A 57254-nucleotide genomic window follows, 5' to 3' on the forward strand; every position below is an offset into this window, starting at 1 on the left:
ATAGCTCAGTTGGTAGAGCACGACCTTGCCAAGGTCGGGGTCGCGAGTTCGAGTCTCGTTTCCCGCTCCAAATTTTTATCCTCAAAACACAACGCCAGTCACCACGCGCATTGCGTGTCATTTTCGTCTCTTTCACCCTGTGATAGATGATGGCTTGAATTATTTTTGTGAACAGAGTTATCCACAGTTTCTGTACACTTTCTGCACTGCTTTTAATTTGATCAGCCGATATTGTTAAAAAATAACTCCTTGAAATTTAACATAAAATTAAAAAGCTAAAACGCTATAGCGATCTCTTGCTCTTTTTTTTGCAATTGATCGGCAAAGCCTTTTTATTTTTATGCACAGCAAGGAAACTTTGGTTGTTACAAAAAAACCTCGTTTTATGCGTCGCGCGGCAAACCTTTTTCCACAGCTCGGATCAGCCTTTTTTTCTGCGACGATTGCACTTCAATCTGGTGTTCACCCCGTCTTGCCAGCTGTTGTGCTATCGACCACTCGATATGCTCGTCTAACATGCTGTTTTCACCTTTTCTACTCTGAAGCGCCAGCACGATATTTTCGTCATACGGAGCATTCCCCAGCGCCACCGAAATATTACGCAGCCAGCGCAGATGACCAATGCGGCGAATCGGCGAGCCTTCGGTGATGCGCAGAAACTTCTCTTCCTTCCAGTTAAACAACTCAATCAGTTCGGGAGCATGCAGCGCGGCGCGCGGGCTGAAATCGCCTTCGTCGGTGAGCTGGGAATAGCGATTCCACGGACAAATCAGCTGGCAGTCATCGCAGCCGTAAATCCGATTGCCCATTAGCGGCCGGAATTCTTCGGGGATCGCGCCTTCGAGCTCGATGGTGAGATAAGAGATACAGCGGCGCGCGTCGACCTGATAAGGCGCGACGATGGCGCCGGTCGGGCAGGTGGTGATGCAGGCCACGCAGCGGCCACACTGTTCTTCCTGCGGTTTATCGACGGGCAAGGGCAGGTCGATGAGCAGTTCGCCGAGGAAGAACCAGGAGCCGGATTCGCGGTTAAGTATTAGTGAGTGCTTACCAACCCAGCCAAGTCCGGCCTTCTCGGCCAGCGGCCGTTCCATAATCGGCGCGGAATCGACAAACGGTCGGAAGCTCAGCGCCGAATCTGGCTGCGATTCGGTGCAAAATTCCTGGATCATGTCGCCGAGTTTTTTCAATCGCTGGCGCAATACCTTGTGATAATCGCGGCCCAGCGCGTAGCGGCTGACATAGCCCAGCGTCGGATTATTCAACGTTTTGGCAAACGCCGCCTTGGCGGGCAAATAGTTCATGCGCACGCTGATGACGCGCATCGTGCCGGGCAGCAGCTCGTGCGGACGGGCGCGCAGCATGCCGTGGCGCGCCATCCACTCCATCTCGCCATGATATTGTTTATCAAGCCAAGCTTGCAGCTTTGGCTCTTCGGCCGAGAGATCGGTATCACAGATGCCAACTTGCTGGAAACCTAGCGACTGGCCCCATTGCTTGATATGTTGGGCTAATTGATCGAGATTGAGGAGGTGCGTCATGACTAACCAAAATGAAAAACAGAACCCGACAAGTTTACCATACTCCGTCTATTCTGCGGACTGGTTAAGAGAGGCAGAAGCCGAGGCGGCGCGGGATACGGGCCTTTCGCTGTTCACTCTGATGCAACGCGCGGCGGCGGCGGCTTTCCGTCAGGCTCGACTGAAATTCCCGCAGGCGACTGATTGGTTGGTACTTTGTGGGCACGGCAACAACGGCGGCGATGGCTATGAAGTGGCTCGACTGGCTAAAAATGCCGGTTTGAATGTCACACTTCTGGCGGTAAACAGTGAAAAAATCCTGCCTCCAGAAGCACAACAGGCGCGCAAAGGCTGGCTGGACGCGGGCGGCGAGATAGGTGAAGCCATCGCAGGCTGGCCGCCAAAAATCGATTTAATCGTTGATGCTCTGCTTGGCACGGGCTTAAGCTCTGCGCCGCGAGAACCGGTTGCGAGTTTAATCAAGGCGATCAATCAGTTAGACGTGCCCGTGCTTTCCCTCGATATTCCTTCCGGACTGGCGGCCGAAACAGGCGTCGCCGTGGGAGAAGCTGTCCACGCGGCGCTCACCGTCTCCTTTATAGCTCTCAAACCCGGCTTGCTGACCGGACAGGCGCGCGATTACGTGGGCGAGCTGCACTGCGACGCGCTCGGGCTGGAAAGTTGGCTCAGCGGCCATCGCCCGCTGTTGCAGCGTCTCGACGCCAGCCTGTTATCGCGCTGGTTGAAACCGCGTCGTCCGTGTTCACACAAAGGCGAGCACGGCCATTTACTGCTGATAGGCGGTGACACGGGCTTTGCGGGCGCGATTCGCATGGCGTCGGAATCCGCGCTGCGCACGGGCGCAGGCATGGTGCGAGTACTTACTCACAAAGAAAATATCGCGCCGCTGCTGACGGCTCGTCCTGAATTAATGGTGCAGGAACTGACCGACGACGCGTTGAAGTCGGCGCTCGAATGGGCCAGCGCGGTGGTGATCGGTCCGGGATTAGGCCAGCACGAATGGGGGCAGGCGGCATACAAACAGGTCGCGGAAAGTGAAAAACCGGCACTCTGGGACGCCGATGCGCTTAACATGCTGGCAAAAGCCCCTGATAAACGGCAAAATCGCGTCTTGACGCCCCATCCGGGCGAGGCCGCACGTTTATTAGGCTGCTCGGTGAAAGAAATTGAAAGCGATCGCCTAAGCGCGTTGCACAAGCTGACGCAGCGTTACGGCGGCGTGGTGGTATTAAAAGGCGCGGGCACGCTGATTGGCTCCGAGCAGGGGCACATCGCCATCGCCGACGTCGGCAACGCGGGCATGGCTGCCGGCGGTATGGGCGATATCCTGTCGGGCATCATTGGCGGGATGCTCGCCCAGAAGTTATCTTCTTATGATGCGGCCTGTGCCGGTTGCGTGGTTCACGGCGCGGCGGCCGACGTCATCGCGCCACGCCGAGGCACGCGCGGCATGCTGCCTACCGATTTATTACACTGGATAACCCCGTTGGTTAATCCCGAGCTGGAAAAATAGAATTTACCCAATGAATCAATTGACTCTACCTCTGCCAGATGAAGCCTCGACCCTCAAACTCGGGGCAGATTTAGCGACCGCCTGCACGGGCACGACCGTTATTCATCTTTTTGGTGATTTGGGTGCCGGCAAAACCACGTTCAGCCGCGGCTTTTTGCAGGCGCGCGGCCACAAGGGCAATGTAAAAAGCCCGACTTACACGCTGGTCGAGCCTTATCAGCTTCATCCGATGGCGGTCTATCATTTTGACCTGTATCGTCTCGCCGACCCCGAGGAGCTGGAGTTCATGGGCATTCGCGACTACTTTACCGAAGACGCGATTTGCCTTGTCGAATGGCCTCAGCAAGGCGCGGGCGTACTTCCCGATCCCGACCTTGAACTGACGCTTGAGTATCAGGCAGAGGGACGATTGGCCACCATCAAGGCCGTTTCCGAAGCAGGTAACCGTTTACTGCTGGTGCTACAAGAGCAAGGATAATGCTGTAATGATTCAATGCGTTAACAGAGTGTGGAAAAGGGTTGCGGCGGCGTTGGTGGTTTCCGTGACAGTGATGCTACCGGCAGCCATGGTTCCTGCTTTTGGCGCAGGGATGAAAAACATCAATGTTTCCAACGGGAGTACGCAATCCACCGTGACCATCGATTTCGATGGCAAGCCCGATTACTCTTTCTTCCCGCTGCATAATCCTGAGCGGGTGGTTATCGATATTAAACAAAATGGCGTGATGCGCGGTTTGCCGCTCAACTTTAGCGGCCAGAATCTGGTGCGTCGCGTACGCGCGAGCACGCCAGCCGATGCGAAAACCCAGCGTCTGGTGTTCGAGCTGACGCAGAAAGCCAGAACCAACGCGCAGGTGCAGCAAAGCGGCAGCCAATATACCGTGACCTTTACGCTGAGCGCCTCGGCGCAGCGTAATCTTTCATCACCGACGATTTCCAGCGTGCGTTCTGCCAGTCGTCCAGTCCCTGCACCTGCTCCGCGCGGCAATCCGTTTGACGGTGACAACACTCAGGTTGCGGCGACGGCACCCGTGGCGAGCAGCGCGTTGACGCCGCGCACCAGCGGCAATGACAACGACAATCAGGTGATTGTGGCGATTGATGCCGGACACGGCGGTCAGGACCCGGGCGCGCAGGGCGCAGGCGGATTAAAAGAGAAAAACGTGACGATCGCGATAGCCCGCAAGCTGCAGGCCGAGATGTCGCGCGATCCGATGTTCAAACCCGTGCTGACCCGCGACGGCGACTACTTTATTTCGGTGATGGGCCGCTCCGACGTGGCGCGCAAAAAGGGCGCGAATTTGCTGGTGTCGATTCACGCCGATGCCGCGCCAAATCGCAGCGCCAGCGGAGCCTCGGTTTGGGTGCTATCAAACCGTCGCGCCAACAGCGAAATGGGTAACTGGCTCGAGCAGCACGAGAAACAGTCCGAGCTGCTCGGCGGCGCGGGTGACATGCTCGCCAACACGGCCTCTGACCCGTATCTGAGTCAGGCGGTGCTGGATTTGCAGTTTGGCCACTCCCAGCGCGTAGGGTATGACGTCGCGACTAAAGTTTTACAGCAGCTTCGCCACGTCGGCGCGCTGCACAAAAGCAAGCCGGAACATGCCAGCCTCGGCGTATTGCGTTCACCGGATATCCCGTCGCTGCTGGTTGAAACCGGCTTCATCAGTAATCCAAATGGGGAGCGGCTGCTTGGAAGCAGTGCGTACCAGGATAAAATTGCCCACGCCATCTATGAAGGCCTGCGCAGTTATTTCCTGGCACATCCGTTACAATCCGGCCCAAAGGTCGAAAACCGACCGTTGCTCTCCAACGCAACGGCGGTTAACGACACAGCCCCGGCCAGCGCTTCTCTAAGCCAGCCGGGCCCGATTGAAACCACGGCGGCGCTGGGCGGCGCAACCCAGATCCACAAAGTTAAACGCGGTGAAACGCTGACGGGCATTGCGGCGGAATATGGCACCACGCGCGCCGCGCTGCACGATCTCAACAAGCTGAAGAAAGACGGCGTGTGGGTCGGGCAAAGGCTGAAAGTTCCGGCGGGAACCTCGGCGGTATCGCGAAACAGCACGGCGAAAGTCAGCGTCGCGCACGGCTCGAGAAGGGCGGCGCGACATAAAGTGGTGCGCGGCGATACGCTCTCGGCCATCGCCTCGCGTTACGGCGTGAGCATGAATGACATCAGAACCGCCAACCACATGAAATCCGGCGACGTGCAGCTTGGTCAAACGCTGGCCATTCCGCAATCCTGACCGGACGTTAACGATTTTTCCAGATGATAGGAGCGGCTATGCCGATTCGGGTACTGCCACCGCAGCTGGCAAATCAGATAGCCGCGGGCGAGGTTGTTGAACGGCCCGCGTCGGTAGTGAAAGAGCTGGTCGAAAACAGCCTCGACGCAGGCGCAACGCGCATTGATATTGATATCGATCGCGGCGGCGCCAAGCTGATTCGCATCCGCGATAACGGCTGCGGCATCGGCAAAGACGAGCTGGCGCTGGCGTTGGCGCGTCACGCCACCAGCAAAATCAGCTCGCTCGACGATCTCGAAGCGATTCTCAGCCTCGGGTTTCGCGGCGAGGCGCTTGCTAGCATAAGCTCGGTTTCACGACTGATGCTGACCTCGCGCACCGCCACGCAGGACGAAGCCTGGCAGGCCTACGCCGAAGGGCGCGACATGGCGGTCACGGTAAAACCGGCGGCGCATCCGCAGGGATCCACGGTCGAAGTGCTGGATTTGTTCTACAACACGCCCGCCCGCCGCAAGTTTATGCGTACCGAAAAAACCGAATTTACCCACATCGATGAAGTCGTGCGCCGCATTGCACTGGCGCGTTTCGACGTGGCGATCAATCTCAGCCACAACGGCAAGCTGGTGCGGCAGTATCGCGCGGTGAAAGACCCGGCGCAGAATTCGCGTCGGCTCGCCAGCATCTGTAGCACCACCTTTGTCGAGCACGCGCTGGAAGTCGAGTGGAGCCACAGCGATTTATCGATCCGCGGCTGGGTGGCCGATCCCGCGGGATCACGCACGCTGACCGACATGCAATATTGCTATGTGAATAATCGGATGATGAAAGATCGCCTGATCAATCACGCGATCCGCCAAGCCTATCAGGATCAGCTAAAAGACGATCAGCAACCGGCTTACGTGCTTTATCTCGACGTCGATCCGCATCAGGTGGATGTCAACGTGCATCCCGCCAAGCACGAGGTACGTTTTCATCAATCGCGTTTAGTCCACGATTTTATCTATCAGGCCGTGGTGGCCGTGTTGCAGCAGGCCGGAAATCCGCTCCTGGATGACGCGAGCGCGCCGATTGAAGAGCCGCCGCGCTATCAGCCCGAAAATCGGCAGGCGGCGGGCGGTAATCACTTTTCGCGCCCAGCAGAAACGCCAAAAGCGGCGACGTCACGCGCTGACGCACCGTTTAAAGATAAACAGCCGCCACGCGCCGAGCCGTCGCCAGCGGCAAAAGCCATTTTCCCCGAAACGTCGCGTTCCGCTCATCTGCGCGAGCCTGCCCAGCGTTTTACCGAAGGCAATCCTTACAGCAAGCCGCAGGGCGAGCTTTATCAGCGTTTGCTTAAGCCGGACGAAGGCGCAGTTTCGTATGATAAAAGCGTCGCGCCGGGAGAAAATGCTCGGCAAGAATCTGCAGCGAAAAGTGCGCCTGTCGAGCAGCAGGAAGCGCTGGAAGGCCACAGCCAGAGTTTTGGTCGCGTGCTGACGGTGAGTGCGGCAAGTTTTGCCTTGCTTGAGCGCGGACAAAAATTAGTGCTGTTATCGCTGCCTGTCGCCGAAAGATGGTTGAAAACGGCCCAGTTAACCCCCACTTCTGAGGGATTGCGTCCTCAGCCGCTGTTGATACCGGTAAAGTTGAATTTAAGTAAAGAGGAACGTGCGGCCTTTACGCAACATCAGGCGCTTTTACAACATTTCGGCATCGAAATGCTGATGGAGCACCAGCGTGGGACCTTGCGCACGGTACCTTTACCATTACGCCAACAAAATTTACAAAAGTTGATACCCGACCTGTTAGGCTATATTGCGGTTCTGCAGGAGGTCACTCCTGATGCGGTAGCTATGTGGCTTGCCCGCAATCTCGGCAGTGAGCATGAAGTCTGGACGGTTTCACAAGCAATACAATTACTCACGGACGTCGAGCGACTCTGCCCCCAGCTGGTCAGGTCACCGCCTTCCGGACTCTTGCAACCTGTTGATTTACAGCCGACATTGGCGGCTTTTAAGCATGACTGATTTAGAATCCAAAGCATTACCTCCTGCCATTTTTATCATGGGCCCCACGGCTTCGGGTAAAACTGCCCTGGCCATGGCGCTGCAACAGCATCTTCCCGTTGAACTTATTAGCGTTGACTCGGCTCTTATCTACAAGGGTATGGATATCGGCACGGCGAAACCGACGCCAGAAGAGCTGGCCGCCGCGCCGCACAAGCTGATTGATATTCTTGACCCCGCGCAATCTTACTCGGCCGCCGATTTCCGCGCCGACGCCCTGCGCGAGATGGCCGAGATAACCGCGCGTAAGAAAATTCCGTTATTGGTTGGCGGCACCATGCTTTATTTCAAAGCCTTGCTCGAAGGGCTTTCGCCACTTCCACCGGCGGATCCCGACGTGCGCGCGCGCATAGAGGCTGACGCGGCGGAACATGGCTGGGAAGCGCTGCATAACCAGTTAAAAGAGATAGATCCGGTATCGGCTGCACGAATTCACCCGAATGATCCGCAAAGGCTCTCCAGAGCACTGGAAGTTTTTTATATTTCGGGTAAAACTTTAACGGAACTCGTTAAAATTTCGGGTGAAGCGATACCTTACCAGGTTCATCAATTTGCGATTGCACCTACGAGTCGCGAATTGCTGCACGATCGTATTGAATTGCGTTTCAGGCAGATGGTTGCCAACGGCTTCGAAACTGAAGCGAGAGCGCTTTTCACTCGGGGTGATTTGCATACGGACATGCCTTCCGTTCGTTGTGTCGGTTACCGCCAGATGTGGTCATATATTTCCGGCGAGATCGGCTACGATGAAATGGTTTATCGTGGTGTTTGTGCAACACGGCAGCTGGCTAAACGTCAGATGACCTGGTTGCGCGGTTGGGAAGGGGTCGAATGGCTTGATTCAGAGAAGCCCGACGAAGCCTTAAGCCGTGTAATTCAGGTTGTTAGTGCATAGGTCAGATGATTGTGTACAATTGATGAGTACTCAACGCGCAAATTTTTTTATGTGATTTATTTTCGAGCTTATGCTCAAAGTTACAACAACAAACAAATAAGGAAAAGATAGAATGGCTAAGGGGCAATCTTTGCAAGATCCGTTCCTGAACGCATTGCGTCGCGAACGTGTTCCGGTTTCTATTTACTTGGTGAATGGTATTAAGCTGCAAGGCCAGATTGAGTCTTTCGATCAGTTTGTGATTCTGTTGAAAAACACGGTAAGCCAGATGGTGTATAAACACGCTATCTCTACCGTTGTACCTTCGCGCTCGGTTTCTCATCACAGTAACAATCCAGGTGGTGGTGCTTCCAGCAACTATCATCATGGTAGCGCACCGACTGCTCCACAGCAGCCGCAGGATGGCGATGACGCCGAATAAGGCGCACCGTTATTCAATCTCGAAGGGGTTCATAAGAGGTTTTTCGCCGCTTATGTGCCCCTCGTTGAATTTACTTTCTCAATTGAGAGGTCACACGCTTGTTTGACCGTTATGAAGCCGGTGAGCAGGCCGTACTGGTTCATATCTATTTCTCGCAGGACAAAGTCACTGAAGATCTTAGCGAATTCGAATCGCTGGTATCCTCTGCCGGGGTTGAGGCTTTACAAGTCATCACAGGTAGCCGCAAGGCACCACACCCTAAATACTTTGTCGGTGAAGGAAAGGCCCAAGAAATCGCAGATGCCGTTAAAGCAACTGGCGCATCTGTAATCCTGTTTGATCACGCATTGTCACCCGGCCAGGAACGTAACCTGGAAGCCTTGTGCGAATGTCGCGTGGTTGATCGTACCGGACTTATTCTAGATATTTTTGCCCAGCGCGCCCGTACTCACGAAGGGAAACTCCAGGTGGAGTTGGCCCAGTTACGCCATATTGCTACCCGACTGGTACGAGGTTGGACACACCTTGAACGCCAGGGTGGCGGCATTGGTTCGCGCGGTCCCGGGGAAACCCAGCTTGAGACCGACCGCCGTTTGCTCCGTGACAGAATCACTCTAATTTTAAGCCGCCTTGAACGCGTCGAGAAACAGCGCGATCAGGGACGACGTTCCAGAATGCGTGCCGATATTCCAACCGTTTCGCTGGTTGGCTATACCAACGCCGGAAAGTCCACGCTGTTTAACCGCATTACCGAGGCCGACGTTTACGTGGCCGACCAGTTATTTGCCACCCTTGACCCGACGCTGCGCCGCATTATGGTTGCCGACGTGGGCGAAACGGTTATGGCAGATACCGTAGGGTTTATTCGTCACCTGCCCCATGATTTGGTTGCTGCCTTTAAAGCAACGCTGCAGGAAACCCGACAGGCATCTCTGCTTATGCACGTCATCGATGCTGCCGATATTCGCGTCGAAGAGAACGTCGACGCCGTGAATACGGTGCTGGCAGAGATAGAAGCAGATGACATCCCTGTGCTGTTAGTGATGAATAAAATAGATATGCTGGACAACTTTGTGCCACGTATCGATCGCAACGAAGATAATTTGCCTGTCAGAGTTTGGCTATCCGCCGTGACAGGTGAAGGCATCCCGTTGTTATTCCAAGCATTAACGGAACGTCTGTCTGGTGAAATTGCACAGGTTGAACTGTGTTTGCCACCGGAAGCGGGCCGCCTTCGCAGTCGTTTTTACCAGCTTCAGGCAATTGAAAAAGAATGGATTGAAGAGGATGGAAGCATCGGTTTGATGATTCGTCTGCCCGTCGTTGACTGGCGTCGCCTCTGCAAACAGGAACCGGCGATGGGCGATTATGTCCGTAACGGCTACTCGGTTGATTTCGAGATGAAAGAAGACTGGGAAAACCTGCCTGACCAAGAGCCTGAAGAACACCAATCATAGAATAATGGAGCTATAACATGGCGTGGAATCAGCCCGGTAATAACGGACAGGACCGCGACCCCTGGGGAAGCAGCAAAAATAGCGGCAACTCTGGTGGTGATAATTCTGGTGGAAATAACAATAAAGGCGGGCGCGAACAGGGCCCTCCCGATCTCGACGATATCTTCCGAAAACTCAGCAAAAAACTTGGCGGTTTTGGCGGCAAGGGCTCCGGCAACGGCGGCAGCTCTACCGGCCCGCAAAGAAACATGAGCGGTCGTTTCGTTGGTCTGGCCGTAGTGGCCGTGGTGGTTATCTGGGCCGCCAGCGGATTCTACACCATCAAGGAAGCCGAGCGCGGTGTGGTCACCCGTTTTGGCAAGTTCAGCCATCTGGTTGAGCCCGGCCTGAACTGGAAGCCCACCTTTATCGATCAGGTTCAGGCGGTTAACGTCGAATCCGTTCGCGAGCTTGCGGCGTCCGGCATTATGCTGACCTCCGACGAAAACGTGGTGCGCGTTGAAATGAACGTGCAGTACCGCGTGACCGATCCCCGCGCCTATCTGTTTAGCGTTGCCAACGCCGACGACAGCCTGAGCCAGGCGACCGACAGCGCGCTTCGCGGCGTGATCGGCAAATACACCATGGATAAAATTCTGACCGAAGGCCGCACCACGGTACGTAGCGACACACAGCGCGTGCTCGAGGAGACCATTCGTCCGTATAACATGGGTATCACGGTGCAGGACGTTAACTTCCAGACCGCGCGTCCACCGGAAGAAGTGAAAGCCGCATTCGATGATGCGATTGCCGCGCGTGAAAACGAGCAGCAGTACATCCGTGAGGCTGAAGCCTACGCCAACGAAGTGCAGCCGCGCGCCAACGGTCAGGCCCAGCGCCTGCTGGAAAACGCCAAGGCTTATAAAGATCGTACCGTGCTTGAAGCGCAGGGTGAAGTTGCCCGCTTTGCAGAACTGCTGCCGGAATATAAAGCCGCGCCGGAAATCACCCGCGAGCGCCTGTATATCGAAACCATGCAGACTGTGCTGAGCAATACGCGCAAGATCCTGATTAACGACAAGAGCAACAATCTGATGGTCTTGCCGCTGGATCAACTGCTGAAAGGCAAAACGGCCGCCAACAACGCGAACGGAAATGATGCAAGCAGCATGATCCCGCTTCGTCAGGCACCGAGCTCGTCAAACAGCAATCGTAATAGCGGTGCCAGCAACGGCGCAGGTTCATCTGGCAGTGTCATGGATCAACGCCGTGCCGATGCACAGCGTGACGACACCCTTCGCGTAGGGAGAGAATAACCAATGCGTAAGTCAATTATAGTGGCCGTTGTTGTGGTGCTGGTGGCGCTTTATGCCTCACTGTTCGTGGTGCAGGAAGGCCAGCGCGGCATCGTACTGCGTTTCGGCAAAGTACTGCGTGACGGCGATAATAAACCTCAGGTTTATGCCCCGGGCCTGCATTTTAAAATGCCTTTCTTTGAATCCGTCAAAACGCTCGACGCCCGTGTTCAGACCATGGACAACCAGGCCGATCGCTTCGTGACCAAAGAGAAGAAAGACCTGATCGTCGACTCTTACCTGAAATGGCGTATCAGCGACTTTAGCCGTTACTATCTGGCGACCGGCGGTGGCGATGTGTCACAGGCCGAAGTTCTGCTGAAACGTAAATTCAGTGACCGTCTGCGCTCCGAGATTGGTCGTCTGGACGTAAAAGATATCGTCACCGACTCGCGTGGTCGTTTAACGCTGGACGTGCGCGATGCCCTGAATAAAGGCACCGACGACGACGATGCAGCCGCCGCCGCAACGACCGAAGCCGACAACGCCATTGCTTCTGTCGCCAAGCGCGTAGAGCAGGAAACCAACGGCAAAGTGCCAGCGGTGAATCCTAACAGCATGGCCGCGCTCGGGATTGAAGTGGTCGATGTGCGTATCAAGCAGATCAACCTGCCGGCCGAAGTGTCAGACGCAATCTTCCAGCGTATGCGTGCGGAACGTGAAGCGGTAGCGCGTCGCCACCGTTCGCAGGGTCAGGAAGAAGCCGAGAAGCTGCGCGCAACCGCTGATTACGAAGTGACCCGTACTCTGGCAGAAGCCGAGCGTCAGGCGCGTATTACCCGTGGTGAAGGGGATGCGCAGGCCGCCAAACTGTTTGCTGACGCATTCAGCGCCGATCCTGATTTCTACGGTTTCATTCGTAGCCTGCAGGCTTACCGCGAGAGCTTCAACAGCGGTAATGACGTGATGGTAATGAGCCCGAATGACGATTTCTTCCGTTACATGAAATCGCCGGACAAAACCAAACCGTAATCGATGTTGCTCGCTTCGACAGCATTGCCAAAAGGCCCCTTGCGGGCCTTTTGTTTTTTCTAAATTCGCCTTTTTTTCAGTATCAGGCCAGCACGAGAGCTGTCGCACGAAACGGACAATTTCTGCCCATGTGGCTATAAAAAGTACTGAAAGGCGTAGGGGAGGATGATAGGATTCTTTTTTAAGCAATCGGGTGATTATCGAGATGGGTAAGAACGTCGTCGTACTAGGCACTCAATGGGGTGATGAAGGCAAGGGCAAAATCGTCGACTTGCTGACGGAACGCGCGAACTATGTAGTGCGTTATCAAGGCGGCCACAACGCCGGTCACACTCTGGTCATCAACGGTGAAAAAACCGTACTTCATCTAATTCCCTCCGGCATTTTGCGTGAAAACGTCATAAGTATCATCGGCAACGGCGTGGTGCTGGCCCCTGACGCGCTGATGAAAGAGATGGGCGAACTCGAAGCGCGCGGCATTCCGGTGCGCGAGCGTCTGCTGATTTCCGAAGCCTGTCCGCTGATCCTTTCCTATCACGTAGCCCTCGACATGGCGCGTGAAAAAGCGCGCGGCGCCAAAGCTATCGGCACCACCGGTCGCGGTATTGGCCCTGCTTATGAAGACAAAGTGGCGCGCCGTGCCTTACGCGTGGGCGACCTGTTTAATAAAGAGACGTTTGCCCACAAGTTGAAAGAGATCATTGATTACCACAACTTCCAGCTGGTGCACTATTACAAGGTCGATGCGGTTGATTATCAACAGGTTCTCGATGAAGTGATGGCCGTCGCCGACATCCTCACCGCGATGGTGGTCGATGTTTCCGACCTGCTCGACAACGCCCGCAAACGGGGCGATTTGATTATGTTTGAAGGCGCGCAGGGCACGCTTCTGGACATCGATCACGGCACTTATCCGTATGTGACCTCGTCGAATACTACGGCGGGCGGCGTGGCAACGGGTTCAGGTATCGGCCCGCGCTATGTCGATTACGTGCTGGGTATCGTTAAAGCTTATTCAACGCGTGTGGGCGCAGGTCCTTTCCCGACTGAGCTATTTGATGACATCGGCGAGTTTCTCTGCAAGCAGGGCAACGAATTTGGCGCCACCACCGGACGTCGTCGTCGCTGCGGCTGGTTAGACATCGTCGCCGTACGCCGCGCCGTGCAGATTAACTCGCTGTCAGGTTTCTGCATCACCAAGCTCGACGTGCTCGACGGGCTGAAAGAGGTCAAACTTTGCGTCGGTTATCGCCTGCCAGATGGCAAAGAGGTGACCACCACGCCGCTGGCGGCTGAAAACTGGGAAGGCATCGAGCCTATCTATGAAACGATGCCGGGCTGGAGCGAAACCACCTTCGGGGTGAAATCCATTGACGGACTGCCGCAGGCCGCGCGCGATTACATCAAGCGCATCGAAGCGCTGACCGAAGTGCCGATCGACATTATTTCTACCGGCCCCGATCGCAGCGAAACCATGATCCTGCGCGACCCCTTCGACGCCTAAGCTGTAAATTCCATTATCATTCGTCTCGCTGCGGCAGACGCGAAAAACCGGGCGTAGAGTCCGGTTTACTTTTTCTGCCTCTCCGCCTATTCCCGCTATTTCATCCCGTCGTCACGCATTGGCCGGTATTTTAGCGGCTGATGCTGCCATTTTCAGCGTCTGTCTCATTTAACGACAAACAACGATAAACAACGACAAACTTTGTGGCAGGGAGCCTCTTCTATAGAGTAATCTTGAAGATACCCAGCATTTCTTACATTTCGGGTATACGCGCACTAGAGACGCTGTCATCATAAATGCGTACAAAACGGGTAAAAGTACCCAATGGATGTCGTGCAGCGCGCGTGATTACAACGCCAGGCCTGAAAATCAAAGCAGGCTCTGCCCACATTCGAACACTCTTTCTTCTTGTGAGTTGACGCACTAAATGAAGGCCGACAGGGCCAAAAGCAGGTCAACTCTACAAATTATTGCTTGTTGAATGGATGACTTTCAACAAACTGCTGATGACAACGGAGGAACCGCTATGTCACAAGATCCATTCTTGGAACGGGAAGCAGAAAAATACGAATCGCCTATCCCAAGCCGTGAATTTATTCTCGAGCACCTTGGCAAACGTGAAACGCCCGCCAGCCGTGAAGAGCTGGGAAATGAACTGAATCTCTCCGGAGAAGAGGCGCTGGAAGCACTGCGCCGCCGTCTGCGTGCTATGGAACGCGACGGACAGCTGGTCTTTACCCGCCGCCAATGTTACGCGCTGCCGGAACGTCTTGACCTGCTGAAAGGGACCGTTATTGGCCATCGCGATGGTTACGGTTTCCTGCGCCTTGAAGGCGTGAAAAAAGATGACGTTTACCTCTCCGCCGAGCAGATGAAAATGTGCATGCACGGCGACGTGGTGCTGGCCCAGCCGGTCGGTACGGATCGTAAAGGCCGCCGTGAAGCGCGCATCGTGCGCGTGGTGGTGCCAAAAGTCAGCCAAATCGTCGGCCGTTACTTTACCGACGCGGGCGCAGGCTTTGTGGTGCCCGACGACAGCCGTTTAAGCTTCGACATTCTGATCCCGGCCGACGCCGTTAGCGGCGCGCGCATGGGTTACATGGTCGTGGTCGAGCTGACCCAGCGTCCGACACGCCGCACCAAAGCGGTTGGTAAAATCGTCGAAGTATTGGGCGACAAAATGGGCACCAGCATGGCGGTAGATATCGCACTGCGCACCCATGAAATCCCGCACGTCTGGCCGCCACAGGTTGAAAAACAGGTCGAAGGCCTGAGCGAGCAGGTGCCGGAAGAGGCCAAAAAAGGCCGCGTTGATTTGCGCAGCCTGCCTTTGGTCACCATTGACGGCGAAGACGCGCGCGACTTCGATGACGCCGTACACTGCGAGAAAAAACGCGGCGGCGGCTGGCGTTTATGGGTTGCCATCGCTGACGTCAGCTATTATGTGCGTCCGGGCACCGCGCTGGATGCCGAAGCGCGCAGCCGTGCAACCTCGGTTTACTTCCCGTCGCAGGTCGTCCCGATGCTGCCGGAAGTGCTGTCCAACGGCCTTTGCTCGCTCAATCCGCAGGTCGACAGACTTTGTATGGTCTGTGAAATGACCATCTCCGCCAGCGGCAAACTGACCTCCTCCAAGTTTTACGAGGCGGTGATGAGCTCGCACGCGCGTCTGACCTACACCAAGGTTTGGCAGATTATTGAAGGCAACGAAGAGCTGCGCGAGCAGTACGCCCCGTTGGTCAAAGATCTTCAAGAGCTGCACAACATGTACAAGGTGCTCGACCAGGCACGTGCCGAGCGCGGAGGCATCGCCTTCGAAACCGAAGAAGCCAAGTTTATCTTCAACGCCGAACGTCGTATCGAGCGCGTTGAAGCGACCGTGCGTAACGACGCGCACAAGCTGATTGAAGAGTGCATGATCCTCGCGAACATCGCGGCGGCGCGTTTTGTTGAAAAGCATAACGAACCGGCGCTGTTCCGCGTTCACGATCGTCCAAGCGATGACCACATTTCTGCCCTGCGCAGCGTGTTGGGCGAGCTGAGCCTGACGATGGGCGGCGGTCTGAAGCCTGAGCCGAAAGACTACGCGGCTATCATGGACCAACTCAAAGATCGTCCTGACCGCGAGATGCTGCAAACCATGCTGCTGCGCTCGATGAAACAGGCGATTTACGATCCGGAAAACCGTGGCCACTTTGGTTTGGCGCTGACCTCTTACGGTCACTTTACCTCGCCAATCCGTCGTTATCCTGACCTTGCCCTGCACCGCGCCATCAAGTATTTGCTGGCGAAAGAGCACGGCACGCTGAAAGATCGCTGGACGCCAACCGGCGGTTATCACAGCGATTACGACGAAATGGTGGTGTTAGGCGATCACTGCTCGACGGCCGAACGCCGCGCCGACGAAGCCACGCGCAACGTCGCCGACTGGCTGAAATGTGACTTCATGCAGGATCACGTCGGCGAAGAGTTCACCGGCATTATCTCCAGCGTGACGGGCTTCGGCTTCTTCGTGCGCCTGACTGACCTGTTTATCGACGGTTTAGTCCACGTCTCCTCGCTGGACAACGACTATTATCGCTACGACAACATCGGCCAGCGTTTGGTGGGCGAGTCATCGGGCAGCGTTTATCGCCTAGGCGACACGGTCGAAATTCGCGTTGAAGCTGTCCACATGGACGAGCGTAAAATCGACTTTGCACTGGTCTCCAGCACCCGCAAACCGCGCGGTGAAGGCAAAACTGCCCGCGATCGCGCCAAGAAGGGCGGCGAGCGCAGCATGCGTCCAACCGGCGGCGCGGCTAACGCAGGTCGTCGTCGTACCGGCAAGAAAAACGTTAACTTCGAGCCAGACAGCGCCTTCCGTAAAGACGGCGACAAAGGCGACAAAGCGGCCAAGCCCGTAAAATCACGTCGCGGCACCAAAGCCGAGACGGCGCAGGCGGTAGTCAAAGCCGACGCGGGCAAGGCCGAGAAAGTGAAGAGCGCGGTAGGTAAAGACGGCAAGCCGAAGAAAGCCAAAAAGCCTTCCGACAAAACGCAGAAAATTGCTGCCGCCACCAAGGCGAAACGCGCCAGGAAAAAGCAGGCTGACGTCTAATCTGCGCAATTATTGACTGATGCCAACGTCAGTCAATGATAGAATTGCCATCAAGCTACACGCTATTCACTCCATCAGCGGGCACATGTTGCCCGCTGATGTATTTTACGAGCACTATTTTAAAGAGCATCATGAGCGAAATTATTTACGGTATCCACTCCGTCAAAGCCTTACTCGACAACGATCCGCAGCGCTTTCTGGAAGTTTTCATTCTGAAAGGCCGCGACGATAAACGCCTGAAACCGCTGATCGACGAGCTCGAAGCCAGCGGTATCGTGCTGCAGGTTGCCAGCCGTCAATGGTTGGACGACAAGTCTGAAGGCGCGGTGCATCAGGGGATTATTGCCCGTGTTAAAGAAGGGCGTCAGTATCAGGAAAACGACCTGCCGGCGCTGCTGGCGAGCATTGAGTCGCCATTGCTGCTGGTGCTTGACGGCGTGACCGATCCGCACAATCTCGGTGCCTGCCTGCGTACCGCCGATGCGGCCGGTGTCCACGCGGTTATCGTGCCTCGCGATCGTTCTGCCAAGCTGAACGCGACGGCGAAGAAAGTCGCCAGCGGCGCGGCCGAAAACGTGCCGTTGATCAACGTGACTAATCTGGCCCGCACACTGCGCGTGTTGCAGGAGCACAACGTCTGGATCGTCGGCACGGCCGGTGAAGCCGACCACACGCTGTTCCAAAGCAAAATGACCGGCCCAATGGCGCTGGTGATGGGCGCGGAAGGCGAAGGTATGCGCCGTCTGACCCGCGAACACTGCGACGAGCTGATCAGCATTCCGATGGCGGGTTCCGTCTCCTCGTTAAACGTCTCTGTTGCGACCGGTGTTTGCCTGTTCGAAGCCGTGCGTCAGCGTTCGGTAAAAGCGAAAGGCTAAGCCAAGCCTCACGTTTCTCTCCCGCGGCTTCTCCGGCTGCGGGCGTTTCCCCATTTGTGATCCAGCCTGCTGCAAAATCCCCTGTTTTTACCATACTAATCCCTGATGCGACCGATCATGGAGGGGTAATGAACTGGGAAACTCATCGGGTCTTCAATCAGCCCAAGCCGTTAAGCAACAGCAACCTTTTTCTCTCTGATACCGCCCTGCGCGAAGCCGTGACGCGGCAGCACGCGGCGTGGGATTTTGACGTGCTCGCGTCGCTGGGGCAGCAGCTGGGCTCCGCCGAATCGCTGGAGCTGGGCAGGCTTGCCAACGCGAATCCTCCTGATTTACTGCGTTTTGAACCCACGGGCGAGCCGCTCGACGACGTGCGATTTCATCCCGCCTGGCATTTACTGATGCAGGGGCTGGTAGCAAATCGGGTGCATAATTTATCGTGGGAGGAGGACGCGCGCATCGGCTCGACGGTCGCTCGCGCGGCGCGCTTTGTGCTGCACGCGCAGGTCGAGGCGGGCACGCTGTGTCCGATCACTATGACCCACGGCGCGATCCCGCTGCTGCAACAGCATCTTCCCGCCGAATTTACCGGCTGGCTTGGGCCATTAATGTCGGATCGCTACGACGCGCATTTGCTAACCGGTGATAAAAAGCGCGGGCTGTTGATTGGCATGGGAATGACGGAAAAGCAGGGCGGCTCGGACGTGCTGAGCAACACTACCACCGCCAAGCCGCTGGACGCGCGCGGGCCGGGCAAAGCGTATCGCCTTGTCGGCCACAAATGGTTTTTCTCCGTGCCGCAGAGCGACGCACATCTGGTGCTGGCGCAGACGGAAGGCGGCCTGTCGTGCTTCTTCCTGCCGCGCATTCTCCCCGACGGCGAACGCAATCACGTACGTATTCAGCGGCTTAAAGACAAGCTGGGTAATCGCTCGAACGCTAGCAGCGAGGTCGAGTTTTTCGATGCCGTCGGCTGGCTGCTTGGCGAAGAGGGCGAGGGCGTGCGCCACATTTTGAAGATGGGCGGCCACACCCGTTTCGACTGCGCGCTCGGCAGTCACGCGATGATGCGCCGTGCTTTTTCCGTCGCGCTCTATCACGCCTTCCAGCGTCAGGCGTTTGGCAAGCCGTTGATTGAACAGCCGTTGATGCGCCAAGTGCTGAGCAAAATGGCGCTGCGACTCGAGGGTCAGACCGCGTTGCTGTTTCGTCTGGCGAGTGCGCGCAGCCGTGAAAATGAGGCAGCGGAGCAGGTGTTTAGCCGTTTGCTCACGCCAGCGGCCAAGTTTGAAGTCTGTCGTCAGGGAATACCGTTTGTCGCCGAGGCGATGGAGGTGCTTGGCGGGCTCGGGTATTGCGAAGAGAGCGAGCTGCCGCGCCTGTATCGCGAGATGCCGGTGAACAGCATTTGGGAAGGATCGGGCAACGTAATGTGTCTCGACGTGCTGCGCAGCCTCAAAAAGCTGCCGTCGGCGGGCGAGCATCTTCTCCAGCGCTTGCATCAGGTGCGCGGACAGAATCGGCTGTTCGACAAAGCCGTGCGGCAATTTTCGCAGCGCGTAAAACGCAGTGATGAAGCGCAGGCGAGAAATCTTGCCAGCCAGCTGTTTAATCTGTTTGCCGCCGCCGAAATGCTGGAGTTTTCTTCGCCACCGCTGGCCGATGCCTGGTGCAGGCTGACACTCGACGATCGCGGTGATTCGCTTATCGACGAAAGGCTGTGTCAGCAGCTGCTCGAAAGGGCGATTGGCGCGCAGTGACTCGATGCCCCCAATCACCCTTTTTAGATTGCAGCGTTATTTAAACAGGATCGCCTCGGAATACCAGCGGCCGGGGCGAATCGTGTCGCTGACCAGCAGAATCTGATAATAACGCGCGCCCGCTGCATCGGCCTTGTGGCGAATAGCGCGCTCGACGTCCATCGGACTACCAATCACATCCGCCGACACGCTGCCTATTTTAGTCAGCGTGCTGGTTTGTGAACGCTGCACTTCCTGCGCGTGAGAAGTCGGCGCAGGCGGCGGCGTGGGCGTGGTTTGCAGCACGCTACAGGCTGTGAGGGTGGCAAAAATAATGCCTAAGCCAAGCGCGCGCGCCGTTTTTTCATAGCTGTTTTTCATCGTTTTCACTCCTGCTGATATTTCTTTAAGTGTAGCGTCCGCGCAGCAAAATCGGGCGCTGTCGCAGGCTCTTTCCAGTTCCTAGTCCTAGCTATTAGGCATAGTTCATAGCTATTAGGAATAGTTCATAGCCAAAAAATCGTGGTGGCATTTTGCGGGACAGATAGACTGATTAAGTCAGCGGCGGATACTGGCTTGTGAGAAACTTTCCGTCGACCCTGTGAATTCAAGGAGCGTGAGATGGTTGAAATGTATGAGGAAAACGTTGAGGGTATTCAAATAATCCACGCGGTTCCTGCCGGAAAGTATCATCAAAAACTGCCTACGGTGTTTTTTTATCACGGCTTTACCTCGTCAAAAGAGCTTTATTCCTACTTTGGTTACAATCTGGCAAAAGCCGGTTATCGGGTGATTTTGCCCGACGCATTAATGCACGGCGCGCGGGCCGAGTCTGATCACAGCGTTTTGCTGAGCCATTTCTGGCGGATCCTGCAAAATAACGTCAGCGATTTGGCGCTGCTGAAAGAGACCTTTGTGGCACGCGGATTGGCCGATGAGGCGCGGCTCGGCGTGGGCGGCGTATCGATGGGTGGCATGACGACGCTCGCGGCGCTGGTACATTTTCCGTGGGTAAAAGCGGCGGCCAGTCTGATGGGCTCCGGCTATTTTATTTCGCTTTCCGACCATCTTTTTCCGCCGACACATTTAAGCCGCGCGGCGTTCGAGGCGCAAACCTCGCTACTTTTAGGCTGCGATATCAGCGATAAAATTGCCTTAATCGCCCAAAAACCGCTGCTGGTGTGGCACGGCGAAAAAGATGATGTGGTGCCGTTTATCGAGAGCGCGAAGCTGAAACAGGCGCTTGAAGAATATAACGAGGGCGCCAATCTGACCTTTATCAGCGAACCTGAAGCAAGCCACAAAGTGTCGGTTTCTGCTTCCAATCGCACCACCGATTTCTTCGTTTCCCATCTTTAATTACCTTTCCTTGCAACGCCGATAAAATAATCAGACTGGGTGCTTGAGTTTCTGAGCGTCCAGTCATATAATTGCGCGTCATTTTTTCAGCCGTACACATAACACGTTCCTTGCTTCCATGGGCCACGGTTGACCCTGACAGGAGGCTGAATAATCCGTAAGGAGCAATTCTATGCGTCATTACGAAATCGTATTTATGGTTCACCCTGACCAGAGCGAACAGGTTCCGGGCATGATCGAGCGTTATAGTGCAACTATCACTAACGCTGCTGGTCAGATTCACCGTCTGGAAGACTGGGGCCGTCGTCAGCTGGCTTACCCGATCAATAAACTGCACAAAGCCCACTACGTTCTGCTGAACGTTGAAGCTCCGCAGGAAGCGATCGATGAGCTGGAAACTAACTTCCGCTTCAACGACGCCGTTATCCGTAGCATGGTTATGCGCACTAAACACGCCGTAACTGAAGCTTCACCAATGGTTAAAGCGAAAGACGAACGCCGTGAGCGTCGTGAAGATTTCGCCGAAGCTAACGATGATTCCGAAGCTGGGGATTCTGAAGAGTAATAGTTGTGATGACTAATCGCCTGGAGTTGTCTGGCACTGTGTGCAAGACCCCCATTCGTAAAGTCAGTCCATCGGGTATTCCCCACTGCCAGTTTGTGCTTGAGCACCGCTCGCAGCAACAGGAAGCCGGATTTAACCGACAAGCATGGTGCAGAATGCCCGTGGTTGTTAGTGGACATCAGTCACAAGCATTAACTCACAGTATAACGGTCGGCACGCAACTCACTGTTTCCGGATTCATTAGCTGCCATCAAGGTCGCAATGGACTGAACAAAGTGGTGTTACATGCCGAGCAGATTGATTTGATAGATTCTGGAGACTAGCCTAATGGCACGTTATTTCCGTCGTCGCAAGTTCTGCCGTTTCACCGCGGAAGGCGTTGTAGAGATCGATTATAAAGATATCGCTACGCTGAAAAACTACGTTACCGAAAGTGGTAAAATTGTACCGAGCCGTATCACTGGTACTCGTGCAAAATACCAGCGTCAGCTCGCTCGTTGTATCAAGCGTGCTCGCTACCTGTCTTTGCTGCCATACACTGATCGTCATCAGTAATTGGCCGCAGTCCATTAACGACTAGAGAGGATTAGGTAATGCAAGTTATTCTGCTTGATAAAGTAGCAAACCTGGGCAGCCTGGGTGATCAAGTTAACGTTAAAGCGGGCTACGCTCGTAACTTCCTGGTACCACAGGGCAAAGCTGTTCCTGCTACCAAGAAAAACGTTGAATTTTTCGAAGCACGTCGTGCAGAACTGGAAGCCAAACTGGCTGACGTTCTGGGCGCCGCTGAAGCTCGCGCTAACAGCATCAACGAACTGGGCACTGTAACCATCGCGTCTAAAGCAGGCGACGAAGGTAAACTGTTCGGCTCTATCGGTACCCGTGACATCGCAGACGCAGTAACTGCGGCTGGTGTTAAGGTTTCCAAGAGCGAAGTTCGTCTGCCAGAGGGCGTTCTGCGCACTCTGGGTGAACACGAAGTGGACTTCCAAGTTCACAGCGACGTGTTTGCCAAGCTGACTGTAGTACTGGTTGCTGAAGCGTAATATTACGCTTTAAGTAATCTGTCAGAACGCCGGCCTTGTGCCGGCGTTTTGCGTTTTAAGGCGTGATCAACGCAGACGTTGATAGCTGCCGTCTGACTGGCGGGTAAAGGTTATCGTGCCATTCTGGTCGGTCATTACCTGTAAAGAACTCACCACGCCCTGCGAATTAAGCTGAATTCTCACCTGCTGACCGGCATGAAGATTGCTCAGCGGTTTGTCATCGCCCTCAACCTGCGCCATCGCGAAGACGTCATTGACCATCAGGTTATTGTCGCGAAACAGCTGCGCCAAAGTTTGGCCCGGCTGAATCTGATAGCTCTGCCAATTGCCCTGATTCTGCGCAACGGACTGCGTATTCTGCGGCTCTCTTTCCGTGGTGCGCCCCTGTTCGTTACGCAAATCGGCCTGCATTGGAATCGAGGTTGGCTGTTCGGAAGGCGCGTAGTTGTTCTCCGGTGAATAGGGCCAGAGCAGGGCGAGCAGCACCACAATCACGCTGACGATTATCCAGCGGCGATGGAAATACGGCAGCGGCGCCATCCAGTGAAAATTGTCGCTAAGATGCCAAATCTTCTCTAATTTCAGCTTCATCGGACTCGACGGCGCACGCGTTTTGCGCGAACGGCTTTCCGTTACTGGCTCATCGATGCCGTGAGCTTCGACTTTTGTTTTCCCGGAATAGGCCTCGTCGGAATAGATCTCTTGCGAGGCTTCCCGTTCTTGTGAGACTTCACGTTCTTGCGAAAAGTTCAGCTCGGTATCGGCGAGCTCGTCTTCGGCAATATCATTCCGGGATCGTCTTTTTTGCAATGGCCGTTGGATGATTGAAATCCAGGATTTCAGCATCGGTTGATAAATCCGGGTGGCCTTCCTTCTCCTGGGCGTGTATTGGCCCATGACAACCTCTCTTGTTGCGCGTAAAGCTTAAAAAATCAGCGAGTAAAACGGGACGTTTTCTATATTGCTAAGTATAGCTGTTTCAATGCTCAACAGGATAGCGAGAGAAGCGGCGAATTATGCCGGAAAGTTTTACCCATAACTCGCGCGCTGTTATGCTGCGTCTTCGACTTTTTATGATTAAAGGAAATCCCATGACTACCCCTTCATTTGACAGCGTTGAAGCGCAGGCAAGCTACGGAATCGGCCTGCAGGTCGGTCAACAGCTGCAGGAATCTGGTTTACAGGGCCTCGAGCCCGACGCACTTCTTGCAGGCCTGCGCGATGCGCTGGAAGGGAACACCCCTGCTGTGCCGGTAGACGTGGTTCACCGCGCGCTGCGTGAAGTTCACGAACGTGCCGATGACGTGCGTCGTCAGCGTCAGGAAGCGCTGGCGGTTGAAGGTCAGGAATTCCTGACTGCCAACGCACAGCGTGAAGGCGTGACCAGCACTGAATCTGGTCTGCAATTCTCCGTGATCACTCAGGGCGAAGGCCCAATCCCGGGTCGTCAGGATCGCGTTCGCGTTCACTATACCGGTAAACTGATCGACGGTACTGTGTTCGACAGCTCCGTGCAGCGCGGCGAGCCGGCTGAATTCCCGGTTAACGGCGTTATCGCTGGCTGGATCGAAGCACTGACCCTGATGCCGGTAGGTTCCAAGTGGGAGCTGTATATCCCTCATAACCTGGCTTACGGCGAGCGTGGTGCTGGCGCATCAATCCCGCCATACAGCGCGCTGACTTTTGAAGTCGAGCTGCTGGAAATCCTGTAATTACGTCGTTTAAACGATGGTAAATAACAGACGAAAAAGGCGCCTTGTGCGCCTTTTTTATTGCCCGTCTTACTGCCTATAAACAGGAAAGAGTTTAGCTCTTGGCCTGTAAATCAAGCTGATAGATGGCGAAGCCGACAGCGTCAGTGCCTTTGATTGCCATCGGATATTGCCCCTGCGTACTGATAAACTGCGCCGCTTTAGGGTCTGGCGAGGTTTCAAAACGGATATCCAGCGGCTGTTTCGAGACAATTGGCGCGAGCCGCCAGTTATTGTCGGCGCTTGGCGTCACCGCGCCGTGCGCCTTGGTTTCTGCGCTGATGTAGGCCGCGAGCACGGCGCGATTTTCGTCAGGCGAGGCGAAGGCGATATGTTTGTCGCCGGTGCCCGCAAACTTGCCGCCGTAGGCGCGGTAGTTGTTGGTCGCGACGAGGAACACGGCGTCTGGGCGGACCGGCTTGCCCTGATAGGTCAGATTTTTGATGCGCTCGGCGTCTTTGTGTTGCAGGTTGCAGTCGCCGTCGAAGCGCGCGGGCTGGGTGACATCAATCTGATAATTCACGCCGTCGATCACGTCGAAATTATAGGTGCGGAAGCCGTCCCAGTTGATCAACGACTGTGGTTTGCTATTGTGAATATCTATCTGATTATATTGACCCGCCGAACATTCCAGCCAGTCTTTGACCTCTTGCCCCGTGACTTTCAGCACCACCAGCGTATTCGGATAAAGGTAGAGATCGGCGGCGTTGCGGAAGGTCAGCGGACCTTTTTCAACTTCGACAAAGCTGGCCGGATCGTTTTTACGACCTCCGGCTTTAAACGGCGCGGCGGCGGATAACACGGGCAGATCGGCTAAATCCGGATCGCCCTGAATAAAGTGTTCGGTATAGGCCTTTTGCGCGTTATTGACGATCTGCACGGTCGGATCGTCTTGCACCAGCGATAAATAGCTGTACATGTTGGCGGTCGATTTGCCGATCGGCTGGCTAACAAATTCGCGGGTGGCGTTGTGATCCGCTTCGAGCACTTTTACCAGTGCCGAGTCTTCTGCCGCCAGCGATTTTTTTGCCGCCTTGTCATAAATCGGCCGCGCCTCGGCTTTTGCCTGCGTGACTTTCCAGCCACCGCCGCTGTTATCCAGCACTAAATCCACCACGCCAAGATGATCGCCCCACATGCCCGGCATCACGGCGGGAATACCGTTTAAGGTTCCCTGTTTGATATCAGCCCCTTTTATATTGGCAAATTCCGCGCTCGGGAATACCGCGTGCGCGTGACCAAACATAATGGCGTCGATGCCTTTCAGCTGGCTGAGATAATAGACCGAGTTTTCGGCCAGCGTTTTATACGGCTCGGCGGAAAGGCCGGAGTGGGGGATAGCGACAATAATGTCCGCGCCCTGTTTGCGCATCTCGGGCAGCCATTTTTTGGCGGTTTCGGTGATATCCGCGACAGTAACTTTGCCGTTAAGATTAGCTTTATCCCATACCATAATCTGCGGCGGCACAAAGCCGATATAGCCTATTTTCAGCGTCTGAATTTTGCCTTCGCTGTCGGTAACTTGAAGAGGTTTGATAATAAAGGGTGTGAACAGCGGTTTACCGGTTTTATCGTCAATGACGTTGGCGTTGATATACGGAAATTTGGCACTGGCTAACGCTTTGTGTAAATAATCCAGCCCGTAGTTAAATTCGTGATTACCTAAATTGCCCACGGCGTAATCCAGCGTATTCATGGCTTTATAAACCGGATGTACTTCACCTGTTTTTAACCCTTTGGCTGCCGCGTAGTCACCCAGCGGGCTGCCCTGAATAATGTCGCCGTTGTCGACCAGCACCGAATTTTTCACCTCCTTACGCGCGGCTTCAATCAGGCTGGCGGTGCGCACTAAGCCAAACTGTTCGGTCGGCTTGTCCTTGTAATAATCGAAATCCATCATGTTGCTGTGCAGGTCGGTGGTTTCCATAATGCGCAGATCGACGGTCGCGGCCTGCGCCGATCCAGTTAATACCAGCAGGGCGATCGCAGAAAGTTTAAGGTGGCGCGTAAGCATGACAGTGGCTCCGTCTGTGGGAAATAGGCGATAAACACGACAGGTATCTCAAAAATATTAGAAAATGTAACCCGCTGTCACTAACAATTGTGATCTCGACCGATTTTCACCCCTCAAACCCACGGCAATCTCCTTTGTGGCCAGCAATTTACTTCGTGGCAAACCCCGTACTTCGTAGTAAGCGATTTACTTCATGGAAAAAGGTTGCGATCGGCCTTGGAAAAACTCTTTTGAAATTAATTCATTATCAGAATGGGAATAGGAGATAGCTATTCCGGCCAAAAAAAACTAGGCTTTCTCTATGAAAGATTCTATTCAAGATAATGTCTGAATTCAGTTCTCGAGGTGAAGCTATGTTGGAACAAATCTGCCAACTCGCGCGTGATGCAGGCGACGCGATCATGAAAGTCTACGACGGCGAACAGCCGCTTAACGCACGACAGAAAAACGACGATTCGCCTGTTACGGCCGCGGATCTGGCGGCACATGAGGTGATCAAAAAAGGATTGCTGGCGCTGGATCCGGCGACGCCGCTGCTGTCGGAAGAAGATCCCCCGGCGTGGGCGATTCGTCAAACCTGGAACCGTTTCTGGCTGGTCGATCCGCTCGACGGCACCAAAGAGTTTCTTAAGCGCAACGGCGAATTCACCGTTAATATTGCGCTGATTGAAGATGGGCATCCGGTGATGGGCGTGGTTTACGTGCCGGTGACGGGCGTGATGTATGCCGCCGCCGACGGCAAAGCGTGGAAGGAAGAAAACGGCCAACGCGTTGAAATCAGTGCTAAAGAAGCGCATCCGCCGCTGGTGGTGGTGAGCCGTTCACACAGCGACGATCAGGAATTGCAGGATTATCTGGTGCAGCTGGGCGAGCATCAAACCGTGACGATTGGTTCGTCGCTGAAGTTCTGTCTGGTGGCGGAAGGCGCAGCGCAGCTTTATCCGCGCTTCGGGCCGACCTCCGTGTGGGACACCGCCGCAGGTCACGCGGTGGCGAGCGCGGCGGGTGCGACGGTTACCGATTGGCAAGGCCAGACGTTAACTTACACGCCACGCGAATCGTTCCTGAATCCGGGTTTCCGCGTGTCGCTGTTCTAGTATCCGCTATTTCCATTCGCTGAAAAACAGGAGTAAAAGTGCCAGCGCGCGCTTTACTCCTTCTTCTCTTAATTCTCCTTTTTCCCTTTATTCTTTCACCAGCTGATTCACCATCTCAATTACCTTTCCGACCTCAGCCGGCGTTAATGCTCCCTCTTTGGCGAATCTCACCGTGCCGTTTTTATCCAATACTACGATGGCCGAACTTTTGCTTTCTAGCTGCCAGGCTCGACGCACCGCGCCGTTTTCATCGACGACAATCTGCGACCACGGAAACTCTTTCTTGCCGCCTTCGATGCTATTACGAACAAACATTCCCGTGCCGATAATGGCGTCGTCCGTGTTGATAATCGTGGTGGTTTGATAGCGGTCGCGCGGCAGATTGTCTTTCCTTATCGCCTCGATCAGCGGCTCATTCATTTCACGTGCGCTCGTGCGTCCGGCCAGGTGCTGCACAATCCGCACCTTGCCCGGCAGTTTGGCACTGTTCCAGCTGCTGTAGCTGAATTCGCCGCTGCGATAGTTAAGCTCGCCCTTATCTTCGACGCCGACGGGCGCCACGCGATTTCCGATTTCAAAATTGTGGGCTGTAACCATAAATGGCATCAATAAGCAGGCTATAATTGATAAAGACTTAACGAGCATGGTTTCTCCTGTTAATTCCACTTAGGGAGGTGACTTGTTGTTTGAAGCAGTCTGTCTTTCAAGCATAGAGTGCATTAACTGGTCTGTCCTGTTGGGCAGCAAGTAATGTGCAGTCCTTAGCAGAAATTTGGATTTTGTCTGATAGTCGCGGGAGGTAAACTACGTAAAATATCGCGCTGTAATATTCGATACATATTGAAGGGATATACTGCACCGCGATAGGGATAAGACGATTGGTATCGTCAATCGATGTAAAGGTAGTGAAATATAGGGCTACGGACTGGCTAAACGGGAACTGAGTGCTATCTTTGGAGTCTACTCAGCGTATTAGTAGTAGAGCTCGGACAATCTTTAGTAGATTCGAATCCGAGTTAGCGAGATACATAAGGGAGAAAAGAGAAACAATATGAAGATTTTCCAACGTTATAACCCACTGCTGGTGGCGAAATACGTGAAAACGCTGTTCAGAGGCCGTATTTATATTAAAGACGTCGGCGCATTCGAGTTCGATAACGGTAAGATCCTGTTGCCAAAAATTCGCGACAAGCGCCATTTCAGCGTGATGTCCGAGGTGAACAAGAAGGTTGTTCATCTCCAGCTAGAAGCTTAATAAGAAGCTCCGCACACTTTTTATAACGGCTATATGCTAACTGCCTAAAGAGTGTGACATCCAATAAAAAAGGCCGCCAGACTGAGAAGTCATTGAGCGGCCTTTTTTGTGCCCTGATTTTGTAATCTACATTATTAATTTATGATTCAAATTAATTTAGGATTCAAAAACAGGGGCTCAGGCTATCAAGCCTGCTTCTCTTCGCCAGATAAAGGCAGCAGCGAAGCCAGCGGTTTATCGGTAATTCGCGTCACCAAGAGCTGGTCGATTTTATAACTGTCGATATCGACCACTTCAAATTTGAAGCCCGCGAACTTGACGAAATCGGTACGTTTCGGGATTTTACGCAGCATAAACATCATGAAGCCGCCAATGGTTTCATAGTTGCCGGACTGCGGGAAATCTTCAATGTGCAGCACGCGCATCACGTCTTCGATAGGCGTACCGCCCTCGATGAGCCATGAATTTTCGTCGCGTGCAACAATCTGCTCTTCCATGCCCTGACCGACGAGGTCGCCCATTAGCGTCGTCATCACGTCGTTAAGCGTAATGATGCCCACCACCAGCGCGTATTCGTTAAGAATTACTGCAAAGTCTTCACCCGCCGTTTTAAAGCTTTCAAGCGCTTCGGAGAGGGTGAGCGTGTCGGGCACAATCAGCGCCGAGCGAATCTGCAAGCCGCTGCTCAGCATCAGGCTTTGATTGCCCAGCACGCGATTCAGCAGGTCTTTCGAGTCGACGTAGCCAACGACCTGATCGATTTGCCCGTCACAGACCAGGAACTTGGAGTGCGGATGAGTAGAAATCTTGTTCTTGATGCTCTCTTCGCTCTCGCGCAGGTCGAAATAGATGACACTTTCGCGAGAGGTCATGGAAGAGGGCACGGTGCGCGATTCGAGCTCGAAAACGTTTTCGATAAGCTCGTGTTCCTGCTTGCGCAGCACGCCCGCAAGCGCACCGGCTTCTACAACCGCGTAAATATCGTCGGAGGTAATGTCGTCGTTACGCACGGTCGGCAGCTTGAACAGGCGGAAAATCACGTTGGCCAAGCCGTTGAAGAACCAGACCATCGGGCGGCAGATGAACAGGCAGAAACGCATCGGGTTGACTATCCGAACGGCAACAACTTCGGGTGAAATCATACCGATGCGCTTCGGTGTCAGGTCAGCAAACAGAATAAACAGGCTGGTGACTAACACGAATGAGCAGATGAAACTTATCTGGTCGGCCAGTTCGGGCGACAGAAACTTCTCGAAGAATAGTTTGAACACGGGAGAGAACGCGGCGTCACCGACGATACCACCCAAAATGGCGACGGCGTTGAGGCCAATCTGTACCACGGTGAAGAACAGTCCAGGCGTTTCTTGTAACTTGAGTACACGTGCGGCGTTGATGTTTCCTTCATCTGCCAAAAGTTTAAGTTTGATTTTTCGGGAAGCGGCCAGCGAAATCTCCGAAAGGGAGAAAAATGAACTGATCGCGATGAGTAAAAGAATCAGTAAGATACTGTTTAACATAGTCTATCCGTTTAACACCGGCACTAAAGCCGACAGGGAAAGGTAATTCGTTTGGTATTGTTAAAAGAGAAATCACAGGTAAGTGATATAAGCCAAGATAACAGCAAGAAACGTATTTACCGGGCCGCGAATGCGGCCCGCATAGTATAGCAGTGGCAGTGAGGGAATCGCCACTGCTGAATCTCTAGCCGTTTTAAGCGCTTTGACCTACGCTTTTATCTCAACCCTGCAATTGAGGAGGCAAGCAGACGCCAATGCCGCCCAATCCGCAGTAACCTTCCGGGTTTTTGTAGAGGTATTGCTGGTGGTCATCTTCGGCATAGTAAAAAGGCAGCGCCTCGCTGATGTCGGTGGTGACAGTGCGTGCGTCACCGGCGTCGTGCATCGCTTTCTGGAAACGAGCTAGACTCGCCTCGGCGGCCTTTTTCTGCGCGTCACTGAGCACGTAAAGCGCGGAACGGTATTGAGTCCCGATGTCGCCGCCCTGACGCATCCCCTGCGCGGGGTCGTGATTTTCCCAGAAGATTTGCAGCAGCTGCTCGTAGCTGACGACGGCAGGGTCGAACACCACGCGCACCACTTCCGCATGGCCGGTCTGGCCGCTGCACACTTCACGATAGGTTGGATTCGGCGTGAACCCGCCCGCGTAACCGGCGGCCGTGCTGTAGATGCCGTCGAGCTGCCAGAACAGGCGTTCAACGCCCCAGAAGCAGCCCATGGCAAAGATGGCGACCTGCATGTTGTCGGGAACAAAGGTCATCGAATGACCGTTTACAGCATGAAGTGTGGCAACCGGCATCGGGGTTGTGCGTCCAGGTAACGCCTCTTCTTTACTTATCGCCTGAGATTTATCCGAGAGTTGTACCACGTAAGGCTCCACTAAGTTTATTCAAAAGTTGTTGGTTGTATCTGGGTGTGTCTTTGCACACAATAGCATCTTATGCACATCGGCCTTTCCCAGCGATTTGGATAACTATTTTAACAGGATAAATGATACATAGCAGGAGAGCTTGTGCCACGATACCGTGAACTTTGTATGTTAGCCGTCCTGCTGGCGCCCTCTTTAACTTATGCGGCCAAAGTGAGGCTGCAATTGGAAGGACTTACCGGGGATCTCCAGAAAAACGTTCGCGTGCGCCTCTCTTCAATTGGAAGTGACGAGGTGGCTGCCGACGGCCGTTTTCGCGCACGGGTCAGTGACGCCATTAAACTCGGGCTTCGGCCATTGGGTTATTACAATCCCACCATCGATTTTGATTACGTGCAGACGCCGCCACCAGGCCGACCTGTATTGATCGCCAAAGTCGCGCCCGGTACGCCGGTAAAAATCGCCGGTACCCGCGTGACGATTGAAGGGCAGGCCAAGAGCGACACCGAATTTGAAGCCCTGCGTAAATCGCGCGTGCCTGCCAACGGCACCATTCTCAATCACGGCACCTACGACGGTTTTAAAAGTTCGCTGAGTGGCCTCGCGCTGCGCAAAGGCTATTTTGACGCCGATATGCGCAAGAGCCAGCTGGGCGTGATTGAAGAGGAACATCAGGCGTTTTGGGATATCGATTTCGACAGCGGCCAGCGTTACCGATTCGGCAAAGTCGATTTTCAGGGCGCACAGATTCGCAATGACTATCTGCAAAACGTAGTGCCTTTCCATGAGGGCGACTACTACAGCTCGACGCAGCTGGCTGAATTAAACCGTCGTTTAGCCGCCACCGGCTGGTTTAACTCTGTCGTCGTGTCACCCGATTTTGACAATAAAACCGCCAAAGCAACTAAAACGCTGCCGCTGGAAGCCGTGGTGACGCCGCGCACCCGCAACACGCTGGAGCTGGGCGGCGGTTATGCCACCGACGTCGGACCGCGCGTCAAGGCCGACTGGAAAAAACCGTGGCTCAACGATCGCGGTCACAGCCTCGAGACCTCGGTCAGCGTCTCCGCGCCTGAACAAACGCTGGATCTCAGCTACAAAATCCCGCTGCTAAAAGATCCGTTACAGCAATATTATCTGGTGCAGGGCGGTTTCAAGCGCGAAGACCTCAACGACACTAAATCCGATTCCAGCACCGCCAACGTGGCGCGTTACTGGGACAGCGACAGCGGCTGGCAGCGCTCCGTCAACCTGCGCTGGAGTCTGGACCACTTTACTCAGGGCACCGTGACCAACACCACGATGCTGATTTATCCGGGCGTAACCGTGAACCGCACCCGTTCGCGCGGCGGCTTAATGCCGACGTGGGGTGATTCGCAGCGCTACTCGCTGGACGTTTCCGACACTACCTGGGGTTCTGACATCGATTTCGCCGTAATTCAGGCGCAAAACGTCTGGATCCGCACCCTCGCCGACAAACATCGCTTTGTGGTGCGCGGCAACGTGGGCTGGATTGAAACCAACGATTTCGAGAAAGTCCCGCCTTCGCTGCGCTTCTTCGCCGGGGGCGATCGCAGTATTCGCGGCTATAAATACAAGTCGATTTCACCGAAAGACAGCGACGACAAGCTGACCGGTGCCTCCAAACTGGCGACCGGTTCGGTGGAATATCAGTACAACGTGACCGGAAAATGGTGGGGCGCGGTGTTTGTCGACAGCGGCGAAGCGGTGAATGACATTGCCAAAAGCAATATCAAAACCGGTACCGGTGTGGGCGTGCGCTGGGAATCTCCCGTCGGCCCGATCAAGCTGGATATCGCGGCACCCGTGGGCGATCAGAATGAACACGGCCTGCAATTTTACATCGGCTTAGGTCCGGAATTATGAGTTTGCTTAAAAAGATCTGCCTGACAATCTTGATTATCTTGCTGCTGCTGATAGGCGCGGTGGCGTTTTTAGTGGGCACCCAAACCGGCCTGCATCTGGTTATCAACGGCGCGCAGCGTTTCGTGCCGGGGTTGTCCATCGCCAGCGTCGACGGCGGCTGGCGTAGTCTGACGCTCAAAGGTGTCGCCTATCAAATGCCGGGCGTCGATGTGAAAGCGGGTGAGTTTCACCTTTCTGTCGATTTGACCTGCTTCAAGAATAAATCACTGTGCATCAACGCGTTGCGTGCGCGTGACGTCAACGTCGCGGTGCATACCAATGAAATGACGCCGTCGACCGCGCCCGAGCCTGAATCCAGCGAGCCGCTGACTAATCTCAGCACGCCGTATCCGATTTTCCTCAAACTGCTGACGCTCGATAACGTTAACGTCGCCATCGACGATCGCAATATTTCGCTGGCGCAGTTCCGCACGGGCGTGGAGTGGAAGGACAGGGCGGTCACGCTGCTGCCGACCAAGCTCTCCGGTTTGCTGATTGCGCTGCCGAAAACGCCGCAAAATCCGCTGCCGCCGGTGGTGCAGGCCGCGCAGGAGAAGGCGGTCGCGACGGTTAAAGAGAAGTTGACCGGCCAACCGGTTGAAGCAGCCAATGCGGCAGAGGCGCGTAAAAAAATTGAAGCCGAGCCTCCGATTGGCGAGACGTTAAAAGCGCTGTTTGCCAAGCCGCTGCTGCCAGCGCTGCCTGACTTCCAGCTGCCGCTTGATCTCACCGTGCAGCAGTTTAGCGGTGATAATCTCAGAGTGACCGGCGACAACGATCTGCTGATCAATCGCCTGCTGTTAAAAATCACGACGCAAAATCAGCAGCTTAAGCTCGACAATCTCGAAGTGCGATCGCCGCAGGGCTCGATCGACGGCGTGGGGCAAGCGCAGCTGACCGGCACGTGGCCGGTCGACATGACGATTAATACCACCGTAAATATCGATCCGCTGAAAGGCGAGAAGATAAAACTGACGGTCGGCGGCGCGCTGCGTGACAAGCTGAAGATGGGCATTAATCTGTCGGGTCCGGTTCGCGCCCAGCTGGCCGCGCAAACCGAGCTGGCGCAAATTGGCCTGCCGCTCGATTTCAACCTGCAAAGCGAGGCGCTACAGTGGCCGCTGACCGGCACGCCGCAGTATCAGGTGAAAGGCTTGAACCTGAAACTGAGTGGCAAGGCGACGGACTACGCGCTTTCCCTGCGTTCGAGCTTTACCGGCGAAGGTGTGCCGCCGGCGTCGTTAACGCTGGACGGCAAAGGTAATCTCGAACAGTTCAACCTGACGCTGATGCGTCTGGCCGCGCTACAGGGCAATACGGATCTGACCGGGATTGTGGACTGGAGCAAGGCCGTGAGCTGGAATTTACAGCTGGCGATGAAGGGCATCGACACTGCCAAACAGTGGCCGGACTGGCCAGCCAAAATTCAGGGCAAAATCGTGACGCGCGGCAGCCTGTATGGCGGCACGTGGCAGGTGCAAGTCCCGACGCTCGAGCTTGACGGCAACGTGAAGAAGAATCTGGTCAAGGCGCGCGGCAATCTGCGCGGCAACAGTTATGGCCAGTGGGATATTCCACAGCTGCATCTTGAGCTGGGTCGCAATAATGTCGACGTTAAAGGTAAGCTCAGCGACAAGTGGGCGCTGGATGCCAACATCGACGCCTCGCATCTCGATGGCGCGCTGCCGGGTCTCGGCGGCGTGGCGAACGGCAGGGTGCAGCTGCGTGGCGACCTCAAAGCGCCGCAGGTGCTCGCCGACCTGACAGCCAGCAATCTGCGCTGGCAGGCGATGAGCGTCAGAAGTGTCAACGTTAAAGGCGACGTCACCTCCACCGACCAGATTCAAGGCACGCTGGCGGTAAAAGTGCAGCAGCTCAAACAAGACGCGCTGGATATCAGCGACATCACGCTGAACGCCAAAGGCAATGAAAAGCAGCACCAGCTAACTCTAAATATTACGGGCAAGCCGGTGGGTGGGCGTCTGGCGCTGAATGGCAGCTTTGATCGCAAAACCCAGCAGTGGAAAGGCACGCTGAGCAACACGCTGTTTGATACGCCGGTGGGCGATTGGCGGCTGACGCAGCCTATCGCGCTGAGCTATTTCAATACCGAGCAGCGCGTGACGATTGGTCCGCACTGTTGGCAGAATCCTAACGCCAACCTGTGTGTGCCGACCACGATAAATGCTGGCGCCAGCGGGCAGGCAAGTGTCGTGCTCAACCGTTTTGATCTGGCGATGCTCAAGCCGTTCCTGACCGATGATACGAAGCTTTCCGGCCAGTTTAGCGGTAAGGCAAACGTCGCGTGGAAAGCCACGGGCGGTCTGCCGGACGCTAGCGTGTCGCTGGTGGGTAAAGGCGTGAAGGTGCAGCAGCTGGTGCAGGGCAATCCGCTGCCAGTGTCGTTTGATACGCTTAACCTTAACGCAGCGCTGCAAAACGGTCGCGCCAACCTTGACTGGCTGATCAAGATTGCCAATAACGGCCAGCTCGACGGCAAACTGCAAATCGCCGATCCGTTAAATAATCGCAATCTCAGCGGCAATATCAACATTACCCGTATCTCGATGGCGCTGTTGCAACCGGCCTTGATGGACGGCGAAAAGGCTTCCGGCATGCTTAATGCCAATCTGCGGGTCGGCGGCAATGCCAAAGCGCCGCAGGTTTATGGCCGTCTCGCGCTGTCCGACGTCGATTTCGATGCGCAATTTATGCCTTTCGATATCACCAATGCCAACCTGAATATCAACTTCAACGGCATGTCTTCGCTGCTCGCGGGCGTGATTCAAACGGCGCACGGCCAGTTGGCGTTAAACGGCAATGCTGACTGGAGTCAGCCGAATAACTGGCGGGCGCGTATCGCTGCGAAGGGGGAAAAGGTCAGGGTATCGGTTCCACCAATGGTTCGGCTTGATGTCTCGCCCGATCTAGTGTTTGATGCTACACCGCAAGCTTTTGCGTTGAACGGTAAGGTCGATATTCCCTGGGCGCGCATCACGGTTCAGGAATTACCCGAGAGTGCAGTGGGTGTCTCGTCTGATGAAGTCATGTTAAATGAACAGCGTCAGCCGATCGCGCCAGCTTCTACTTCTATACCGATCAACACCAATCTTGTGGTGAACATTGGGGATGATGTTCGACTCGATGCCTTCGGCCTGAAAGCGCGTCTCAAAGGCGCACTGAAAGTGGCGCAGGATAAGCGCGGGCTCGGATTAAACGGCCAGATTGATATTACATCGGGTCGTTTCCATGCTTACGGACAGGACCTGATCGTCAGGAAAGGCCTGTTGCTGTTCTCCGGTCCGGCCGACCAGCCGCTGCTGAATTTCGAGGCGATCCGTAATCCGGAATCGACCGAGAATGACGTCGTGGCAGGTGTGCGAGTAACCGGTGAAGCCGATGCGCCGAAGCTTGAAGTCTTCTCCGACCCGACGATGTCGCAGCAGGAAGCGCTCTCCTATCTGTTACGCGGACAGGGGCTCGACAGCTCGGGAGCCGACAGTAGCGCCATGACATCCATGCTTATCGGCATGGGGGTTGCACAAAGTGGCAAACTTGTGGGTAAAATCGGTGAGGCATTTGGTGTCAGTAATTTGGCGCTCGATACGCAGGGCGTGGGCGACAGCTCGCAGGTGGTGGTCAGTGGGTATGTTCTTCCCGGGCTGCAGGTAAAATACGGCGTGGGTATCTTTGACTCGCTGGCGACCCTGACACTGCGTTATCGTTTGATGCCTAAATTGTATCTTGAAGCGGTGTCTGGCTTGGACCAGGCATTAGATTTGCTCTATCAGTTTGAGTTTTAACCATGCGAATAATTGTCTACGGCAGTTTACGACGCAAGCAAGGTAATAGTCACTGGATGACAAACGCTCAGTGGTTGGGTGACCACGAGCTTGACGGCTATGCCCTGTATGATTTGGGGCATTATCCGGCAGCGGTTCCCGGAGAGGGAAAGATCTACTGCGAAGTTTACCGCATCAACTCATCCATTATGGCTGAGCTTGACGAACTGAAAAGTAACACCAAGGATTATCGTCGAGAGCTAATCTCTACACCTTATGGTAGTGCATGGATTTATCTTTATATTCGCCCGCTGGAAGGCGTGGATCGGATTGAAGGTGGCGACTGGCTCAACCGTATTAAAAAAGTAGAGAAGTGAGAATAAAATAAAGGTCGTCTTAGTCATAAAAAAACACCGCCTGAATGGGCGGTGTTTTTTTTCGCTATAACCAAATTTTTGCTACGACCAAACGGTCAAGCAGACTTATTTAGCTTTGGCGCGCTCGAAAGAGGTCACGATTTCAGCTTTTGCAGCTTCTGCGTTATCCCAGCCTTCAACTTTAACCCATTTGCCTTTTTCCAGCGCTTTGTACTGCTCGAAGAAGTGGGTGATTTGGCCGCGCAGCAATTCTGGCAGATCGTTCACATCTTTGATGTGATCGTATTCTTTGCTCAGCTTGGTGTGTGGAACTGCAACAACTTTCGCATCTTCGCCAGATTCGTCGGTCATTTTCAGCACGCCAACTGGACGGCAGCGAATAACGGAACCAGGCTGCAGCGGATATGGAGTTGGAACCAGCACGTCAACCGGGTCACCGTCTAAAGACAGGGTGTGGTTGATATAACCGTAGTTGCACGGGTAGAACATCGCGGTTGACATGAAACGGTCAACAAAAAGTGCACCGGTATCTTTATCTACTTCATATTTGATTGGATCGGCATTGGCCGGAATTTCGATAACAACATAGATATCTTCTGGCAGGTCTTTACCAGCCGGTACATTAATTAAGCTCATTGTTGGTTTCCTTTATTGAACCAGAAATGGAGTGCCGCACATTATAGCCAACTCCGACAGGAATTCCTGCCTTTTCATCGACAGCTTTATCTTAAAAGCGTTTAACTAAAAACAAGACGGGGCGGCATTACGCCACCCCGTGATTAGGGTACTTGGAAGTAACTTAGCAAACAGCCTGCAGGGTTTTTATTCGTCAGGATACTGTTTGATAAAGCGTTCGGCATCTTCAACCATGTCGCAGTTGCCCACGAAGAAAGGTGCGCGCTCGTGCAGTTTTTGCGGCACGATATCCAGAATACGGTTAATCCCGTCGCTTGCCTTGCCGCCCGCCTGTTCGGCCAGGAACGCCATCGGATTACATTCGTACAGCAAACGCAGCTTGCCCTGAGGATGGCTCGCGGTGCTTGGGTAAATGTAGATCCCGCCTTTCAGCAGATTGCGGTGGAAGTCGGCGGCCAGAGAGCCGATATAGCGTGAGGTATAAGGACGACCTGACTCTTCATCCTGCTCCTGACAGTACTTGATGTATTTCTTAACGCCTTTCGGGAATTTGATGTAGTTCCCTTCGTTAATGGAATACATGTAGCCTTTTGGCGGGAACATGACTTTTTCATGGCTCAGGCAGAACACGCCGAGTGACGGGTCATAGGTAAAGGCGTGAACGCCGGCACCCGTGGTGTACACCAGCATGGTTGAAGAACCATAAACCACATAACCTGCCGCGACCTGCTGACTGCCCGGTTGCAGGAAGTCCGCTTCGGTAACTGGCTGACCCAGTGGCGAAGTACGGCGATAAATGGAGAAGATGGTGCCGACGGAAACGTTAACGTCGATGTTCGACGAACCGTCCAGCGGATCCATTAAAATGACATATTTCGCATTGTTGGCGCGTTCGCCGTCGAAGATAACAATTTCGTCTTCTTCTTCGGAAGCGATACCGGCAATTTCGCCGCGCGCTTTCATCGCTGCCTTAAGCTTTTCGTTCGCATACAGGTCGAGTTTCATCTGAACTTCGCCCTGAATGTTCTCAACGCCGCTCGCGCCCAGTATGTCTACCAGACCTGCTTTATTGATATCCCTATGAATAATCTTAGCACCAAGCTTTATTGCAGACAGCAGTGCAGTAAGCTCGCCCGTTGCATGTGGAAAGTCATGCTGCTTTTCAACAATAAATTCGCCTAACGTTTTCATGATACGTTCCCTGAATCTTAGGATGAGTAACCGATTTATAATAAATCATTTACAGAAGCGAAAGCAGTTTAGCCCAAATATATGGACGGATCATAGGCAAATCCATTTCTTCTGGAGGATTCCGAGCGTTAGAATAGCCGCTGACTAAGAGCACTTATGGAAAATATATGCGCATTCATATTCTGGGGATTTGCGGCACTTTTATGGGCGGACTGGCTATGCTGGCGCGCGCTCAGGGACATGAGGTTACCGGATCGGACGATAATGTTTATCCGCCGATGAGCACCTTGCTCGAGAATCAGGGGATTAATCTGATTCAGGGATATTCGCCGACGCAGCTTGAGCCGAAGCCCGATTTGGTCATTATTGGCAATGCCATGACGCGCGGCAATCCTTGCGTCGAGGCCGTACTCGAGCAGGGCATTCCTTACGTGTCTGGCCCGCAGTGGCTGCACGACCACGTATTGCCCGGCCGCTGGGTAATCGCCGTCGCGGGTACGCACGGTAAAACGACGACGGCCGGAATGGTCACCTGGATCCTTGAAGCCTGTGGCTATCAGCCTGGCTATGTGATTGGCGGCGTGCCGGGCAACTTTGAGGTTTCTGCGCGTCTGGGTGACAGCCCGTTCATGGTGATTGAAGCGGACGAATATGACTGCGCCTTCTTTGACAAGCGCTCGAAATTCGTTCATTACAGCCCGCGCACGCTGGTGCTGAATAACCTTGAGTTCGACCACGCCGATATTTTCGACGATTTAAAAGCCATTCAGAAACAGTTCCACCATCTGGTGCGTCTGGTGCCGGGACAGGGAAAAATAATCCTTCCCGAACACGACACGCCGTTGAAACAGGTGATGGCGATGGGATGCTGGAGTGAGCAGGAGTACGCCGGTGACGGCTGTACGTGGAACGCGAAAAAAACCTCGCCGGACGCCAGCAAATTCCAGGTTTATCTCAACGGTGAAGTCGCGGGTGAAGTCTGCTGGTCGCTGGTGGGCGAGCACAACATGCATAATGCGCTGATGGCGGTGGCTGCCGCGCGTCACGTTGGCGTGAGTCCTGCGGATGCCTGTCAGGCGCTCGGGACCTTCATCAACGCCCGTCGTCGTCTCGAGCTGCGCGGCGAAGCCTTTGGTGTCAAAGTTTATGATGATTTTGCTCATCATCCGACGGCGATTCTGGCCACGCTTGCCGCCCTGCGCAGCAAAGTTGGCGGTACGGCGCGCATTATTGCCGTGCTTGAGCCTCGTTCCAATACCATGAAGCTGGGCAAGAGCAAAAATGAGCTGGCGCCTGCGCTGGGGCGTGCCGACGAAATCTTCCTGCTGCAACCGCACAACATTCCGTGGCAGGTGTCCGAGGTGGCCGAGCACTGCATTCAGCCGACTCATTGGCATGCCGATGTCGATGCGCTGGTCGATATGATTGTCAAAACGGCGCTGCCGGGCGATCACATCTTGGTGATGAGCAACGGCGGATTCGGTGGCATTCACGGCAAATTGCTGGAAGCGTTAGAGAAAAAAGCACTGAAAGTCTCGCAGAAGTGATCTTCAGCGATAACCTCTGATCCGATCCTTGCCAAAAAAAAGCCCTCGCATTGCGAGGGCAAAAGGGTGTCGTCGGACAGGACGACGAGGGTTCGTTTTTAAAGCTTTACTTGATTACGTTCTGCTTGTTAACAGTTCTTTTCTTGAAATCTTTTTCTATTTCAACGTACTACCTAAATCTCTAACCAGATAAGAGTCGGAAGGATCCTGGCTCTTATTTGTAGATCTGCGCAGTGGCGTGATAGTTGCCTTCGTTACGCGCTTCGATCACACGGTAAGACGAGGCCCCTTCATTATCTGCTTTCTGTGACAGCTGCTGACGAATATCAGTTGGCACACCATCAATACCACTCACGGTGATCGTTCCCATTGGCTGTAAATTCTGAGCCTGCTGGCTAGTGATCAGTTGTGCAGCAGACGCGCCAAATGAAACGGCGGTCAGCAGACCGAGAGCGGCAAAAGCTGTGGTGATTTTCATGATAGTTTCCTTAATTTACCTGTGCGCAGGCTGCCCGCTGTTTGTAAGTCGGTGCAAGGTTCAACGCAGATTAATTGTTGGATTTATCAGGTTAGAAAACTTCATTATGCATAAACAGCGTCACGTGGGGCCTGTGAGACAGGTCGGCGAACAAATGCATGGTTTTCGCGGCGATAAATCCGTTTTATCGGCGGCTTTTGAATGGGTATTCAAAATTCGTCAGTTCAGGACATGCGCTACTGCACTTAATAAAATCTTAATCCAGTCTTGCTGCACGCCTTACTATGCGGAAGATTATACTGCTAATAACGTCGCATATTAATAGTAAGCTAAGTAATTATTATGCTGAGTTTTGTGTTTTTAATAGCCGAAAAGCATAAAAAGTGGGGTTTTATTGTGCTTTTTTCGTTAAATTTATTTAAAATCAATCGATTGAGCAGAATGAGCTATCTGTGCGGAATTTAGCAGGCGATCGTACTGGTGTATCGGATATCGGGCGAATAATCAGGAAGAGTTAGACGCGTAAACTGGTCGGTAAGCAAGACTTACCGACCAATGAGCCAATTAAAGCTCTTGCTCGAACAGGCTGAGAATCGCATCGAACAGCTGTTTTACGGTAAACTTGCGCGCCGGGGTAATAAAGATGGTGTCATCGCCCGCGATGGTGCCGAGAATACCTTCAGATTTACCGAGTGAGTCGAGCAGGCGTGCAATCAGCTGCGCCGCGCCCGGGCTGGTACGAATAACCACGACGGCATCGTTATAATCGATGTCCAATACCAGATTTTTCAACGGGCTGGTGGTGGTCGGTACGCCAATTTCTGCGGGCAGACAGTAGACCATTTCCATCTTGGCATTGCGGGTCCTGACGGCGCCAAACTTGGTCAGCATACGAGAGACTTTAGACTGATTGATGTTCTCGAAGCCATCATCTTGCAGTGCGACAACGATTTCACCCTGAGAGCTGAACTTCTCTTCCTTCAAGAGCGCCTTGAAAGCTTTGATTAAATCTTCCTGTTTGGCAGGATTACGCATGTTAGACCCATAGATTGACAGTAGTTATGGCGTTGATTATGCATAAATTTGAATTTTTATGCAATAAAACATCTATTTTTAGCTAAACAAAGTCAAGTTTCTAAAAGCCTTAACCCGTTAATTACCTTTTATCTTATCGAGAAGTTAATAGAACCTGTTCACGGCTGTTTAAGCTTTAAAATAAATTTCATTCCGATTAAAGCATTTTTTAATTTTTCATATTTTTTGTACTTTATTTAAAACGATTAATTTCAGCAGGCTATTAATTGATCCTGCTAATGAAATTTTATCTTTTTGATAAAGAATAATAATTTTAATTTCCTGTGCGGCTTCTTCATTTAATTTCTGCGCCAGCTCGCAATATATAAATTGGTCGTTTGTTTTTAATACTGCCATTTACTAAGGTTATTAAGTTAATGCTTATTAAGTGAATGAAAGCATGATGTTTTTTAACGTCATTTAAAAAGGAGTACAGGATGAAAGTTGCAGTCCTTGGCGCCGCTGGCGGAATAGGCCAGGCCCTTGCTTTACTACTCAAGACTCAATTGCCGTCTGGCTCTGACCTCTCCCTCTATGATATTGCTCCCGTTACTCCGGGCGTAGCGGTAGACCTCAGCCATATTCCCACCGCCGTAAACATCAAAGGATTCAGTGGCGAAGATGCCAGACCCGCGCTGAAAGACGCGCACGTGGTGCTGATTTCAGCCGGAGTTGCCCGCAAGCCCGGTATGGATCGCTCCGACCTGTTCAAGGTTAATGCGGGTATCATTCGCAACCTTATGCAGCAGGTTGCCGAAACCTGTCCACAAGCCTGTATCGGCATTATTACCAATCCCGTCAACACTACCGTCGCGATTGCCGCCGAGGTATTAAAGAAAGCGGGCGTCTATGACAAACGCAAGCTGTTTGGCATCACTACGCTCGATACGCTGCGCGCCAACACCTTTGTCGCCGAGTTAAAGGGCAAACTGCCGCAGGAAGTTGAAGTGTCGGTCATTGGCGGCCATTCAGGCCTGACGATTCTGCCTTTGCTATCGCAAATTCCTGACGTGACCTTTACGGAAGATGAAATCAGCGCGTTAACGCGTCACATTCAGAATGCCGGAACCGAAGTGGTAGAAGCGAAGGCGGGCGGAGGATCGGCAACGCTGTCAATGGCTCAGGCAGCCGCGCGGCTGGGGCTTTCACTGGTTAGCGCAATGCAGGGCAAAGCGGGCGTGATTGAGTGCTCGTACGTCGAGGGTGACGGCGAATATAGTCGTTTCTTTGCACAACCGGTGCTTTTGGGCAAAGACGGCATCGAGGCGTTTCAACCGATTGGTAACTTAAGCCAGTTTGAACAAAATGCGTTGGACGCGATGCTTGAAGAGCTGCGCAAGGATATCGAGCTGGGGGAACAGTTTGTCAATAATGCTCAGCCGACGGCGTCTGCTACCGGTTAATCCTTGAAAAATATCGCCTTACTTGATTTATCTTCCCTTTGTTATAACCCGCCGGAAACCTCTCCGGCGGTTCGTTAGCGTTAATCATCCACGTTAGCGGTTACTCCTCCCAAGCAACTCGGTTTTAGCTTTAGGCTGCGACGTTGCACGCATTTTCCTTTCAATAAGCTCATCGGTATGCGGATCAAAATAGCGGCTCGGCCAGATCTCCGACGGATGTAGCTGTAACGCATTGGCAATAATCCATTCTCCTTTTGGCCAGGGGCGCGACAGTGCGTTTGCCAGCGTGGACGAGCTAAGTCCGGCTGAACGCGAAAGGGCAGCGAGAGTCGTGCGTTGTTTATGCAGCGATGCAATAATATCGGCATGATGCCAATCTTCTTTCCGTAAAAGCATAGTGGCTCCCTTGTGTAATGAGCTGGCAGGCGAAGTTATAATGTGGCTTAATTTCTTAAATTCCCATTAGGAAACATATAAGAGCAAAAATATGGACATTGTTCAAACCGGTTTCTCAAAAGATATTTTTATTTTTCATCATGAGTTGTTCGTCTTATTTGAACAATTAGTTGAGGAGAGTTATCAACTTAACTACTTGTAATCGTTATTTTTAGAACTTATTCGTTAAATCAAAGGAAACCACTTACGTGCTTATAGCGCTATTTTTCGGAATCGTTAATCGTGATTGAATAATACTTTTTTTCGATGGGTTTCTGAAAGGCAATAAAAGTTATTAAAGGGCATGTTTTTTATCTTCATGTATTAACTGGTCTTTATTTTTTATTGCCTTGAATATTATGCAGGAAAGTTACGCTTGATGGTTAAATGCCGCCGTTAGTTTTATTTTTCTCGATAAAAACATTTCATCAAAAAAAAGTAAAGTTACGCTGTCCTAAAATATCTAATGCCAAAGTTTACAAGCTAGTGGTATAACTTAAATGTTCATGGAAAAAAGGAAATTTGCAGGCTTTATCAGGAGCAAGTTTTTAACGATAAGTGGATGGCTTTTTCATCATAAATATAAATGCTATCAATATAAATATGATGGCCTTATATATTATAACTATGCATACACGTTAAATAGAGAGCGTTTTTATGAATCGTGAGTGGTTTTCTGCCAAAGAATTAATTGCGTTTTCCGGACTTCCTTCATCAACACAGGGTATCCACAGCATGGCTCGACGTCAAAACTGGAAGAGACGAAGAAGGTACGGCACGCAGGGAAGAGGCGTTGAATATCATAAGGATAGCATTCCCATTGCCACGACTCAGAAAATAGTGCTGCATGAACCTTCTGTTGATTATCTTTATCCACGACATCAAGATCCGCTGAGTATCTGGGTTGAAAGTTATAATCAGCTAAATGAAAAGGAGAGGAAAAAGTTGATCACTTTTATCGTTCGTGAAGGAATGCTTGAAGTTATCAATCGAATCAATATAAATAGCGATTAAATTTGATAAATATATGGTTGGCCGCTAATTGAAATTATTAATTAACTGTTGATGTAAATGTGATTGCTTATGTGTTAACTGTATTGTAAGGGTCGCCATTAAATAAGCTCGGTTAACGTCTCAGGTTTTAAATTAATAAAAGGAATGCCATGAAAAAGGAATGGTTTACAGCTCAGGAGCTTGCTGGGGCTAATGGTTTACCTATAACGCCACAGGGTATCCATTGCATGGCAAGACGACAAAAATGGGAAAAGCGTCGGCGAGTGGGCGTGCAGGGCAAGGCGGTCGAATATCATGCCAGCAGCCTGCCTAAAGTGATGAAACCGGCACTTGTCATTCAGGAAAAATCAGCCGAGTACCTGTGCGCCAACGGGCAAGATCCGTTATTAATCTGGATTGAAAGCTACAAACAGCTTAATAGCCACGAGCGCGAACAAATCGTCTCTTTCATCATGAGGGAGGGCATGCTGGCGGTGATAAATCGTTTAGGCAATGAACGTGGGCAGGTTGAATTGAGAGAGAGGGTTGACGCGAATGAAGCAAGGCCGGCTGAAAAAAGCGAGCCTTGCTCGTGAGCTAGGTTAGTACTTAGAAATCACGTTTAACGGCGAGATGGGCGAGCCCTTCAAGCGCCACGCGGTGAGACGACTCAGGCAGCGCCTGAAGCGCAGCAATCGCCTTGTCAGCCTCTTCTTCAGCACGTTTGCGCGTGTACTCGAGCGAGCCGCACTGGTGCATGGCTTGCAGCACCGGCTCGAGCAGATGTCGGCCGTTACCTTGCTCGATAGCCTGGCGGATCATGCTCGACTGCTCGGCATTACCGTGTTTCATGGCATGCAGCAAAGGCAGAGTAGGTTTGCCTTCATCCAGGTCATCACCGGTATTTTTACCCAGCGTTTCACCATCGGCGTCGTAATCGAGCAGATCGTCAATCAGCTGGAAAGCCGTGCCCAGATAGCGGCCATAGTCTTGCAGCGCGCGAACCTGCGCATCGGTTCCGCCCGCCAGCATGGCAGAAGCCTGTGCCGCCGCTTCGAACAGACGCGCCGTTTTACTGTAGATAACCTGCATGTAGCTTTCTTCAGTAATATCCGGATCGTTGCAGTTCATGAGCTGCAGAACTTCGCCTTCGGCAATCACGTTGACGGCCTTGGACATCAGCGCCAGCACGGGCAGCGACTCCAGATCGGTCATCATCTGGAAAGCGCGGGTATAGATGAAATCGCCTACCAGTACGCTCGCCGCGTTACCAAACGCCGCGTTGGCAGTGGCTTTGCCCCTGCGCATATTGGATTCATCGACCACGTCGTCATGCAACAAGGTTGCAGTATGGATAAACTCTATCAGCGCAGCGACGGTCACATGCTTGTCACCCTTATAGCTCAGGGCGCGGGCAGCAAGAACGGCAATCATCGGGCGAATTCGTTTACCACCACCGCTAATGATGTAATATCCAAGTTGATTGATGAGCGAAACATCAGAGTTCAACTGGTCGAGAATTGCCGCATTGACTGCAGCCATATCCTGTTCGGTGAGGTCGGTAATCTGTTCTAGGTTCATTGTGATTTTTCGGCTTTATTTCTCTTCACCGCAATGAGAACGGGCTCACATTGGCACATGATGCAAACTGTAGCAGAGATTGTACTTGAAAAATGAGTGAGATAAACGCGTTCAAATGAACTGCGCTTTTTTTCTTCTTTTCTGGTGATTGTGCTCTTGTCATATGCTGATTTTTTGCGTAGAATTCGCGCCCTATTGTGAATATTTATAGCGCCCTCTGGACTATACAAAGTTGAGTGCGCGGAAAGCGGAGTTTTATATGTACGCGGTTTTCCAAAGTGGTGGTAAACAACACCGAGTAAGCGAAGGTCAAACTGTTCGCTTGGAAAAGCTGGACATCGCAACTGGTGAAACAATTGAGTTTGACCAAGTTCTGATGATCGCTAACGGTGAAGAAATCAACATCGGCTTGCCTTTAATTGCTGGCGGTGTGATCAAGGCTGAAGTTGTAGCTCACGGTCGTGGCGACAAGATCAAGATTGTTAAGTTCCGTCGTCGTAAGCACTACCGTAAGCAGCAGGGCCACCGTCAGTGGTTCACTGATGTTAAAATCACCGGCATTAGCGCTTAAGTTAGGAGAGCGAAACTATGGCACACAAGAAGGCTGGCGGTTCCACACGCAACGGTCGCGACTCAGAAGCTAAACGCCTTGGCGTTAAGCGTTTCGGCGGCGAAGCAGTTCTGGCAGGCAGCATCATCGTCCGTCAGCGCGGCACCAAATTCCACGCGGGTATCAACGTGGGTTGCGGTCGTGACCACACTCTGTTTGCTTTGACTGACGGTAAAGTCAAGTTCGAAGTTAAAGGCAAAGACAACCGTAAATTCATCAGCATCGAAGCTGAATAATTTACTGTCTGCGTCTAGATAGATTGATGTAAGCCCCGCAATTAGTTGCGGGGCTTTTTACATTCTGTTGGCCAACACCGGCAATAAAAATGATAGTCAATAAGACTGACTTCATCGCAGATTCTCATTTTGCTGTACACTTTATGTGCTATTGCACTGCTTCCGATGGCGAAGCCTGAGACATTTTTTATGCTGGCAAGTAGCCTGTCTTCTGTTCTGCGGTGCGTAACCTGAATGGTTATTTTGAGCCTTTGTGGACCTTGCAGAGGCAATGTATTCTGCAATGGGCCATCACGCACGGCATCCTGGAACAGAACAAGACTCGATGGCTGACTTAGCATCCGGGTGAATGATTTACGGAGACAGTTCAAATGAAGTTTGTAGATGAAGCGACGATCCTGGTCGTAGCAGGCGATGGCGGTAATGGTTGCGTAAGCTTCCGCCGCGAAAAATATATTCCTCACGGTGGCCCTGACGGCGGTGACGGCGGCGACGGCGGTGATGTTTACCTGATTGCCGACGAAAACCTAAATACCCTGATCGACTACCGTTTTGTTAAATCTTTCCGCGCCGAACGTGGCGAGAACGGCCAGAGCCGTGACTGTACCGGCAAACGCGGTAAAGATATCACCATCAAAATTCCTGTGGGCACGCGCGTGCTGGATCAGGGTACCGGCGAAGTGCTGGGCGACATGACGCGTCACGGTCAGGTTCAACTGGTCGCGAAAGGCGGATGGCACGGTCTGGGCAACACCCGTTTTAAATCATCGGTAAACCGTTCTCCGCGTCAGAAAACCATGGGCACCAAAGGTGAACTGCGTGATCTCTCGCTGGAACTCATGCTGCTGGCCGACGTGGGTATGCTGGGTCTGCCGAATGCCGGTAAATCGACCTTCATTCGTTCCGTTTCTGCCGCCAAGCCAAAAGTGGCCGACTATCCGTTTACCACGCTGGTGCCAAGCCTCGGCGTAGTGCGTATGGATAGCGAGCAGAGCTTCGTGGTGGCCGATATTCCAGGTCTGATCGAAGGCGCGTCTGACGGTGCCGGTCTGGGTATTCGCTTCCTGAAACACCTCGAGCGCTGCCGCGTTCTTCTCCATCTGGTTGATATCGCTCCGATTGATGAAACCGATCCGGTTGAAAATGCCAAGATCATCATCAATGAGTTGAAGCAGTACAACGAGAAGCTGGCAAACAAACCACGTTGGTTGGTCTTTAACAAGATTGACGTGATTGGTCAGGAAGAAGCCGAGCGTCGTGCTAAAGAAATCGCCGAAGGCATGGGTTGGGAAGGGGATTACTTCCTGATTTCCGCTGCCAACCGCGAAGGCGTCAACGCGCTGTGCTGGGAAGTGATGAAGTTCATCAACGAAAATCCTAAACACATGTCCGTTGAAGAAGCCGTACCAGAGAAAGTCGAGTTCATGTGGGACGATTACCACCGTGAACAGCTGGCCGTGGTTGAAGACGAAGATGATGACTGGGACGATTGGGATGATGAAGACGACGAAGGCGTTGAAATCATTTACGAACGTTAATCACGCGCAAGTCGCCTGATCGGTTTTCGGTAAAATAAAAAGGTCGCTCTTGCAGCGACCTTTTTTTATGCCTTCCCTTTCAGCAGGAAGGCCTTGGCTAGCAGTCATCAACGATCAGTTATTAGAATAAATGTCTTTATAGAGGCGGCTTTCGAAACGTACCAGCGGTGCGCGTCGCGTGCGCTGATCTTCAGGTGGAACGGCATAGCCCGAAAGATACTGCACAAACGCCAAACGCTGACCACTCGCTGCCGTAATAAAGCCCGACAGATTGTAAACGCCCGCCAGTGAACCCGTTTTCGCCGACACTTTGCCATCGACACCGGCTTCGTGCAGACCGCCGCGATACTGAAGCGTACCGTCGTGACCCGCAAGCGGCAGCATCGAGATGAAATCCAGCTCGTTGTCATGCTGAGCGATATATTGCAGCGCCTGCATCATGGTTTTAGGTGACACCAAATCATGACGCGACAGGCCCGATCCATCGACCTGAATTGTGTTGCCCATCACAATTCCCGCTTTTTGTCGCAAAATCTGACGTACGGCGTCTGAACCCGCGCGCCACGTGCCCGGCACGCCATAAACCTGATGGCCCAGCGTACGGAATACGGTGTCGGCAATCATGTTGTCAGACTTTTTCAGCATCATGTGCAGCAACTCGTGCAACGGCGCCGACTGGGTCTGCGCCAAAATAGTGGCAGCAGGCGTCACGCGCGTTTGCCTTTTCAGTCGGCCGTCGATCTGAATATCCGCCTGCGTCAGCTCTTGCTTGAGAATTTCACCGGCATAGGCGGCGCCATCCTGTATCGCGAAGGCTAAAGGCAGCGGCTCGCTACGCTGAGTCAAACAGCCCGTCAGCGTAAAGCGGTTGAACTCGCCGGGCATGACGTCCAGCTCGCAGTACTGCGCGTCTGGCGAGCCTTTGGCCAGCGTTCTCACCTGACTGAACATCTGCACCGGATAATAGGATGCCACGCGAATAAACGCGTTTTCGTCAGGCTTGGTGGCGCTATAAAGCGAAACCGAGAAACAGTTGCGGTCGACAATCGCGGCGGCAGGTGGCGCGCTAAAGCACTGCGTGATGTCATTCCACGGCCAGCCTGGCGCCTTGTCGTGGCTGGCAAACACGGAGGTATCGATGACCACATCGCCGCTAATCTCTTTGACGCCCTGTTTTTTCAGCGCGGCGACCATATTCCGAATATTCTGACGTTTAAAAGTCGGGTCGCCGTCGAATCTGGCGATTAAATCGCCATGTAACACGCCGTCGCCGATACTGCCTTTAGTTTCAAAGGTCGTATTAAAACGAAAATCGGGGCCTAACTGCAGCAGGGCCGCCAGCGCGGTAAAGATTTTCATGGTGCTCGCCGGGAGCGCCATTTGGTCGCCGTGATAGTCGACAACCGGCGTCGTAGCGCCAATTTTCTGTACCAGTACCGATAAATTCGTGCCTTCCGGCAGGTACTGCGTGTAATTTTCTACCTGGGCGGCGTTGGCACTAAGAGCAAACGCGCAGGCTAATCCACTGACAATTCGTAAAAAACGCATTATTTTGAGTATAGGCTCTGGATAACTGCAGGATGACGTGGTGCCATACTACGATGCAACGAACGGGGGCGCAACGTGGGTGAAAGTAATCAATGATCCCAAAGGAACTCTACGTTAGAATACCACTCAAAATGAAAACCCCACCTTAGCTTGGAGTCCGCTCCAGGTGAGGTTTTTTTTGTTTATCGCCAGAGCGAGTCGGCCACAGAGGGCTGATTTCTTCCTGATAAATTCAGGACGGTGTTTTACCGAAAGGACAAAGTTAGAGGCAATAAAATATGAATCAGATTCCGATGACATTGCGTGGCGCAGAAAAATTACGCGAAGAACTAGACCATCTCAAGAGCGTTCGCCGCCCAAAAATTATTGCTGACATTGCCACTGCGCGCGAGCATGGCGATTTGAAAGAAAATGCCGAATATCATGCCGCCCGCGAGCAGCAGGGTTTCTGCGAAGGTCGTATTCAGGAAATCGAAGCCAAGCTGTCAAACGCGCAGGTTATTGATGTCATGAAGATCCCTGCCAACGGACGCGTCGTTTTCGGGGCTACGGTTAAAGTGCTGAATCTTGATAGCGAAGAAGAGCAGACCTATCGCATCGTAGGCGACGACGAAGCCGACTTTAAACAGAATCTAATTTCAGTCAATTCGCCGATTGCTCGTGGCCTGATTGGCAAAGAAGCAGATGACGTAGTCGTTATCAAGACGCCGGGCGGTGAAGTCGAGTTTGAAGTGCTTAAAGTAGAATATATTTAATGTGCGAAAAGGCGCGGATTGTAAGAGATTTCTCGCCAATTTTACCTATGATTGACTGGGTAAAATAAAAAAGGCCCGCAAGGGCCTTTTGTAAAAGCATGTATAGATAGCAACTTTTCGTTAATTCCACAGCGCTTTTCGTTAAACTCGTAAAAGTTAACGCGGTAAGATAATTTTGCGGTCTTCGGTAGAAGGGCGATACAGTACCAGCATATTGCCGATGACCTGCACGTTGATCGCCTTGGTTTCACGCACAATGGCGTCTGCGATCAAAGACTTGGTTTCACGCTCTTCGGCGGCAATTTTCACCTTGATGAGTTCGTGATGTTGCAGTGCCTGGTCTATCTCGGCAAGTACGCCTTCAGTGAGGCCGTTATTACCCAGCATGACTACCGGTTTTAACGGATGTGCCAAGCCTTTCAGGTACTGTTTTTGTTTATTGTTAAGATTCATCGTCTTTTTTACTTAAGTTGGGATTGAAAACGGGGCATTCTACCGCCATCTCATCTATATCACCAACTCAGTGTTTCATTGAGTGGCGTGCCTGGACGACTTAACCATAGACTAAACGACGCTAAGAGCTTGTTGTAAGGGCTCTACTCAGGGTAGTTTGAAAACTATATGGTTACTAAATAATGTCTAATAAAAAGCGTTCTGCAAGTTCCAGTCGCTGGTTGCAGGAACACTTTAGCGATAAATATGTGTTAGAAGCACAGAAAAAAGGGCTGCGTTCCCGTGCCTGGTTTAAACTTGATGAAATACAGCATGGCGACAAGCTGTTTAAACAAGGGATGACCGTTGTTGACCTGGGCGCTGCGCCCGGTGGATGGTCGCAATACGCAGTAACGCAGATCGGCAGCAAGGGGCGAATCATCGCTTTAGATCTTCTACCTATGGATCCAATCGTAGGTGTCGATTTCCTTCAGGGCGATTTTCGTGATGAACTCGTACTCAAAGCCCTGCTTGAAAGAGTAGGAGAAAACAAGGTTCAGGTGGTCATGTCCGATATGGCCCCGAATATGAGTGGCACACCGGCAGTCGATATACCAAAATCGATGTATCTAGTTGAATTGGCGCTGGATATGTGTCGTGATGTACTCGCACCAGGCGGAAGTTTCCTGGTGAAGGTGTTCCAGGGAGATGGTTTTGAAGAATACCTGCGGGAAATTCGCTCCCTGTTTACGAAGGTTAAGATTCGTAAGCCAGACGCTTCCCGAGCTCGTTCCCGAGAAGTGTACATCGTAGCGACAGGGCGGAAAGTGTAGTTGCCTAACGCTGTTTGTTAACACAGTTGTAATATGAGGTTAATCCCTTGAGTGACATGGCGAAGAACCTGATTCTCTGGTTAGTCATCGCGGTTGTATTGATGTCTGTATTTCAGAGCTTTGGGCCCAGCGAGTCTAATGGCCGTAGGGTAGATTATTCTACCTTCATGTCCGAATTGACCCAAGACCAGATTCGTGAAGCACATATCAATGGCCGTGAAATTGACGTTACCAAGAAAGACAGTAACAAATACACGACCTATATCCCTGTCAACGATCCTAAGTTACTGGATACCCTGTTGACGAAGAATGTGAAAGTTGTTGGTGAGCCGCCTGAAGAGCCGAGCCTGCTGGCATCTATCTTTATTTCCTGGTTCCCGATGCTGTTGCTGATAGGGGTCTGGATCTTCTTTATGCGACAAATGCAGGGCGGTGGCGGCAAAGGTGCAATGTCCTTTGGTAAAAGCAAAGCCCGCATGCTGACGGAAGATCAAATCAAGACCACCTTTGCCGACGTTGCAGGTTGTGACGAAGCCAAGGAAGAGGTGAGCGAGCTGGTAGATTACCTGCGCGAGCCAAGCCGTTTCCAGAAACTGGGCGGTAAAATTCCTAAAGGCGTGCTGATGGTGGGCCCGCCAGGTACCGGTAAAACCCTGCTGGCGAAAGCCATTGCGGGTGAAGCAAAAGTGCCGTTCTTTACCATTTCAGGTTCCGACTTCGTTGAAATGTTTGTAGGTGTTGGTGCATCTCGTGTGCGTGACATGTTCGAACAGGCCAAGAAAGCGGCACCGTGCATCATCTTTATCGATGAGATTGATGCGGTCGGTCGTCAGCGTGGCGCCGGTTTGGGTGGTGGTCACGACGAACGTGAGCAGACCCTGAACCAGATGCTGGTTGAAATGGATGGCTTCGAAGGTAACGAAGGGATCATCGTTATCGCCGCAACCAACCGTCCAGACGTGCTTGACCCGGCGCTGCTGCGTCCAGGTCGTTTTGACCGTCAGGTTGTCGTTGGCTTGCCGGACGTTCGCGGTCGTGAGCAGATCCTTAAAGTTCACATGCGTCGCGTTCCATTGTCTCCAGATATCGATGCAGCGGTAATTGCACGCGGTACGCCGGGCTTCTCCGGTGCTGACCTGGCTAACTTAGTCAACGAAGCGGCGCTGTTCTCGGCGCGTGGCAACAAGCGTGTGGTATCGATGGTCGAGTTTGAAAAGGCCAAAGACAAAATCATGATGGGTGCAGAACGCCGCTCCATGGTGATGACCGAAGCGCAGAAAGAGTCGACCGCGTATCACGAAGCGGGCCACGCCATCATCGGCTGGTTACTGAAAGACAAGGGTCACGACCCTGTGCATAAAGTAACGATTATTCCACGTGGTCGTGCATTGGGTGTGACGTTCTTCCTGCCGGAAGGCGACGCCATCAGCGCAAGTCGCGAGAAGCTTGAAAGCCAGATCTCCACCCTTTACGGCGGTCGTTTGGCAGAAGAGATTATTTACGGTGCGGGTAAAGTGTCTACCGGTGCATCCAACGACATCAAAGTTGCTACCTCGATTGCCCGTAACATGGTCACTCAGTGGGGCTTCTCCGAGAAACTGGGTCCGCTTCTGTACGCAGAAGAAGAGGGCGAAGTATTCCTGGGTCGTTCGGTGGCGAAAGCCAAGCACATGTCTGATGAAACCGCGCGTATCATCGACCAGGAAGTTAAATCCCTGATCGAAGTCAACTACAAGCGTGCTCGTGAAATTCTGGATGCCAACATGGACATCCTGCATAGCATGACCAAAGCGCTGATGACGTACGAAACCATCGACGCGCCTCAGATAGACGATCTGATGACGCGTAAAGATGTGGTTCGTCCGCCAGCCGGTTGGGACGCAGCAACCAGCACAGGTTCAGACGACAACAACGGTTCGCCAAAAGCGCCGACGCCTGTTGATGAGCCACGTACGCCTAACCCAGGCAATACGATGTGCGAGCAGTTCAGCGGCAAGTAATCTATCTAAGGCAAGTGACGTAAAGTAAGTTGCCTAAGGTAAGCCACACAACACGCTGATTTGCAGGCTTTGCTTCGACCGCCTGTACTGACTAAACTAAAACCCCGGCCTCGACCGGGGTTTTTTACGTTTTGAGCCCCGCGCCCAATCAGCAATTCTATTTTCAGGCTTCTCCCGACAGGAACAACAGCATGCAACTCACCGCTAACGGCAGTATCCTCAACCTCGACTTTCCTCAGGTGATGGGGATCCTTAACGTCACGCCAGACTCTTTCTCCGACGGTGGTCGTCATAATAATCTCGACGCCGCTATCGCCCACGCAAAAATGATGGTCGATGCTGGCGCCACGATTCTGGATATTGGCGGTGAATCGACTCGCCCGGGCGCGGCCGATGTCAGCGACGATGAAGAGCTGTCGCGCGTTGTTCCCGTTGTCGAAGCGCTGGCAAAACGTTTTGACGTCTGGCTGTCGGTAGATACGTCGAAAGCCTCGGTCATTCGCGAATCGGCCGCGGCGGGTGCGCATCTCATAAACGATATTCGTTCGCTGCAAGAGCCGGGTGCGCTGCAGGCGGCGGCAGAAACGGGATTACCCGTATGCCTGATGCACATGCAGGGCGAACCAAAAACGATGCAGCATGCGCCGCAATATAATGACGTGGTAGCCGAGGTAGACGACTATTTTGTGCGGCGCATCGCCCAATGTATCGATGCGGGTATCGCAAAAGACAAATTGTTGCTCGACCCAGGCTTCGGTTTCGGTAAGAATCTGCAACATAACTATGCGCTGCTGGCCAGATTGGCCGAGTTTCAGCATTTTGGTTTACCGCTACTCGTCGGCATGTCGAGAAAATCGATGATTGGCCAGCTGTTAAACGTTGCTCCAGAGCAGCGCGTCACCGGCAGCGTCGCCTGTGCAGTTATTGCTGCCATGCAGGGCGCGCAAATTATTCGCGTTCATGACGTGAAAGAAACGGTGCAGGCCATGCGGATTGTCGAAGCAACACTTTCAGCTAAGAAGGGATGAAAAATAAATTATGAGCAACCGTAAATACTTTGGTACAGACGGCATTCGTGGCAAGGTTGGCGATACCCCGATTACGCCTGATTTTGTACTGAAGCTCGGTTGGGCCGCGGGCAAGGTTTTGGCTCGCCACAGCTCAGGTAAAGTGATTATTGGCAAAGACACGCGTATTTCCGGCTATATGCTGGAGTCTGCACTTGAAGCGGGCCTTGCTGCCGCGGGTCTTTCTGCCTCGTTTACCGGCCCGATGCCAACCCCTGCCATCGCCTATCTGACTCGCACCTTCCGTGCCGAAGCCGGAATCGTGATTTCAGCTTCACACAACCCTTACTACGATAACGGCATCAAGTTCTTCTCGACGGATGGCGCAAAATTGCCGGATCACGTGGAAGAAGCGATCGAAGCCGAGATGGAAAAACCGCTGACCTGCGTCGAATCCGCAGAATTGGGCAAGGCCAGCCGTATCGTTGACGCCGCAGGCCGTTACATCGAATTCTGCAAGGGCACATTCCCGGCGGAGTTGAGCCTCAGCGGCTTAAAAATTGTGGTCGATTGCGCGAACGGCGCGACCTATCACATTGCGCCAAGCGTCATGCGTGAACTCGGTGCCAAAGTGATTGCTATCGGCTGTGAGCCAGACGGCATGAACATCAACGAAGGTTGCGGCGCGACCGACGTTCGCATGTTGCAACAGCGCGTGCTCGAAGAGAAAGCCGATTTGGGCTTAGCCTTCGACGGCGACGGCGACCGCATTATCATGGTTGATCATGAAGGGAACAAAGTCGACGGCGACCAAATCCTCTACATCATCGCTCGTGAAGGCCTGCGTCAGGGCCAGCTGAAAGGCGGCGTTGTCGGCACGCTGATGAGCAATATGGGCCTCGAGTTGGCATTAAAACAGCTCGGAATTCCATTTGCTCGCGCCAAAGTGGGTGACCGCTACGTGCTCGAGAAGCTGCAGGAGAAAGGCTGGCGAATTGGTGCCGAGAACTCGGGGCACGTTATCCTGCTCGACAAAACCACGACCGGCGACGGCATTGTGGCAGGTTTGCAAGTACTTACTGCCATGGTTCGCAACCACATGAGCCTGCACGACCTGTGCAGTGGCATGAAATTGCTGCCGCAGATTCTGGTCAACGTGCGTTTCTCGGGTCAGAACGATCCGCTTGAAGATGCCGAAGTGAAAAGCGTGACCGCCGCCGTCGAAAAACAGCTGTCCGGCAAAGGCCGCGTGCTGCTGCGCAAATCGGGCACCGAGCCGTTAATTCGCGTAATGGTCGAAGGTGAAGACGCTGCGCTGGTCGAAAGTCTGGCCAATAAAATTGCCGACGCGGTGAAAGCTGTCTGATTTTACCTTTTTTGCGGCATTGATCGTGATGCCGCAAAAACCTGTTCCTCTATTTCCGTAAAAAAGAATAGGGTTTCGAAAAAAAGAATAGGGCTTCGAAAAAAAGAATAGGGCTTCGAAAAAAAGAATAGGGCTTAGGTAAGAAAAGAGAAGGGCTTCGGCGAGAAAAGAACGAGGGTAATTGTTCATCTTCTCGCCGGAAACACGAATAAATTACGCCGTTTGGCGTTTTTTTCCGCAAACGAACGCCAACCCGAAAATTGCTCTTGCGCAGCCAATAGGGTTTGGTTAGTATTCAGACCCGCTTCAGTAGGTCCTTGATGGCTTACAGCTAGTGATAGTAAGAAGCAGGTGTGAAGCAACTAGCACGCGGTGAA

52 protein-coding genes and 1 pseudogene are annotated in these 57254 nt (G+C 53.0%); 37 read left to right on the plus strand and 16 right to left on the minus strand.

Annotated features, from left to right (window positions below; all coding sequences use genetic code 11):
* Positions 1–383: 383 nt before the first annotated feature.
* Positions 384–1541 carry a tRNA epoxyqueuosine(34) reductase QueG gene (gene queG / locus SC206_RS06650; protein WP_332735396.1) on the minus strand — a complete coding sequence of 386 codons (1158 nt, stop codon included), beginning with the start codon at positions 1539–1541 and terminating at the stop codon, positions 384–386.
* On the opposite strand from queG, the gene nnr reads away from it, so the two are divergent.
* The 13 genes from nnr (at position 1540) to SC206_RS06715 (ending at position 19678) form a co-directional block, all read left to right on the plus strand.
* Complete coding sequence (gene nnr, locus SC206_RS06655) at positions 1540–3054, plus strand: bifunctional ADP-dependent NAD(P)H-hydrate dehydratase/NAD(P)H-hydrate epimerase (RefSeq protein WP_332735397.1); 1515 nt, start codon at positions 1540–1542, stop codon at positions 3052–3054. The two genes, queG and nnr, sit on opposite strands and share 2 nt — an antisense overlap.
* 10 nt (positions 3055–3064) lie before the next feature.
* Positions 3065–3532 (plus strand): tRNA (adenosine(37)-N6)-threonylcarbamoyltransferase complex ATPase subunit type 1 TsaE, encoded by a 468-nt coding sequence (tsaE, locus tag SC206_RS06660; protein ID WP_332735398.1) that lies wholly within the window; start codon positions 3065–3067, stop codon positions 3530–3532.
* Positions 3533–3539: 7 nt separating this feature from the next.
* Positions 3540–5309: an N-acetylmuramoyl-L-alanine amidase AmiB gene (gene amiB, locus SC206_RS06665; RefSeq protein WP_332735399.1), complete on the plus strand. Its 1770-nt coding sequence runs from the start codon at positions 3540–3542 to the stop codon at positions 5307–5309.
* Between the two features lie 38 nt (positions 5310–5347).
* Positions 5348–7318: a DNA mismatch repair endonuclease MutL gene (gene mutL, locus SC206_RS06670; protein WP_332735400.1), complete on the plus strand. Its 1971-nt coding sequence runs from the start codon at positions 5348–5350 to the stop codon at positions 7316–7318.
* Positions 7311–8252 carry a tRNA (adenosine(37)-N6)-dimethylallyltransferase MiaA gene (gene miaA / locus SC206_RS06675; protein ID WP_332735401.1) on the plus strand — a complete coding sequence of 314 codons (942 nt, stop codon included), beginning with the start codon at positions 7311–7313 and terminating at the stop codon, positions 8250–8252. The genes mutL and miaA overlap by 8 nt, the downstream gene beginning before the upstream one ends.
* Before the next feature lie 112 nt (positions 8253–8364).
* The gene (gene hfq / locus SC206_RS06680; RefSeq protein ID WP_332735402.1) at positions 8365–8673 is read left to right on the plus strand and encodes an RNA chaperone Hfq; all 309 of its coding nucleotides are present in this window, start codon (positions 8365–8367) and stop codon (positions 8671–8673) included.
* A gap of 98 nt (positions 8674–8771) precedes the next feature.
* Positions 8772–10130, plus strand: a complete 1359-nt coding sequence (hflX, locus tag SC206_RS06685) for a ribosome rescue GTPase HflX (protein WP_332735403.1) — start codon at positions 8772–8774, stop codon at positions 10128–10130.
* A gap of 17 nt (positions 10131–10147) precedes the next feature.
* Positions 10148–11425: an FtsH protease activity modulator HflK gene (gene hflK, locus SC206_RS06690; RefSeq protein WP_332735404.1), complete on the plus strand. Its 1278-nt coding sequence runs from the start codon at positions 10148–10150 to the stop codon at positions 11423–11425.
* A gap of 3 nt (positions 11426–11428) precedes the next feature.
* Positions 11429–12436, plus strand: a complete 1008-nt coding sequence (hflC, locus tag SC206_RS06695) for a protease modulator HflC (RefSeq protein WP_332735406.1) — start codon at positions 11429–11431, stop codon at positions 12434–12436.
* A 205-nt stretch (positions 12437–12641) separates the two neighbouring features.
* The gene (locus SC206_RS06700; protein ID WP_332735408.1) at positions 12642–13940 is read left to right on the plus strand and encodes an adenylosuccinate synthase; all 1299 of its coding nucleotides are present in this window, start codon (positions 12642–12644) and stop codon (positions 13938–13940) included.
* A gap of 526 nt (positions 13941–14466) precedes the next feature.
* Positions 14467–17040, plus strand: coding sequence for a ribonuclease R (gene rnr, locus SC206_RS06705; protein WP_332735410.1), 2574 nt, complete (start codon positions 14467–14469; stop codon positions 17038–17040).
* A 131-nt stretch (positions 17041–17171) separates the two neighbouring features.
* Positions 17172–17918 carry a 23S rRNA (guanosine(2251)-2'-O)-methyltransferase RlmB gene (rlmB, locus tag SC206_RS06710; protein ID WP_332735412.1) on the plus strand — a complete coding sequence of 249 codons (747 nt, stop codon included), beginning with the start codon at positions 17172–17174 and terminating at the stop codon, positions 17916–17918.
* Between the two features lie 128 nt (positions 17919–18046).
* Entirely contained in the window at positions 18047–19678 is a 1632-nt protein-coding gene (locus SC206_RS06715) for an isovaleryl-CoA dehydrogenase (protein WP_332735414.1), read from the plus strand.
* 36 nt (positions 19679–19714) lie between these two features.
* Here SC206_RS06715 and bsmA read toward each other — a convergent pair whose 3' ends face one another.
* On the minus strand, positions 19715–20038 hold the full coding sequence (bsmA, locus tag SC206_RS06720; protein ID WP_332735416.1) for a biofilm peroxide resistance protein BsmA: 324 nt from the start codon (positions 20036–20038) through the stop codon (positions 19715–19717).
* A 240-nt stretch (positions 20039–20278) separates the two neighbouring features.
* Here bsmA and yjfP point away from each other — a divergent pair, with 240 nt between their 5' ends.
* The 5 genes from yjfP to rplI all read left to right on the plus strand — a co-directional run bounded on the left by yjfP (position 20279) and on the right by rplI (position 22627).
* Complete coding sequence (gene yjfP / locus SC206_RS06725) at positions 20279–21016, plus strand: esterase (protein WP_332735418.1); 738 nt, start codon at positions 20279–20281, stop codon at positions 21014–21016.
* 172 nt (positions 21017–21188) lie between these two features.
* Complete coding sequence (gene rpsF / locus SC206_RS06730) at positions 21189–21581, plus strand: 30S ribosomal protein S6 (RefSeq protein WP_009636749.1); 393 nt, start codon at positions 21189–21191, stop codon at positions 21579–21581.
* An 8-nt stretch (positions 21582–21589) separates the two neighbouring features.
* Entirely contained in the window at positions 21590–21904 is a 315-nt protein-coding gene (gene priB, locus SC206_RS06735) for a primosomal replication protein N (protein WP_071988424.1), read from the plus strand.
* A 4-nt stretch (positions 21905–21908) separates the two neighbouring features.
* The gene (rpsR, locus tag SC206_RS06740) at positions 21909–22136 is read left to right on the plus strand and encodes a 30S ribosomal protein S18 (RefSeq protein ID WP_004392491.1); all 228 of its coding nucleotides are present in this window, start codon (positions 21909–21911) and stop codon (positions 22134–22136) included.
* 38 nt (positions 22137–22174) lie between these two features.
* Positions 22175–22627, plus strand: coding sequence for a 50S ribosomal protein L9 (gene rplI / locus SC206_RS06745; protein ID WP_332735430.1), 453 nt, complete (start codon positions 22175–22177; stop codon positions 22625–22627).
* Between the two features lie 66 nt (positions 22628–22693).
* Here rplI and SC206_RS06750 read toward each other — a convergent pair whose 3' ends face one another.
* Positions 22694–23524 carry an OapA family protein gene (locus tag SC206_RS06750; protein WP_332735432.1) on the minus strand — a complete coding sequence of 277 codons (831 nt, stop codon included), beginning with the start codon at positions 23522–23524 and terminating at the stop codon, positions 22694–22696.
* 194 nt (positions 23525–23718) lie between these two features.
* Here SC206_RS06750 and fklB point away from each other — a divergent pair, with 194 nt between their 5' ends.
* Positions 23719–24339, plus strand: a complete 621-nt coding sequence (gene fklB, locus SC206_RS06755) for an FKBP-type peptidyl-prolyl cis-trans isomerase (RefSeq protein ID WP_332735433.1) — start codon at positions 23719–23721, stop codon at positions 24337–24339.
* Between the two features lie 94 nt (positions 24340–24433).
* Here the strand turns inward: fklB and SC206_RS06760 are convergent, their stop codons facing one another.
* A complete protein-coding gene (locus tag SC206_RS06760) occupies positions 24434–26392 on the minus strand; it encodes a bifunctional 2',3'-cyclic-nucleotide 2'-phosphodiesterase/3'-nucleotidase (RefSeq protein WP_332735434.1) in 1959 nt (652 codons plus the stop codon).
* 353 nt (positions 26393–26745) lie between these two features.
* Between SC206_RS06760 and cysQ the strand changes: the two genes are divergently transcribed.
* Entirely contained in the window at positions 26746–27489 is a 744-nt protein-coding gene (gene cysQ / locus SC206_RS06765; protein WP_332735436.1) for a 3'(2'),5'-bisphosphate nucleotidase CysQ, read from the plus strand.
* Positions 27490–27576: 87 nt separating this feature from the next.
* Here cysQ and SC206_RS06770 read toward each other — a convergent pair whose 3' ends face one another.
* Positions 27577–28134, minus strand: a complete 558-nt coding sequence (locus SC206_RS06770) for a YtfJ family protein (protein ID WP_332735438.1) — start codon at positions 28132–28134, stop codon at positions 27577–27579.
* Positions 28135–28540: 406 nt separating this feature from the next.
* Here SC206_RS06770 and SC206_RS06775 point away from each other — a divergent pair, with 406 nt between their 5' ends.
* Positions 28541–28744 (plus strand): DUF1107 domain-containing protein, encoded by a 204-nt coding sequence (locus tag SC206_RS06775; protein ID WP_332735440.1) that lies wholly within the window; start codon positions 28541–28543, stop codon positions 28742–28744.
* A 185-nt stretch (positions 28745–28929) separates the two neighbouring features.
* On the opposite strand, the gene SC206_RS06780 is transcribed toward SC206_RS06775, so the two are convergent.
* Both SC206_RS06780 and msrA read right to left on the minus strand, forming a co-directional pair.
* Complete coding sequence (locus SC206_RS06780; RefSeq protein ID WP_332735442.1) at positions 28930–30261, minus strand: hemolysin family protein; 1332 nt, start codon at positions 30259–30261, stop codon at positions 28930–28932.
* A 220-nt stretch (positions 30262–30481) separates the two neighbouring features.
* Complete coding sequence (gene msrA / locus SC206_RS06785; protein WP_332735444.1) at positions 30482–31129, minus strand: peptide-methionine (S)-S-oxide reductase MsrA; 648 nt, start codon at positions 31127–31129, stop codon at positions 30482–30484.
* A 168-nt stretch (positions 31130–31297) separates the two neighbouring features.
* On the opposite strand from msrA, the gene tamA reads away from it, so the two are divergent.
* Genes tamA through SC206_RS06800 form a run of 3 tightly spaced genes read left to right on the plus strand, consistent with a single transcriptional unit; the run spans position 31298 to position 37214 of the window.
* Positions 31298–33016 carry an autotransporter assembly complex protein TamA gene (gene tamA / locus SC206_RS06790; protein WP_442976049.1) on the plus strand — a complete coding sequence of 573 codons (1719 nt, stop codon included), beginning with the start codon at positions 31298–31300 and terminating at the stop codon, positions 33014–33016.
* Positions 33013–36858: an autotransporter assembly complex protein TamB gene (gene tamB, locus SC206_RS06795; RefSeq protein ID WP_332735448.1), complete on the plus strand. Its 3846-nt coding sequence runs from the start codon at positions 33013–33015 to the stop codon at positions 36856–36858. Before tamA ends, tamB begins: the two co-directional genes overlap by 4 nt.
* Positions 36859–36860: 2 nt before the next feature.
* Positions 36861–37214, plus strand: coding sequence for a gamma-glutamylcyclotransferase family protein (locus SC206_RS06800; protein WP_332735450.1), 354 nt, complete (start codon positions 36861–36863; stop codon positions 37212–37214).
* 105 nt (positions 37215–37319) lie between these two features.
* Here the strand turns inward: SC206_RS06800 and ppa are convergent, their stop codons facing one another.
* Both ppa and fbp read right to left on the minus strand, forming a co-directional pair.
* Positions 37320–37850: an inorganic diphosphatase gene (ppa, locus tag SC206_RS06805; RefSeq protein WP_332735452.1), complete on the minus strand. Its 531-nt coding sequence runs from the start codon at positions 37848–37850 to the stop codon at positions 37320–37322.
* 186 nt (positions 37851–38036) lie between these two features.
* Positions 38037–39041 carry a class 1 fructose-bisphosphatase gene (gene fbp, locus SC206_RS06810; RefSeq protein WP_332735454.1) on the minus strand — a complete coding sequence of 335 codons (1005 nt, stop codon included), beginning with the start codon at positions 39039–39041 and terminating at the stop codon, positions 38037–38039.
* Between the two features lie 167 nt (positions 39042–39208).
* Between fbp and mpl the strand changes: the two genes are divergently transcribed.
* On the plus strand, positions 39209–40588 hold the full coding sequence (mpl, locus tag SC206_RS06815) for a UDP-N-acetylmuramate:L-alanyl-gamma-D-glutamyl-meso-diaminopimelate ligase (protein ID WP_332735456.1): 1380 nt from the start codon (positions 39209–39211) through the stop codon (positions 40586–40588).
* 214 nt (positions 40589–40802) lie between these two features.
* Here mpl and yhcN read toward each other — a convergent pair whose 3' ends face one another.
* The 3 genes from yhcN to SC206_RS06830 all read right to left on the minus strand — a co-directional run bounded on the left by yhcN (position 40803) and on the right by SC206_RS06830 (position 42497).
* Positions 40803–41066, minus strand: coding sequence for a peroxide/acid stress response protein YhcN (yhcN, locus tag SC206_RS06820; protein ID WP_332735458.1), 264 nt, complete (start codon positions 41064–41066; stop codon positions 40803–40805).
* A gap of 564 nt (positions 41067–41630) precedes the next feature.
* Positions 41631–42101: a transcriptional regulator ArgR gene (argR, locus tag SC206_RS06825; protein ID WP_332735460.1), complete on the minus strand. Its 471-nt coding sequence runs from the start codon at positions 42099–42101 to the stop codon at positions 41631–41633.
* 216 nt (positions 42102–42317) lie between these two features.
* Complete coding sequence (locus tag SC206_RS06830) at positions 42318–42497, minus strand: hypothetical protein (protein WP_332735463.1); 180 nt, start codon at positions 42495–42497, stop codon at positions 42318–42320.
* 80 nt (positions 42498–42577) lie between these two features.
* Here SC206_RS06830 and mdh point away from each other — a divergent pair, with 80 nt between their 5' ends.
* The gene (gene mdh, locus SC206_RS06835) at positions 42578–43543 is read left to right on the plus strand and encodes a malate dehydrogenase (protein ID WP_332735465.1); all 966 of its coding nucleotides are present in this window, start codon (positions 42578–42580) and stop codon (positions 43541–43543) included.
* A 93-nt stretch (positions 43544–43636) separates the two neighbouring features.
* Here the strand turns inward: mdh and SC206_RS06840 are convergent, their stop codons facing one another.
* Positions 43637–43939, minus strand: coding sequence for a helix-turn-helix domain-containing protein (locus SC206_RS06840; protein ID WP_332735467.1), 303 nt, complete (start codon positions 43937–43939; stop codon positions 43637–43639).
* A 696-nt stretch (positions 43940–44635) separates the two neighbouring features.
* Here SC206_RS06840 and SC206_RS06845 point away from each other — a divergent pair.
* Positions 44636–44992, plus strand: a complete 357-nt coding sequence (locus SC206_RS06845; protein ID WP_332735469.1) for a DNA-binding protein — start codon at positions 44636–44638, stop codon at positions 44990–44992.
* A 149-nt stretch (positions 44993–45141) separates the two neighbouring features.
* Positions 45142–45567 carry a DNA-binding protein gene (locus SC206_RS06850; protein ID WP_442976035.1) on the plus strand — a complete coding sequence of 142 codons (426 nt, stop codon included), beginning with the start codon at positions 45142–45144 and terminating at the stop codon, positions 45565–45567.
* Positions 45568–45580: 13 nt separating this feature from the next.
* On the opposite strand, the gene ispB is transcribed toward SC206_RS06850, so the two are convergent.
* A complete protein-coding gene (gene ispB, locus SC206_RS06855; RefSeq protein WP_332735471.1) occupies positions 45581–46552 on the minus strand; it encodes an octaprenyl diphosphate synthase in 972 nt (323 codons plus the stop codon).
* A gap of 259 nt (positions 46553–46811) precedes the next feature.
* Here ispB and rplU point away from each other — a divergent pair, with 259 nt between their 5' ends.
* The 4 genes and pseudogenes from rplU (at position 46812) to cgtA (ending at position 48936) form a co-directional block, all read left to right on the plus strand.
* Positions 46812–47123, plus strand: a complete 312-nt coding sequence (rplU, locus tag SC206_RS06860) for a 50S ribosomal protein L21 (RefSeq protein WP_332735473.1) — start codon at positions 46812–46814, stop codon at positions 47121–47123.
* A 17-nt stretch (positions 47124–47140) separates the two neighbouring features.
* Complete coding sequence (gene rpmA / locus SC206_RS06865; protein WP_009636773.1) at positions 47141–47398, plus strand: 50S ribosomal protein L27; 258 nt, start codon at positions 47141–47143, stop codon at positions 47396–47398.
* Positions 47399–47500: 102 nt separating this feature from the next.
* A pseudogene (locus tag SC206_RS06870) lies at positions 47501–47621 on the plus strand (EamA family transporter); the annotation flags it as partial.
* Between the two features lie 148 nt (positions 47622–47769).
* Complete coding sequence (gene cgtA, locus SC206_RS06875; protein WP_332735476.1) at positions 47770–48936, plus strand: Obg family GTPase CgtA; 1167 nt, start codon at positions 47770–47772, stop codon at positions 48934–48936.
* Between the two features lie 114 nt (positions 48937–49050).
* On the opposite strand, the gene dacB is transcribed toward cgtA, so the two are convergent.
* The gene (gene dacB, locus SC206_RS06880; protein ID WP_332735478.1) at positions 49051–50484 is read right to left on the minus strand and encodes a serine-type D-Ala-D-Ala carboxypeptidase; all 1434 of its coding nucleotides are present in this window, start codon (positions 50482–50484) and stop codon (positions 49051–49053) included.
* A gap of 278 nt (positions 50485–50762) precedes the next feature.
* On the opposite strand from dacB, the gene greA reads away from it, so the two are divergent.
* Positions 50763–51239 carry a transcription elongation factor GreA gene (gene greA, locus SC206_RS06885; protein WP_332735480.1) on the plus strand — a complete coding sequence of 159 codons (477 nt, stop codon included), beginning with the start codon at positions 50763–50765 and terminating at the stop codon, positions 51237–51239.
* A 156-nt stretch (positions 51240–51395) separates the two neighbouring features.
* On the opposite strand, the gene yhbY is transcribed toward greA, so the two are convergent.
* Positions 51396–51692, minus strand: a complete 297-nt coding sequence (gene yhbY / locus SC206_RS06890; protein WP_332735482.1) for a ribosome assembly RNA-binding protein YhbY — start codon at positions 51690–51692, stop codon at positions 51396–51398.
* A gap of 182 nt (positions 51693–51874) precedes the next feature.
* Here yhbY and rlmE point away from each other — a divergent pair, with 182 nt between their 5' ends.
* From rlmE to glmM, 4 genes are all read left to right on the plus strand, one after another.
* Positions 51875–52504, plus strand: a complete 630-nt coding sequence (gene rlmE, locus SC206_RS06895; RefSeq protein WP_332735484.1) for a 23S rRNA (uridine(2552)-2'-O)-methyltransferase RlmE — start codon at positions 51875–51877, stop codon at positions 52502–52504.
* Between the two features lie 56 nt (positions 52505–52560).
* Positions 52561–54504 carry an ATP-dependent zinc metalloprotease FtsH gene (ftsH, locus tag SC206_RS06900; RefSeq protein ID WP_332735486.1) on the plus strand — a complete coding sequence of 648 codons (1944 nt, stop codon included), beginning with the start codon at positions 52561–52563 and terminating at the stop codon, positions 54502–54504.
* Positions 54505–54695: 191 nt separating this feature from the next.
* The gene (gene folP / locus SC206_RS06905; RefSeq protein ID WP_332735488.1) at positions 54696–55532 is read left to right on the plus strand and encodes a dihydropteroate synthase; all 837 of its coding nucleotides are present in this window, start codon (positions 54696–54698) and stop codon (positions 55530–55532) included.
* A gap of 10 nt (positions 55533–55542) precedes the next feature.
* Positions 55543–56877: a phosphoglucosamine mutase gene (gene glmM / locus SC206_RS06910; RefSeq protein ID WP_332735490.1), complete on the plus strand. Its 1335-nt coding sequence runs from the start codon at positions 55543–55545 to the stop codon at positions 56875–56877.
* Positions 56878–57254 lie beyond the last annotated feature (377 nt).

The sequence above is a fragment of the Rouxiella sp. T17 genome (assembly GCF_036663475.1).
Lineage (GTDB): Bacteria > Pseudomonadota > Gammaproteobacteria > Enterobacterales > Enterobacteriaceae > Rouxiella.

Excerpts from the sequence above, each read along its gene's own strand:
- tsaE (WP_332735398.1), top strand. The coding sequence starts at position 3,065 with ATGAATCAATTGACTCTACCTCTGCCAGATGAAGCCTCGACCCTCAAA.
- tamB (WP_332735448.1), top strand. The coding sequence starts at position 33,013 with ATGAGTTTGCTTAAAAAGATCTGCCTGACAATCTTGATTATCTTGCTG.
- SC206_RS06775 (WP_332735440.1), top strand. The coding sequence starts at position 28,541 with ATGAAGATTTTCCAACGTTATAACCCACTGCTGGTGGCGAAATACGTG.
- SC206_RS06840 (WP_332735467.1), bottom strand. The coding sequence starts at position 43,939 with ATGCTTTTACGGAAAGAAGATTGGCATCATGCCGATATTATTGCATCG.
- mpl (WP_332735456.1), top strand. The coding sequence starts at position 39,209 with ATGCGCATTCATATTCTGGGGATTTGCGGCACTTTTATGGGCGGACTG.
- cysQ (WP_332735436.1), top strand. The coding sequence starts at position 26,746 with ATGTTGGAACAAATCTGCCAACTCGCGCGTGATGCAGGCGACGCGATC.
- queG (WP_332735396.1), bottom strand. The coding sequence starts at position 1,541 with ATGACGCACCTCCTCAATCTCGATCAATTAGCCCAACATATCAAGCAA.
- yhcN (WP_332735458.1), bottom strand. The coding sequence starts at position 41,066 with ATGAAAATCACCACAGCTTTTGCCGCTCTCGGTCTGCTGACCGCCGTT.
- miaA (WP_332735401.1), top strand. The coding sequence starts at position 7,311 with ATGACTGATTTAGAATCCAAAGCATTACCTCCTGCCATTTTTATCATG.
- folP (WP_332735488.1), top strand. The coding sequence starts at position 54,696 with ATGCAACTCACCGCTAACGGCAGTATCCTCAACCTCGACTTTCCTCAG.
- SC206_RS06850 (WP_442976035.1), top strand. The coding sequence starts at position 45,142 with ATGAAAAAGGAATGGTTTACAGCTCAGGAGCTTGCTGGGGCTAATGGT.
- nnr (WP_332735397.1), top strand. The coding sequence starts at position 1,540 with ATGACTAACCAAAATGAAAAACAGAACCCGACAAGTTTACCATACTCC.
- rnr (WP_332735410.1), top strand. The coding sequence starts at position 14,467 with ATGTCACAAGATCCATTCTTGGAACGGGAAGCAGAAAAATACGAATCG.
- SC206_RS06800 (WP_332735450.1), top strand. The coding sequence starts at position 36,861 with ATGCGAATAATTGTCTACGGCAGTTTACGACGCAAGCAAGGTAATAGT.
- SC206_RS06845 (WP_332735469.1), top strand. The coding sequence starts at position 44,636 with ATGAATCGTGAGTGGTTTTCTGCCAAAGAATTAATTGCGTTTTCCGGA.
- hfq (WP_332735402.1), top strand. The coding sequence starts at position 8,365 with ATGGCTAAGGGGCAATCTTTGCAAGATCCGTTCCTGAACGCATTGCGT.
- amiB (WP_332735399.1), top strand. The coding sequence starts at position 3,540 with ATGATTCAATGCGTTAACAGAGTGTGGAAAAGGGTTGCGGCGGCGTTG.
- fbp (WP_332735454.1), bottom strand. The coding sequence starts at position 39,041 with ATGAAAACGTTAGGCGAATTTATTGTTGAAAAGCAGCATGACTTTCCA.
- SC206_RS06780 (WP_332735442.1), bottom strand. The coding sequence starts at position 30,261 with ATGTTAAACAGTATCTTACTGATTCTTTTACTCATCGCGATCAGTTCA.
- rplI (WP_332735430.1), top strand. The coding sequence starts at position 22,175 with ATGCAAGTTATTCTGCTTGATAAAGTAGCAAACCTGGGCAGCCTGGGT.
- SC206_RS06715 (WP_332735414.1), top strand. The coding sequence starts at position 18,047 with ATGAACTGGGAAACTCATCGGGTCTTCAATCAGCCCAAGCCGTTAAGC.
- bsmA (WP_332735416.1), bottom strand. The coding sequence starts at position 20,038 with ATGAAAAACAGCTATGAAAAAACGGCGCGCGCGCTTGGCTTAGGCATT.
- greA (WP_332735480.1), top strand. The coding sequence starts at position 50,763 with ATGAATCAGATTCCGATGACATTGCGTGGCGCAGAAAAATTACGCGAA.
- rpsF (WP_009636749.1), top strand. The coding sequence starts at position 21,189 with ATGCGTCATTACGAAATCGTATTTATGGTTCACCCTGACCAGAGCGAA.
- hflK (WP_332735404.1), top strand. The coding sequence starts at position 10,148 with ATGGCGTGGAATCAGCCCGGTAATAACGGACAGGACCGCGACCCCTGG.
- rpsR (WP_004392491.1), top strand. The coding sequence starts at position 21,909 with ATGGCACGTTATTTCCGTCGTCGCAAGTTCTGCCGTTTCACCGCGGAA.
- rlmE (WP_332735484.1), top strand. The coding sequence starts at position 51,875 with ATGTCTAATAAAAAGCGTTCTGCAAGTTCCAGTCGCTGGTTGCAGGAA.
- rlmB (WP_332735412.1), top strand. The coding sequence starts at position 17,172 with ATGAGCGAAATTATTTACGGTATCCACTCCGTCAAAGCCTTACTCGAC.
- SC206_RS06830 (WP_332735463.1), bottom strand. The coding sequence starts at position 42,497 with ATGGCAGTATTAAAAACAAACGACCAATTTATATATTGCGAGCTGGCG.
- mutL (WP_332735400.1), top strand. The coding sequence starts at position 5,348 with ATGCCGATTCGGGTACTGCCACCGCAGCTGGCAAATCAGATAGCCGCG.
- yjfP (WP_332735418.1), top strand. The coding sequence starts at position 20,279 with ATGGTTGAAATGTATGAGGAAAACGTTGAGGGTATTCAAATAATCCAC.
- SC206_RS06750 (WP_332735432.1), bottom strand. The coding sequence starts at position 23,524 with ATGGGCCAATACACGCCCAGGAGAAGGAAGGCCACCCGGATTTATCAA.
- SC206_RS06700 (WP_332735408.1), top strand. The coding sequence starts at position 12,642 with ATGGGTAAGAACGTCGTCGTACTAGGCACTCAATGGGGTGATGAAGGC.
- fklB (WP_332735433.1), top strand. The coding sequence starts at position 23,719 with ATGACTACCCCTTCATTTGACAGCGTTGAAGCGCAGGCAAGCTACGGA.
- tamA (WP_442976049.1), top strand. The coding sequence starts at position 31,298 with ATGTTAGCCGTCCTGCTGGCGCCCTCTTTAACTTATGCGGCCAAAGTG.
- cgtA (WP_332735476.1), top strand. The coding sequence starts at position 47,770 with ATGAAGTTTGTAGATGAAGCGACGATCCTGGTCGTAGCAGGCGATGGC.
- priB (WP_071988424.1), top strand. The coding sequence starts at position 21,590 with ATGACTAATCGCCTGGAGTTGTCTGGCACTGTGTGCAAGACCCCCATT.
- rpmA (WP_009636773.1), top strand. The coding sequence starts at position 47,141 with ATGGCACACAAGAAGGCTGGCGGTTCCACACGCAACGGTCGCGACTCA.
- ppa (WP_332735452.1), bottom strand. The coding sequence starts at position 37,850 with ATGAGCTTAATTAATGTACCGGCTGGTAAAGACCTGCCAGAAGATATC.
- SC206_RS06760 (WP_332735434.1), bottom strand. The coding sequence starts at position 26,392 with ATGCTTACGCGCCACCTTAAACTTTCTGCGATCGCCCTGCTGGTATTA.
- hflC (WP_332735406.1), top strand. The coding sequence starts at position 11,429 with ATGCGTAAGTCAATTATAGTGGCCGTTGTTGTGGTGCTGGTGGCGCTT.
- ispB (WP_332735471.1), bottom strand. The coding sequence starts at position 46,552 with ATGAACCTAGAACAGATTACCGACCTCACCGAACAGGATATGGCTGCA.
- argR (WP_332735460.1), bottom strand. The coding sequence starts at position 42,101 with ATGCGTAATCCTGCCAAACAGGAAGATTTAATCAAAGCTTTCAAGGCG.
- SC206_RS06770 (WP_332735438.1), bottom strand. The coding sequence starts at position 28,134 with ATGCTCGTTAAGTCTTTATCAATTATAGCCTGCTTATTGATGCCATTT.
- ftsH (WP_332735486.1), top strand. The coding sequence starts at position 52,561 with ATGGCGAAGAACCTGATTCTCTGGTTAGTCATCGCGGTTGTATTGATG.
- mdh (WP_332735465.1), top strand. The coding sequence starts at position 42,578 with ATGAAAGTTGCAGTCCTTGGCGCCGCTGGCGGAATAGGCCAGGCCCTT.
- dacB (WP_332735478.1), bottom strand. The coding sequence starts at position 50,484 with ATGCGTTTTTTACGAATTGTCAGTGGATTAGCCTGCGCGTTTGCTCTT.
- rplU (WP_332735473.1), top strand. The coding sequence starts at position 46,812 with ATGTACGCGGTTTTCCAAAGTGGTGGTAAACAACACCGAGTAAGCGAA.
- yhbY (WP_332735482.1), bottom strand. The coding sequence starts at position 51,692 with ATGAATCTTAACAATAAACAAAAACAGTACCTGAAAGGCTTGGCACAT.
- glmM (WP_332735490.1), top strand. The coding sequence starts at position 55,543 with ATGAGCAACCGTAAATACTTTGGTACAGACGGCATTCGTGGCAAGGTT.